Annotated in this window: 57 protein-coding genes and 2 tRNA genes (1 of these 59 running past the window's edge); 27 read left to right on the top strand and 32 right to left on the bottom strand. The window is 65.7% G+C overall.

The window, feature by feature from the left end; translation table 11 throughout:
- Positions 1-728, bottom strand: the 5' portion of a protein-coding gene (locus tag FHS48_RS01050; protein WP_184260260.1) for a penicillin-binding protein activator. The gene continues 706 nt to the left of window position 1, outside the view; 728 of the gene's 1,434 nt are visible here — the first part of the coding sequence; its start codon is at positions 726-728; its stop codon lies off the left edge, out of view.
- 59 nt (positions 729-787) lie between these two features.
- On the opposite strand from FHS48_RS01050, the gene rsmI reads away from it, so the two are divergent.
- From rsmI to FHS48_RS01025, 5 genes are all read left to right on the top strand, one after another.
- Positions 788-1,831 (top strand): 16S rRNA (cytidine(1402)-2'-O)-methyltransferase, encoded by a 1,044-nt coding sequence (rsmI, locus tag FHS48_RS01045; RefSeq protein ID WP_184260257.1) that lies wholly within the window; start codon positions 788-790, stop codon positions 1,829-1,831.
- Positions 1,828-2,481: a glutathione S-transferase family protein gene (locus FHS48_RS01040; protein ID WP_184260254.1), complete on the top strand. Its 654-nt coding sequence runs from the start codon at positions 1,828-1,830 to the stop codon at positions 2,479-2,481. The genes rsmI and FHS48_RS01040 overlap by 4 nt, the downstream gene beginning before the upstream one ends.
- Positions 2,481-2,852, top strand: coding sequence for a YraN family protein (locus FHS48_RS01035; RefSeq protein ID WP_184260251.1), 372 nt, complete (start codon positions 2,481-2,483; stop codon positions 2,850-2,852). The genes FHS48_RS01040 and FHS48_RS01035 overlap by 1 nt, the downstream gene beginning before the upstream one ends.
- Before the next feature lie 94 nt (positions 2,853-2,946).
- Positions 2,947-3,576: a BON domain-containing protein gene (locus FHS48_RS01030; protein ID WP_184260248.1), complete on the top strand. Its 630-nt coding sequence runs from the start codon at positions 2,947-2,949 to the stop codon at positions 3,574-3,576.
- Positions 3,573-4,415, top strand: coding sequence for a SirB1 family protein (locus FHS48_RS01025; protein ID WP_184260245.1), 843 nt, complete (start codon positions 3,573-3,575; stop codon positions 4,413-4,415). Before FHS48_RS01030 ends, FHS48_RS01025 begins: the two co-directional genes overlap by 4 nt.
- A gap of 332 nt (positions 4,416-4,747) precedes the next feature.
- Here FHS48_RS01025 and FHS48_RS01020 read toward each other — a convergent pair whose 3' ends face one another.
- Positions 4,748-5,095, bottom strand: a complete 348-nt coding sequence (locus FHS48_RS01020) for a phasin family protein (RefSeq protein ID WP_184260242.1) — start codon at positions 5,093-5,095, stop codon at positions 4,748-4,750.
- 250 nt (positions 5,096-5,345) lie between these two features.
- Between FHS48_RS01020 and FHS48_RS01015 the strand changes: the two genes are divergently transcribed.
- Both FHS48_RS01015 and FHS48_RS01010 read left to right on the top strand, forming a co-directional pair.
- Complete coding sequence (locus FHS48_RS01015) at positions 5,346-5,810, top strand: Lrp/AsnC family transcriptional regulator (RefSeq protein ID WP_184260240.1); 465 nt, start codon at positions 5,346-5,348, stop codon at positions 5,808-5,810.
- Entirely contained in the window at positions 5,807-6,460 is a 654-nt protein-coding gene (locus tag FHS48_RS01010) for a LysE family transporter (RefSeq protein WP_184260237.1), read from the top strand. The genes FHS48_RS01015 and FHS48_RS01010 overlap by 4 nt, the downstream gene beginning before the upstream one ends.
- Before the next feature lie 19 nt (positions 6,461-6,479).
- Here the strand turns inward: FHS48_RS01010 and FHS48_RS01005 are convergent, their stop codons facing one another.
- Positions 6,480-8,168: a methyl-accepting chemotaxis protein gene (locus FHS48_RS01005; RefSeq protein ID WP_184260234.1), complete on the bottom strand. Its 1,689-nt coding sequence runs from the start codon at positions 8,166-8,168 to the stop codon at positions 6,480-6,482.
- Between the two features lie 487 nt (positions 8,169-8,655).
- Between FHS48_RS01005 and FHS48_RS01000 the strand changes: the two genes are divergently transcribed.
- From FHS48_RS01000 to FHS48_RS00980, 5 genes are read left to right on the top strand one after another with little or no spacing between them, the layout of a single operon-like run.
- Entirely contained in the window at positions 8,656-10,248 is a 1,593-nt protein-coding gene (locus FHS48_RS01000; RefSeq protein WP_184260232.1) for an ABC transporter substrate-binding protein, read from the top strand.
- Positions 10,249-10,258: 10 nt separating this feature from the next.
- Positions 10,259-11,362, top strand: coding sequence for an ABC transporter permease (locus FHS48_RS00995; protein WP_416046492.1), 1,104 nt, complete (start codon positions 10,259-10,261; stop codon positions 11,360-11,362).
- Between the two features lie 10 nt (positions 11,363-11,372).
- A complete protein-coding gene (gene nikC, locus FHS48_RS00990; protein WP_184260229.1) occupies positions 11,373-12,311 on the top strand; it encodes a nickel transporter permease in 939 nt (312 codons plus the stop codon).
- A complete protein-coding gene (locus tag FHS48_RS00985; RefSeq protein ID WP_184260226.1) occupies positions 12,311-13,186 on the top strand; it encodes an ABC transporter ATP-binding protein in 876 nt (291 codons plus the stop codon). The genes nikC and FHS48_RS00985 overlap by 1 nt, the downstream gene beginning before the upstream one ends.
- Positions 13,183-13,983 (top strand): ABC transporter ATP-binding protein, encoded by an 801-nt coding sequence (locus tag FHS48_RS00980; RefSeq protein ID WP_184260223.1) that lies wholly within the window; start codon positions 13,183-13,185, stop codon positions 13,981-13,983. The genes FHS48_RS00985 and FHS48_RS00980 overlap by 4 nt, the downstream gene beginning before the upstream one ends.
- Positions 13,984-14,046: 63 nt before the next feature.
- Here the strand turns inward: FHS48_RS00980 and cydX are convergent, their stop codons facing one another.
- From cydX to FHS48_RS00950, 6 genes are all read right to left on the bottom strand, one after another.
- Positions 14,047-14,157 carry a cytochrome bd-I oxidase subunit CydX gene (gene cydX, locus FHS48_RS00975; protein ID WP_019645900.1) on the bottom strand — a complete coding sequence of 37 codons (111 nt, stop codon included), beginning with the start codon at positions 14,155-14,157 and terminating at the stop codon, positions 14,047-14,049.
- Positions 14,158-14,171: 14 nt separating this feature from the next.
- Entirely contained in the window at positions 14,172-15,314 is a 1,143-nt protein-coding gene (gene cydB / locus FHS48_RS00970; RefSeq protein WP_184260220.1) for a cytochrome d ubiquinol oxidase subunit II, read from the bottom strand.
- Positions 15,315-15,325: 11 nt separating this feature from the next.
- Positions 15,326-16,891, bottom strand: a complete 1,566-nt coding sequence (locus FHS48_RS00965; protein WP_184260217.1) for a cytochrome ubiquinol oxidase subunit I — start codon at positions 16,889-16,891, stop codon at positions 15,326-15,328.
- A gap of 4 nt (positions 16,892-16,895) precedes the next feature.
- The gene (locus FHS48_RS00960; RefSeq protein WP_184260214.1) at positions 16,896-17,114 is read right to left on the bottom strand and encodes a hypothetical protein; all 219 of its coding nucleotides are present in this window, start codon (positions 17,112-17,114) and stop codon (positions 16,896-16,898) included.
- A gap of 183 nt (positions 17,115-17,297) precedes the next feature.
- Entirely contained in the window at positions 17,298-17,753 is a 456-nt protein-coding gene (locus FHS48_RS00955; RefSeq protein ID WP_184260212.1) for a DUF2946 family protein, read from the bottom strand.
- A gap of 83 nt (positions 17,754-17,836) precedes the next feature.
- Entirely contained in the window at positions 17,837-18,289 is a 453-nt protein-coding gene (locus FHS48_RS00950) for a MarR family winged helix-turn-helix transcriptional regulator (RefSeq protein WP_184260209.1), read from the bottom strand.
- An 83-nt stretch (positions 18,290-18,372) separates the two neighbouring features.
- Here FHS48_RS00950 and FHS48_RS00945 point away from each other — a divergent pair, with 83 nt between their 5' ends.
- Positions 18,373-18,648: a DUF3861 domain-containing protein gene (locus tag FHS48_RS00945; protein WP_184260206.1), complete on the top strand. Its 276-nt coding sequence runs from the start codon at positions 18,373-18,375 to the stop codon at positions 18,646-18,648.
- Positions 18,649-18,651: 3 nt separating this feature from the next.
- Here FHS48_RS00945 and FHS48_RS00940 read toward each other — a convergent pair whose 3' ends face one another.
- From FHS48_RS00940 to FHS48_RS00930, 3 genes are all read right to left on the bottom strand, one after another.
- Complete coding sequence (locus FHS48_RS00940) at positions 18,652-19,455, bottom strand: AraC family transcriptional regulator (RefSeq protein ID WP_184260203.1); 804 nt, start codon at positions 19,453-19,455, stop codon at positions 18,652-18,654.
- An 80-nt stretch (positions 19,456-19,535) separates the two neighbouring features.
- On the bottom strand, positions 19,536-20,168 hold the full coding sequence (locus tag FHS48_RS00935; RefSeq protein WP_184260200.1) for a LysE family translocator: 633 nt from the start codon (positions 20,166-20,168) through the stop codon (positions 19,536-19,538).
- Between the two features lie 97 nt (positions 20,169-20,265).
- Entirely contained in the window at positions 20,266-21,237 is a 972-nt protein-coding gene (locus FHS48_RS00930; protein WP_184260197.1) for a transcriptional regulator GcvA, read from the bottom strand.
- Positions 21,238-21,459: 222 nt separating this feature from the next.
- Between FHS48_RS00930 and FHS48_RS19895 the strand changes: the two genes are divergently transcribed.
- Complete coding sequence (locus tag FHS48_RS19895) at positions 21,460-21,702, top strand: YjiS-like domain-containing protein (RefSeq protein WP_221443306.1); 243 nt, start codon at positions 21,460-21,462, stop codon at positions 21,700-21,702.
- A gap of 17 nt (positions 21,703-21,719) precedes the next feature.
- Here the strand turns inward: FHS48_RS19895 and FHS48_RS00920 are convergent, their stop codons facing one another.
- The gene (locus FHS48_RS00920) at positions 21,720-22,004 is read right to left on the bottom strand and encodes a hypothetical protein (protein ID WP_184260191.1); all 285 of its coding nucleotides are present in this window, start codon (positions 22,002-22,004) and stop codon (positions 21,720-21,722) included.
- Between the two features lie 289 nt (positions 22,005-22,293).
- Here FHS48_RS00920 and FHS48_RS00915 point away from each other — a divergent pair, with 289 nt between their 5' ends.
- Together FHS48_RS00915 and gshB are read left to right on the top strand one after the other, a co-directional pair.
- Positions 22,294-23,097 (top strand): gp53-like domain-containing protein, encoded by an 804-nt coding sequence (locus FHS48_RS00915; protein ID WP_184260188.1) that lies wholly within the window; start codon positions 22,294-22,296, stop codon positions 23,095-23,097.
- Between the two features lie 153 nt (positions 23,098-23,250).
- Positions 23,251-24,204 (top strand): glutathione synthase, encoded by a 954-nt coding sequence (gene gshB / locus FHS48_RS00910; protein ID WP_184260185.1) that lies wholly within the window; start codon positions 23,251-23,253, stop codon positions 24,202-24,204.
- A 131-nt stretch (positions 24,205-24,335) separates the two neighbouring features.
- Here gshB and FHS48_RS00905 read toward each other — a convergent pair whose 3' ends face one another.
- Positions 24,336-25,739, bottom strand: a complete 1,404-nt coding sequence (locus FHS48_RS00905; RefSeq protein ID WP_184260182.1) for an aspartate ammonia-lyase — start codon at positions 25,737-25,739, stop codon at positions 24,336-24,338.
- A gap of 278 nt (positions 25,740-26,017) precedes the next feature.
- Here FHS48_RS00905 and FHS48_RS00900 point away from each other — a divergent pair, with 278 nt between their 5' ends.
- The 3 genes from FHS48_RS00900 (at position 26,018) to FHS48_RS00890 (ending at position 27,914) form a co-directional block, all read left to right on the top strand.
- The gene (locus FHS48_RS00900; RefSeq protein WP_184260179.1) at positions 26,018-26,827 is read left to right on the top strand and encodes a helix-turn-helix domain-containing protein; all 810 of its coding nucleotides are present in this window, start codon (positions 26,018-26,020) and stop codon (positions 26,825-26,827) included.
- 78 nt (positions 26,828-26,905) lie between these two features.
- Positions 26,906-27,541: a LysE family translocator gene (locus tag FHS48_RS00895; RefSeq protein WP_184260176.1), complete on the top strand. Its 636-nt coding sequence runs from the start codon at positions 26,906-26,908 to the stop codon at positions 27,539-27,541.
- 112 nt (positions 27,542-27,653) lie between these two features.
- Positions 27,654-27,914 (top strand): usg protein, encoded by a 261-nt coding sequence (locus FHS48_RS00890; protein ID WP_184260173.1) that lies wholly within the window; start codon positions 27,654-27,656, stop codon positions 27,912-27,914.
- Between the two features lie 20 nt (positions 27,915-27,934).
- Here the strand turns inward: FHS48_RS00890 and FHS48_RS00885 are convergent, their stop codons facing one another.
- Positions 27,935-28,372, bottom strand: a complete 438-nt coding sequence (locus FHS48_RS00885) for an Lrp/AsnC family transcriptional regulator (RefSeq protein ID WP_184260170.1) — start codon at positions 28,370-28,372, stop codon at positions 27,935-27,937.
- A 158-nt stretch (positions 28,373-28,530) separates the two neighbouring features.
- Between FHS48_RS00885 and FHS48_RS00880 the strand changes: the two genes are divergently transcribed.
- Genes FHS48_RS00880 through fabF form a run of 3 tightly spaced genes read left to right on the top strand, consistent with a single transcriptional unit; the run spans position 28,531 to position 31,254 of the window.
- On the top strand, positions 28,531-29,445 hold the full coding sequence (locus FHS48_RS00880; protein WP_184260167.1) for a DMT family transporter: 915 nt from the start codon (positions 28,531-28,533) through the stop codon (positions 29,443-29,445).
- Between the two features lie 37 nt (positions 29,446-29,482).
- A complete protein-coding gene (locus FHS48_RS00875; protein WP_184260163.1) occupies positions 29,483-29,977 on the top strand; it encodes a winged helix-turn-helix transcriptional regulator in 495 nt (164 codons plus the stop codon).
- Entirely contained in the window at positions 29,977-31,254 is a 1,278-nt protein-coding gene (fabF, locus tag FHS48_RS00870; protein WP_184260159.1) for a beta-ketoacyl-ACP synthase II, read from the top strand. Before FHS48_RS00875 ends, fabF begins: the two co-directional genes overlap by 1 nt.
- 74 nt (positions 31,255-31,328) lie before the next feature.
- On the opposite strand, the gene FHS48_RS00865 is transcribed toward fabF, so the two are convergent.
- Together FHS48_RS00865 and FHS48_RS00860 are read right to left on the bottom strand one after the other, a co-directional pair.
- A complete protein-coding gene (locus FHS48_RS00865) occupies positions 31,329-32,108 on the bottom strand; it encodes an SDR family oxidoreductase (protein WP_184260157.1) in 780 nt (259 codons plus the stop codon).
- A gap of 126 nt (positions 32,109-32,234) precedes the next feature.
- Positions 32,235-33,425 carry a vWA domain-containing protein gene (locus FHS48_RS00860; protein ID WP_184260155.1) on the bottom strand — a complete coding sequence of 397 codons (1,191 nt, stop codon included), beginning with the start codon at positions 33,423-33,425 and terminating at the stop codon, positions 32,235-32,237.
- Positions 33,426-33,490: 65 nt separating this feature from the next.
- Here FHS48_RS00860 and FHS48_RS00855 point away from each other — a divergent pair, with 65 nt between their 5' ends.
- The gene (locus FHS48_RS00855; RefSeq protein ID WP_184260153.1) at positions 33,491-33,883 is read left to right on the top strand and encodes a hypothetical protein; all 393 of its coding nucleotides are present in this window, start codon (positions 33,491-33,493) and stop codon (positions 33,881-33,883) included.
- A gap of 74 nt (positions 33,884-33,957) precedes the next feature.
- Here FHS48_RS00855 and FHS48_RS00850 read toward each other — a convergent pair whose 3' ends face one another.
- On the bottom strand, positions 33,958-34,800 hold the full coding sequence (locus FHS48_RS00850; protein WP_184260151.1) for an AAA family ATPase: 843 nt from the start codon (positions 34,798-34,800) through the stop codon (positions 33,958-33,960).
- A gap of 311 nt (positions 34,801-35,111) precedes the next feature.
- Here FHS48_RS00850 and FHS48_RS00845 point away from each other — a divergent pair, with 311 nt between their 5' ends.
- Complete coding sequence (locus tag FHS48_RS00845; protein WP_311769052.1) at positions 35,112-36,416, top strand: diguanylate cyclase domain-containing protein; 1,305 nt, start codon at positions 35,112-35,114, stop codon at positions 36,414-36,416.
- Positions 36,417-36,532: 116 nt separating this feature from the next.
- Here FHS48_RS00845 and FHS48_RS00840 read toward each other — a convergent pair whose 3' ends face one another.
- From FHS48_RS00840 to FHS48_RS00825, 4 genes are all read right to left on the bottom strand, one after another.
- A complete protein-coding gene (locus tag FHS48_RS00840) occupies positions 36,533-37,051 on the bottom strand; it encodes a chemotaxis protein CheW (RefSeq protein ID WP_184260136.1) in 519 nt (172 codons plus the stop codon).
- A 103-nt stretch (positions 37,052-37,154) separates the two neighbouring features.
- A complete protein-coding gene (locus tag FHS48_RS00835; protein ID WP_184260133.1) occupies positions 37,155-38,603 on the bottom strand; it encodes a hypothetical protein in 1,449 nt (482 codons plus the stop codon).
- A gap of 91 nt (positions 38,604-38,694) precedes the next feature.
- Positions 38,695-39,768, bottom strand: a complete 1,074-nt coding sequence (locus FHS48_RS00830; protein ID WP_260402278.1) for a transglycosylase SLT domain-containing protein — start codon at positions 39,766-39,768, stop codon at positions 38,695-38,697.
- A 420-nt stretch (positions 39,769-40,188) separates the two neighbouring features.
- Positions 40,189-41,496 (bottom strand): hypothetical protein, encoded by a 1,308-nt coding sequence (locus FHS48_RS00825; protein ID WP_184260131.1) that lies wholly within the window; start codon positions 41,494-41,496, stop codon positions 40,189-40,191.
- Positions 41,497-41,623: 127 nt separating this feature from the next.
- On the opposite strand from FHS48_RS00825, the gene FHS48_RS00820 reads away from it, so the two are divergent.
- Positions 41,624-42,475 (top strand): DUF4344 domain-containing metallopeptidase, encoded by an 852-nt coding sequence (locus FHS48_RS00820; protein ID WP_260402304.1) that lies wholly within the window; start codon positions 41,624-41,626, stop codon positions 42,473-42,475.
- Between the two features lie 2 nt (positions 42,476-42,477).
- On the opposite strand, the gene FHS48_RS00815 is transcribed toward FHS48_RS00820, so the two are convergent.
- Positions 42,478-43,404 (bottom strand): DMT family transporter, encoded by a 927-nt coding sequence (locus FHS48_RS00815; protein ID WP_184260124.1) that lies wholly within the window; start codon positions 43,402-43,404, stop codon positions 42,478-42,480.
- A 113-nt stretch (positions 43,405-43,517) separates the two neighbouring features.
- Here FHS48_RS00815 and FHS48_RS00810 point away from each other — a divergent pair, with 113 nt between their 5' ends.
- The gene (locus FHS48_RS00810) at positions 43,518-44,312 is read left to right on the top strand and encodes an AraC family transcriptional regulator (RefSeq protein ID WP_184260121.1); all 795 of its coding nucleotides are present in this window, start codon (positions 43,518-43,520) and stop codon (positions 44,310-44,312) included.
- 34 nt (positions 44,313-44,346) lie between these two features.
- Here FHS48_RS00810 and FHS48_RS00805 read toward each other — a convergent pair whose 3' ends face one another.
- Positions 44,347-45,843, bottom strand: coding sequence for a sensor domain-containing diguanylate cyclase (locus tag FHS48_RS00805; RefSeq protein ID WP_184260119.1), 1,497 nt, complete (start codon positions 45,841-45,843; stop codon positions 44,347-44,349).
- Positions 45,844-46,044: 201 nt separating this feature from the next.
- Here FHS48_RS00805 and FHS48_RS00800 point away from each other — a divergent pair, with 201 nt between their 5' ends.
- Positions 46,045-46,212: a hypothetical protein gene (locus FHS48_RS00800; RefSeq protein WP_184260116.1), complete on the top strand. Its 168-nt coding sequence runs from the start codon at positions 46,045-46,047 to the stop codon at positions 46,210-46,212.
- A gap of 11 nt (positions 46,213-46,223) precedes the next feature.
- Here the strand turns inward: FHS48_RS00800 and FHS48_RS00795 are convergent, their stop codons facing one another.
- The 8 genes from FHS48_RS00795 to FHS48_RS00760 all read right to left on the bottom strand — a co-directional run bounded on the left by FHS48_RS00795 (position 46,224) and on the right by FHS48_RS00760 (position 53,760).
- On the bottom strand, positions 46,224-46,670 hold the full coding sequence (locus FHS48_RS00795) for an arsenate reductase ArsC (protein WP_184260113.1): 447 nt from the start codon (positions 46,668-46,670) through the stop codon (positions 46,224-46,226).
- A 5-nt stretch (positions 46,671-46,675) separates the two neighbouring features.
- Entirely contained in the window at positions 46,676-47,158 is a 483-nt protein-coding gene (locus FHS48_RS00790) for a UPF0262 family protein (protein WP_184260111.1), read from the bottom strand.
- Positions 47,159-47,359: 201 nt separating this feature from the next.
- Positions 47,360-48,673 (bottom strand): histidinol dehydrogenase, encoded by a 1,314-nt coding sequence (hisD, locus tag FHS48_RS00785; RefSeq protein ID WP_184260109.1) that lies wholly within the window; start codon positions 48,671-48,673, stop codon positions 47,360-47,362.
- On the bottom strand, positions 48,673-49,359 hold the full coding sequence (gene hisG, locus FHS48_RS00780; protein WP_184260107.1) for an ATP phosphoribosyltransferase: 687 nt from the start codon (positions 49,357-49,359) through the stop codon (positions 48,673-48,675). Before hisG ends, hisD begins: the two co-directional genes overlap by 1 nt.
- 180 nt (positions 49,360-49,539) lie before the next feature.
- A complete protein-coding gene (locus FHS48_RS00775; protein WP_184260105.1) occupies positions 49,540-49,818 on the bottom strand; it encodes a hypothetical protein in 279 nt (92 codons plus the stop codon).
- A 347-nt stretch (positions 49,819-50,165) separates the two neighbouring features.
- On the bottom strand, positions 50,166-53,333 hold the full coding sequence (locus FHS48_RS00770; protein ID WP_184260103.1) for a PAS domain S-box protein: 3,168 nt from the start codon (positions 53,331-53,333) through the stop codon (positions 50,166-50,168).
- Between the two features lie 115 nt (positions 53,334-53,448).
- Positions 53,449-53,525 (bottom strand) — tRNA-Asp (locus tag FHS48_RS00765).
- A gap of 158 nt (positions 53,526-53,683) precedes the next feature.
- Positions 53,684-53,760: transfer RNA gene (locus FHS48_RS00760), tRNA-Asp, on the bottom strand.
- Positions 53,761-53,977 lie beyond the last annotated feature (217 nt).

The raw sequence follows: 53,977 nt of genomic DNA, 5'->3' as shown, positions 1-53,977 counted from the left end.
TCATAGGCGGCGACCATCGAGCGCCCGAAGGCCCCTTCCGGCGACAGGGCGGCAAAGCGGGTGATACCCTGCGCCCGGGCATGGGCCACCACCCGCCGGGCCTGCTCGCTGGCGAGGATACCGCTGACGTAGACGCCGGGGCTGGCCACCTGCGGGTCGGTGGAGAAGGCCAGCGCCCGCACATGGGCGGCCTTCAGGGTCGGGGTCACCGCCGTCACCGAGGAGGCGAACAGCGGCCCCAGCACCAGCACCGCCCCGTCGTTCAGGGCGGCAGTGGCGGCGGTGGCGGCCCCGTCAGGGGTGCCTTTGGTGTCATAGGGCTTCAGGGTGACGGCGCTGTTCCCGGCATCAAACAGGGCAAGCTGGGCGGCGTTCAGCAGCGACTGGCCGGTGGCGGCGCTGGGGCCGGACAGCGGGGCCAGCAGGGCAATCCGGACGGCGGTCGGGTCGGCGGCGGGATCGGTGGACAGGGTGGTCGGCAGCAGCTCGCCGGTGGCGGTCATCGCCGGTTGCGGGGCGACCGGGGCCGGGGCCGGTTGCGGCACCCCCTGCGGCGGTGTGGTGGCCGGGGCGGGCAGCGTTGCGGTCTTGGCCGGGGCCGGCTGGGCCGGTGGGGCGCTTTCGCTCTTCCCACCGTTCATCCAGGATGGTAGCGAAGTGGTGGTCTGGCAGCCGCCGACCAGCAGGCAGGCCGACAGCGCCGCTGCCAGCGCGGCCCTGCCGGGCATCCGCTGCCAGCGGTTTTCCTCTGCCGTTCCGTTCCGCCCCGTGAGAAGGACCCCCGCCCGTGACCGACCCGAACCAGCCTGATCCGGTGCCGCCGCATACAGTTTCCGGTCCGATGACCCGGGACGACGGGACGGGACAGCACGATCAGCAGCAGATGTCACGGGACCTCTCCGATACAGAATCCGACTTCGGGGATGAGACCCCCGGCGGCGATGATGCTACCGTCGGCGGCGACGCAAGTAAACCACAGCCCTCATCGCTGCCTGCCGGACTGTATGTGGTGGCGACCCCGATCGGCAATATGGGCGATATCACCCGCCGGGCCTGTCAGGTGCTGGGCGCAGCTTCGGTGGTGGCCTGCGAGGATACCCGGGTGACCGGGGCGATGCTGCGCCGTCTGGGCATCAGCACCCCGATGCTGCCGTATCATGAGCATAATGCCGAACGGATGCGGCCACAGGTGCTGTCCCGCATTGCGGCGGGCGAGGCGGTGGCGCTGGTGTCCGATGCCGGAACGCCGCTGGTGTCCGATCCCGGTTTCAAGCTGGTGTGTGAGGCCCGCGATCAGGGCCTGACCGTGGTGCCGGTGCCGGGGGCCTCGGCGCTGCTGACCGCCCTGATGGTGGCGGGCCTGCCGACCGACCGCTTCCTGTTCGCCGGGTTTCCGCCGTCGAAGGAAAAGGCCCGGCAGGAGTTTCTGTCCAGCCTGCGCACCGTTCCGGCAACGCTGGTGCTGTATGAATCGGTGCACCGCCTGCCGGAAAGTCTGGCCTCGATGGCGGCGGTGTTCGGCCCGCGCGAGGCGGCGGTGTGCCGCGAGCTGACCAAGCTGCATGAAGAGGTCCGCCGCGCCCCGCTGACCGAGCTGGCCGCCCATTATGCCGCTGCCGGAGCCCCCAAGGGCGAGGCGGTGGTGGTGATCGCCCCGCCGGAGGTGGTGGTGGAAACGGCGGAAACGCTGGATCTGGACGGCCTGCTGCGGGCGGCGCTGGCCCGGCTGTCGGTGCGGGATGCCACGGCGGAGGTGGTGTCGGTCACCGGCCTGAAAAAGCGCGATGTCTATAACCGGGCGCTGGAACTGGCAGCGGAGCGTGACGCATGACGGACGGTCTCTGGACCCTGTATGGACAACCCGGCTGGGGCTCGGCCATCGTTGATCTGCAACTGGGCTGGTACGGCCTGCCGACCGCGTTCATCCCGGTCGGGCATCTGTTCGAGGATCCGGCTGCCGCGGCGCGGCTGCGGCAGATCAACCCGCTGGGGCAGATCCCGGCCCTGATCCTGCCGGACGGGACCCTGATGACCGAAAGCGGGGCGATTACCCTGCTGCTGGCCGACATGGCCGCGCCGGAGCGCAGTCTGGTGCCGCCGCCGCAGGCCCCGGAGCGGGCGGCGTTCCTGCGCTGGCTGCTGTTCATCAACAGCGCCATTTACCCCTGTTATACGGTGATGGACCGGGCGGACACGCTGGTGCCGGATCCGGCAGCGCGGGAGGGCTTTTCGGTGCAGATGCGCGACCGTCTGCTGGCGGCCTACCGGCTGTGGGATGCGGCGGTGACCGGGCCGTGGTGTCTGGGCGGGCGGATGTCGGCACTGGATTTCTATGCGGCGGTGATGGTCCGCTGGACACCGGGGCCGGAGTGGTTTGCCGCCGAGGCCCCGGCCCTGTGGGCGGTGGCACAGCGGGTATGGGCCCTGCCGGAGCTGGCGGAGGTCTGGCGCCGCAACGGTCTTCCGGCGGGAGAAGAGTGATGGCCCGGGGATCTGCCGATGCCGCCGGTCGGCGGGCTGAGACAGTCGCCGCCCTGACCCTGCGCTTTCTCGGCTGGGCGGTTCTGGCCCGCCGCTTTACCTCCGGCCGGGGCACCGGGGCCGGGGAGGTGGACCTGATTGTCGCCCGGGGGCCGTATCTGGTGTTTGCCGAGGTCAAGGCCCGCCCGACGGTGGAGGCGGCGCTGGAGTCGATCACGGCGGAGCAGCGCCGCCGGATCGAGCGCGGGGCGCAGGCGTGGCTGGCCCTCAATCCGCAGTATGCGGAGCGGCAGGTGCGGTTTGATGTGATTGCGGTGCCCTCCTTCGGGCGTCCGCACCATCTGGCCGATGCGTGGCGGCCGGGGGATTGATCGGCTGGCCTGATTGATCGAGGTGGAGCGGGCTGGAATGATCCGGCCGGAATAAAGGCTGGCGATACGCCAAAAACCCTTTATTCTGCTGCCTATGAAGGTATCAAAAACCGGTCCGCTGCTGTGTGCTTTGGCTGTGCTGCCGCTGCTGTCGGTCAGCGCCTGCACCCCGATTGGCATGGCGGCATCGGCGGTGGCGACGGTCGGATCCGCCGCCATCGAGGAGCGCGGTGTTGACGGCACCGCCAATGATACCGCCATCAAGGCCGGGATTACCGGCCGGTTCTTCCAGAGTGATGCCGGGCTGATGACGGATATTGACGTCACGGTCTTCGAGCGGCGGGTGCTGCTGACCGGGGTCCTGAAGGATGCCGACCGCAAGGCCCTTGCCGTGCGGCTGGCGAAGGAAGAGCCCGATGTGATTCAGGTTCTTGACTACATCCGGATCCGGGCCGATGAGTCGACCGATCTCGCCCGCGATGTTGCCATCGCCGGAGAGCTGCGGTCGTCGCTGATGTTCGACAGCCGCATCGTTGCGGTGAATTACAAGGTCGGCGTCGTGGACCGGACCGTCTACGTGATCGGTCTGGCACAGGATGCCGAGGAACGGACCCGGGTGCTCGACTGGTGCCGGTCCACGGAATATGTCCGGCAGGTCGTTGACCTGATCTGGCTGAAAAATGATCCGCGACGGCGGAAGCCGTCCGACAGGAGGCCCTTATGACACAGCACCGGGAAACGGGATGGGTTCTGGACCAGCTGGCGGATGGTGAGGATGCGGAGATTGATCTGGCGCTGACGGCGCTGGCGCTGGCCGATGCCGCCCGCCCCGGGCGGGACCTGAAGGCGGCGCAGGCGCATCTGGATCTGCTGTATGCCACCCTGAAAGAACGGGTTGCCACCGCCGGAGCGCCGGAGCCCGCGCAGGAACGTGGGGCGCTGCTGCGGGCGGTTCTGGTCGAGACCTTCGGCTATCATGGCGACGCGGAGACCTACGAGGATCCGGACAATGCCGACCTGATCCGGGTGATGGAGCGGCGGCGCGGCCTGCCGGTCAGTCTCGGGATCCTGTATCTGGCGCTGGCCCGCTCGGTCGGCTGGACGGCAGAGGGCCTGAATTTTCCCGGACACTTCATCATCCGGGTGGATGGCGAGGATGGCGAGCGGGTGATCCTTGATCCGTTCCACGACGGGGCGGAACTGTCGGTGGCGGACCTGCGCGGTCTGGTCAAGGCGATTGAGGGACCGGAGGCGGAGCTGACCCCGGCCATTTATGCGGCCGTCAGCAACCGCGAGGTGCTAATCCGCCTTCAGGCCAATATCAAGCTGCGGGCGCTTCAGGCCGGGGATTACCAGACCGCGCTGGCGACGGTGGAGCGGATGCTGCTGGTGACCCCGGAAGACCACTGGCTGTGGCGGGAAAGCGGATTGATGCATATGCGTCTGGGTGATCTCGACGGGGCATTGGCGGCGCTGGATGTCTACCTGACGCTGGCCCCGGACGGGACCGACCGCGACCGCATTGCCAAAGTGGTGCAGGAACTGGGGCAGGGGCGGCCCTGAGCCCCGGCTGCCGCTGATCGCTTCTGTCTGCATCGCAGACAGAACAAACCCCTCTTCCGGCCCGGCCTGTCTGCGTTGCAGACAAAACAAAACCCCTTTCCGGACCGGCCCGTCTGCGTTGCAGACAAAACAAACCCCCCTTCCGGCCCGGCCCGTCTGCGTTGCAGACAAAACAAAACCCCTTTCCGGACCGGCCCGTCTGCGTTGCAGACAAAACAAACCCCCCTTCCGGCCCGGCCCGTCTGCGTTGCAGACAAAACAAAACCCCCTTCCGGCCCGGAAGGGGGTTTGTGTTTCAGCCGTCAAAGTGCCCCGGGAGATCCCGGCGCAGCTTACTTGCCGGAGAAGGAGTCGAAGGCAGCCTTGTAACGGGCCTGCACCGGCTCGAACGCCGACTTGGTCACGACGGTGGCCATTTCGGCCAGCTTGGTGCCTTCGGCGACGACGGCGTCCCAGTTGTCCTTGGCCAGCTTCTGGTTCAGCTGGGCGACTTCGACCGGGGTCTTGCAGGAGGTGAAAGCCTTGGAGGTTTCAACGGCGCCTTCGAAGGCCTTGCCGGTGTAACCGAACACTTCCTTGGCGATTTCTTCGGCGCCGGTGGCAAACTTGGTGCCAGCCTGAACGAAAGCATCAACGTTGGCTTTGTTGAAGGCGACGACGTCATCGAAAGTCTTGAGCATGGCGCAACTCCTCATCAGTGCGGTGGGGAGCAGCCTCACTGTCCGGCGGATTTCCGCCTGTCAGCCACTCCGGGGTGGGCACCGGCATTTTTGCGGTGCAACATGAGGGTAAGATAGCGCAGCTGGCGGCAGAGTCAACGGATTTTTGTGCGGCGCACAAAAATGTCATCCCTCTAAAGTAAGGATGGACTACGGCGGCGAATCATGAAAAATTTTCCCAGAATTAAAACTTAATGCAGGAAATTTTACGATGGATGCCATGGATCGCCGTCTTTTGTCTCTGCTGCAAGATCAGGGACGGTCTTCTTACGCCGATCTGGGGGCGGCGGTCGGGCTGTCGGTGTCCGGGGTTGCCGACCGGATCCGGCGGCTGGAGGCCTCCGGCGTGTTGCAGGGGTGGACGGTGCGGGTCGATCCGGTGAAAGCCGGTCTGGACATCCTTGCCTTCATCTTTGTCGCCATTGAACGCCCGGAGTGGGAGCCGGGCTTTCTGACCCGGATGCGGCAGCGGCCGGAGGTGCTGGAATGCCATCACGTCACCGGTGACTGGTCCTATCTGCTGAAGGTGCGGGTCGGGTCGGTTGCCGATCTTGAAGGCTTTCTGGCCACCGGCCTGAAGGATCTGCCGGGACTGGGCCGGACCCATACCCAGCTGGCGCTGTCCTCCCCGAAAGAAACCAATGCCCTGCCGCTGGCAGGAGGAGGCAAGGAATGACCCTGACACCTGACCTGTCCCCGGATCTGGCCGTGATGCTGGCGAAGGGAATGATACTGGGGCTGTCGATCGCCGCCCCGGTTGGGCCGATCGGTATTCTGTGCATGCGCCGCACGCTGGAAGGCGGGGTGCTGGCCGGGGTGGCCGGAGGATTGGGGACGGCGCTGGCCGATGCCCTGTATGCGGCGGTGGCGGCCTTCGGGGTGGCCGGGGTGGCGGCGGTGTTGCAGGACTATGCGCTGCTGCTGAACGGCGGCGGGGCACTGGTGCTGCTGTGGCTGGCGGTGAAGACCCTGCGGGCGGCCCCGGCGGCGGGCGAAGGAGCCGCCGCAGGCGGACGGCGGGGTGTGCTGGGCCTGTGTGTCGCCACCTTTGGCCTGACGATTGCCAACCCGCCGACGATTGCCCTGTTCGCGGCGCTGTTCGCCGGGCTGGGGCTGGGGGCGGGCAGTGATACCGCAACGGCAGTGGCGCTGGTGGCCGGGGTGTTCGTGGGGTCAATGCTGTGGTGGGTGATTCTCAGCACCGGGGTATCGCTGATGCGGCACCGGCTGTCGCCGCCGGTGCTGCTGTGGATCAACCGTGGTGCCGGGGTGGTGCTGCTGGGGTTTGCCGCCGCCATGCTGTGGGCGCTGGCGGCGGCGCTGTAAGACCGTCCTCTCCGTGGCCTCAGGCGCTGCGGACATCGGCGAGGAAGCGGTCCACCAGCGTCTTCAGGTCATCGGCATTGGCGGTCAGGGTGCCCGCTGCCGTCAGAACATCGGTGGAGACATCGCCGGTCTTCTGCGCGGCGGCGGTGACGCCGTGGATATTGCCGGTGACTTCCTGCGTCCCGGCGGAGGCCTGTTCGACGCTGTGGGCGATTTCCCGCGTGGCATGGTCCTGTTCCCCCACCGCCTCGGCAATGGCCGCCGACACGCTGCTGACCTGCCCGATTGCTTTGCCGGTGCTGGCGATGGCCTCCACCGCCAGCCGGGTCTGGGTTTGGACGTTGTCGATCTGGATGCGGATGTCCTCGGTGGCGCGGCTGGTCTGGTTGGCCAGCGTCTTCACCTCGTTGGCGACGACGGCGAAGCCTTTGCCGAGGTCCCCGGCCCGGGCGGCCTCGATGGTGGCATTCAGGGCCAGCAGGTTGGTCTGGTCGGCGATGGCGGTGATCAGCGACACCACCTCGCCGATGCTGCGGGTGGCCTGCGCCAGCCGGTCGATCTGGGCGGTGCTGAGGGCCACCTGATCGGCGGCGTGACGGGCGAGGCCGGAGGCTTCATCCACCCGGTCGGTGATCGAGCGGATCGAGGCGGACAGCTCTTCGGCGGCGGAGGCAACGGTGTTGACGTTGGCGGACGCCTGTTCCGCTGCCGCCGCCACCGAGGTGGCCTGTGTTGAGGTCTGCTGCGAGATCGCCGCCATCTCTTCAGCCGTCTGTTCCAGCCGTCCGGCGGAGGTGATCACCCCGGACACCAGTCGGGCGATATCGGCGTCAAAGCTGGCGGTCAGGGTTTCAATCCGGGTTGCCCGTTCGGTGCGGTGGCGGTCGTCCGCCTCCTGCCGGTCCCGCAGGGCGCGGTTGTGAATCAGATTATCGCGGAACACCACAACAGCGCGGGACATGTCGCCGATTTCGTCGCCACGGTCGCCGCCGTGGATGGCGATGTCGGTATTGCCGGAGGACAGGCTGTTCATCTCGGCGGTCAGGGTGCGGACGGCGCGGCTGGTGTCGCGGGCGATCCACAGGGCGAACACCCCCATTGTCAGGATGATCAGCAGGGACAGAGCCCCCAGTTCCAGAGCCTTGCGGTTGAACTGAGAGTCAATGTCATCAATATAGACGCCGGTCCCGACGCTCCATTTCCAGTCGGGAATGCCGACAACGTAAGACAGCTTGGGGACAATGGTGTCATTGCCGGGGCGTTTCCAGTTATAATGAATAAACCCGGCTCCGGTGCGGCCTGCCTCTGCCACCGTCACAAAAGGTTTTTCGCCGGTGGGGCTGGTAAAATTCCGCATGTCCTTGCCGTCAATCTTCGGATCGGCACCGTGCATGACGATTTTTGCGTCGAAATCCAGAATGAAGAAGTAATTGTTCCTGCCCTCAAACTTCATCATGCGCAGGGCTTCCGCCGCTTTGCGCTGGGCCTCCTGTTCCGGGATCTGGCCGGATTTTGCCTGATCCAGATAGGTCTGGATGATGTTGACCGAGGTCTCGACCATATGCTGGAGCATGTCGCGGCGGTCATTCACCAGCGTGGAACGGATGTTGATCAGGGCCAGCGCCCCGATAGCGATGTACCCGATCAGGGCAATCATGACGATACTGCCGAGCTTACGGCTGATCCGGAGTGACTTGATAGACAGCATATGAACGCACCCTCCGTCTGTCATTCTTGATTGCGGTGGGACGGGCCGGTTTCCGGCACCTGTCCTGACGCTTTTGTGACACTTTCAGGCTAATATCATAGTCGGATGCTTGGTCAATGTCCGAGTATGGATTTATACAGAATATCTATACCTTTGGGTGTTTGTGGTGCGGTTTCAGGCTGACCGTCCGGTCAGGAAACAGCGGTTTCCTGACATTATAAGATGTGTATAAAATATCCCCGGGCGGTGCCTGACCGGGGCGCTGTTCCCAGATTTTCGGACGGTTTTTCCGAAAGCATTAGAAATGTTACGTTTTCTTGATATGCTCTTCGGGTGTATGGGGCTAAACGGCGAAACCGGTGAAAAAGCGCATCTGCGGATGCCGCCTGAAACACCGGAATGACGACAGCCGGACCCCGGCGGGAGGGCGTTGCAGTCCGTCTGCGGTCAGACGGTCTTTACTGAACGGAACAGGGAGCACACTTTCATGCGCAAGTATCTGGCCGGTGCGGCACTGGGAACGGTTCTGGCGATGACCCCGTATGGTCTGGCGCTGGCCGACACCCCCAAGGACACGCTGGTGATGGCTTTTGCCATCGATGACATCATCTCCCTCGATCCCGGTGAGGCCTTCGAGATTTCGACCGGCGAATACACCGGCAACACCTATGACCGTCTGGTCGCCTTCGACATTAAGGATGTGTCGAAGCTGCGCGGCACGCTGGCCGAAAGCTGGACCGTCTCTGACGATGCGCTGACCTATACCTTTAAGATGCGCAAGGGTGTCAAGTTTGCCTCCGGCAACCCGGTGACGGCGGAAGACGCCGCCTTCTCGCTCCAGCGCGCGGTGATCCTGAACAAGTCCCCGGCCTTCATCCTGACCCAGTTCGGCCTGACCCCGGACAACGTGAAGGACAAGGTCAAGGCCGTTGACGCCGACACGCTGGTGTTTCAGGTCGACAAGCCCTATGCCCCGTCCTTCGTGCTGAACTGCCTGACCGCCACCGTTGCCTCGGTGGTTGATAAGGTCGAGGTGATGAAGCATGAAAAGAACGGCGACTTCGGCAACGAATGGCTGAAGACCAACTATGCCGGAACCGGGGCCTATGCCCTGCGCCAGTGGAAGCCGGGTGAATCCCTGTCGCTGGTCGCCAACGAGAATTACTGGGGCGAAAAGCCGAAGCTGAAGCGGGTGCTGATCCGTCAGGTGAAGGAATCCGCCTCGCAGCAGCTGCTGCTGGAAAAGGGTGATGTGGATATCGCCCGCAATCTGGAAGCCGACCAGCTGAAGACCGCCAAGACCAATGCCAACCTGCATCTGGTCTCGGCCCCGAAGGGCACGGTGTGGTACGTCGGCCTTAACCAGAAGAACCAGTACCTCCAGAAGCCGGAAGTGCGGAAGGCCCTGAAGTATCTGGTTGATTATGATGGCATCGCCAATGTCATCATGGCCGGGCGCGCCACCAAGCATCAGACCTTCCTGCCGAACGGCTTCCTCGGGGCTTCCAACGACACCCCCTATGCGCTGGATGTCGCCAAGGCGAAGGACCTGCTGAAGCAGGCCGGTCTGGAAAACGGCTTCAAGGCCACCATCGACACCCGCAACGTCACCATGACCACCCAGATCGCCCAGTCCCTGCAATCGACCTTCGCGCAGGCCGGGGTGCAGCTGGAGATCATTCCGGGGGATGGCAAGCAGGTGCTGACCAAGTACCGCGCCCGTAACCACGACATCACCATGTTCCAGTGGGGCGCGGACTATCAGGACCCGCACACCAACGCCGAAACCTTTGCCTCCAACCCGGATAACTCCGACGAAGGCAAGGTCAAGACGCTGGCATGGCGGAATGCGTGGGATATCCCGGATCTGACCAAGATCACCGCCGCCAACCTGATGGAGCGGGATTCCGCCAAGCGCGCCGCCGTTTATCAGGATCTTCAGAAGACGATCCTCGAGAACTCGCCGTTCATCATCATGTTCCAGGAAACCGAAGTGGCGGTGGCCCGGAAAAATGTGAAGAATCTGGTGCTCGGGCCGTCGTTCGACACCAACCTCTACGCTGGCGTCAGCAAGGACTGAGACCCGTCGGATGACCGGACGGGCGGAACAGGGCGGGCCGGAAACGGTCCGCCCGTCCCGCTCCGGGGCGCGTCAGGCGTCGCCGGGGCGGATCAGGCTGAAGCGGGCGGGGATGATGGCACTGCGGACCCTCGGGTCGCTGGCGGTCACCTTTCTCGGGCTTCTGATCATCACTTTCCTGATCGGCCGGGTGCTGCCGATTGATCCGGTTCTCGCCGCCGTTGGCGACCGGGCCCCGGCGGATGTCTATGACCGCGTCTATCACGAGATGGGTCTGCATCTGCCGCTGTATCAACAGTTTTTTGACTATGTGATGCGGGTGTTTCAGGGCGATTTCGGCACGTCGGTGCTGACGTCCCGCCCGGTGCTGGACGATATCGTCCGGGTGTTTCCGGCAACGCTGGAGCTGGCGACGATTGCCACCATCCTCGGCGTGCTGCTGGGGGTGCCGATGGGGGTGCTGGCGGCGGTCCACCGCGGGCGCTGGCCGGACCACTGCGTCCGGGTGCTGGGCCTGTTCGGCTATTCCCTGCCGGTGTTCTGGCTGGGGCTGGTCGGGCTGCTGCTGTTTTATATGAAACTCGACTGGGTCGGCGGACCGGGGCGGCTGGATGCGGCGATGGAGGATTTCTTCGAGCCGGTGACCGGCCTGATCCTCGTCGATGCCCTGTTGCAGGGGGATATGGAGGTGTTCCGTAACGCCGTCAGCCATATCACGCTGCCGGCGGCGCTGCTGGCCTATTTCTCGCTGGCCTATATCGCCCGGATGACCCGCTCCTTCATGCTGGAGCAGCTGGCGCAGGAGTATGTGCTGACCGCCCGGGTGAAGGGGGTGTCAGAGGCGCGGGTGATCTGGCGCCATGCGCTGGGCAACGTGATGGTGCCGCTGATCACCGTCATCGCCCTGTCCTACGCCCACCTGCTGGAAGGCTCGGTGCTGACCGAAACCGTCTTCGCCTGGCCGGGGCTGGGGTCGTACATCACCAGTTCCCTGCTGAATGCCGATATGAACGCGGTGCTGGGCGGCACCATCATCGTCGGCGGGGTCTTCATCGGGATCAATCTGCTGTCGGATCTGCTGTACCGGCTGTTTGATCCCCGGGCGCGGCGATAAGGAGGCGGCGATGAGCAAGACTGATGTCATCGGGTCCGCCGCGCCGCAGGGGCTGCGCGGCTGGCTGAGTACCGATACCCCGCACTCGCGGTTTCAGGCCCGGATGGGGCGGCTGTGGTTCGGCTGGCTGACCTTCCGCCGCAACCGTCTGGCGATGCTGGGCCTGTCCATTGTGCTGCTGCTGTGTGCTGTGGCGCTGTTCGCGCCGCTGCTGGCCCCCTATAACCCGGTACAGGGCGTGCTGAACGACCGGCTTCAGGCCGGATCGGCGGCCCACTGGTTCGGGACCGATAATATGGGCCGGGATATCCTGTCCCGTCTGGTCTACGGGGCGCGCTACACCCTGCTGGTGGTGGTGCTGGTGGCGGTCACCGCCGCGCCGATCGGCCTGCTGGTCGGCACCGTGGCCGGGTATTTCGGCGGCTGGGTCGATACCGTGCTGATGCGCGTCACCGATATTTTTCTGGCCTTCCCCAAGCTGATTCTGGCGCTGGCCTTTGTCGCCGCGCTGGGGCCGGGGCTGGAGAATGCCGTTCTGGCGATTGCCCTGACCTCGTGGCCGCCCTACGCCCGGCTGGCGCGGGCGGAAACCCTGACCGTGCGCACGGCCGATTATATTGCCGCCGCCCGTCTTCAGGGCCTGTCCCATCCCCGCCTGATCGTCGGCCATATCATGCCGATGTGCACCAGCTCGCTGATCGTGCGGGTGACGCTGGATATGGCGGGCATCATCCTGACCGCCGCGGGGTTGGGCTTTCTGGGCCTTGGCGCCCAGCCGCCGCTGCCGGAGTGGGGGGCGATGATCTCGGAAGGGCGTCAGTTCCTGCTGAACCAGTGGTGGGTGGCGACGGTGCCGGGGCTGGCGATTTTCATCGTCAGTCTGGGCTTCAACCTGCTGGGTGACGGGCTGCGCGATGTTCTTGATCCCCGGGCCGGAGGGAATGGCTGATGACTGATCTCACGTCTGCCGCCCCCCTGCTGGAGGTGGAGGATCTGCGGGTGCACTTCCATACGCCGCGTGGCGCGGTGGAAGCGGTGCGCGGCCTGTCGTTCACGCTGGGGCGGGAACGGCTGGGCATTGTCGGGGAGTCCGGCTCCGGCAAGTCGCAGACCGGCCGGGCGATTCTGGGCCTGACCGCCGGAAATGGCCGGATCACCGCCAAAACCCTGCGCTTTCAGGGGCAGGATCTGCTGTCCCTGAGCCCGAAGCAGTGGCGGGCGGTGCGCGGGGCCCGCATGTCGATGATCATGCAGGATCCCAAGTATTCGCTGAACCCGGTGATGACCGTCGGCGACCAGATTGTCGAGGCCTACCGCCAGCATCACCGCGTTTCGGCGGCGGAAGCCCGGCTGCGGGCGCTGGCGATGCTGGCGCGGGTGAAGATCCGCGATCCGGAACGGGTGTTTGCCACCTATCCGCACGAGGTCTCCGGCGGCATGGGGCAGCGCATCATGATCGCCATGATGCTGATCCCCGAACCCGACCTGATCATCGCTGACGAGCCGACCAGCGCGCTGGATGTCACGGTGCGGCTTCAGGTTCTGGCGATTCTGGATGATCTGGTGCGGGAACGCGGGATGGCGCTGATCTTCATCAGCCACGATCTGCCGCTGGTATCGTCGTTCTGTGACCGGATTCTGGTGATGTACAAGGGCCGGGTGGTGGAAGACCTGAAAGCGTCGGAGCTGCACGCCGCCCGCCATCCCTACACGCAGGGCCTGCTCGGCTGTCTGCCGAAGCTGGACCAGCGGCAGGAAACCCTGCCGGTGCTGCGCCGGGATCCGCGCTGGGAGCATGGAACCCTTGAGGAGGTGACGCGATGAGCGGCGCGGTCTTGCAGGCGGTGCCGGGCACCGGCATTGACGTTTCCGGCCTGAATGTGTGGTTTGGCGACCATCAGGTGCTGCACGGGGTCAGCTTCAGTGTGCCGGAAGGCGGGGCGCTGGGGCTGGTCGGGGAGTCCGGGTCCGGGAAGTCCACCGTGCTGCGCGCCCTGTGCGGGCTGGTGGATCAGTGGTCCGGGGCGCTGCGCATTGATGGGGCAGAACTGGGGAAGACCCGCAGCCGGGGCTTCTACCGGGTGGTCCAGATGGTGTTTCAGGATCCTTTCGCCAGCCTGCACCCGCGCCACACCATTGACCGCACCCTGTCGGAACCGGCGCAGGTCCATGGCCTTGACCGGGTGGAGGAGCGGGTGGTGACGGCGCTGGAACAGGTGGGGCTGGACCGCTCCTTCCGTTTCCGCTTTCCGCATCAGCTTTCCGGCGGGCAGCGGCAGCGGGTGGCGATTGCCCGCGCCCTGATGCTGGAACCGCGCGTGCTGCTGCTGGACGAACCGACCAGTGCGCTGGACGTGTCGATTCAGGCGGAAGTGCTGAACCTGCTGAAGGGGCTGCAACGCGATCTGGGCCTGACCACCCTGATGGTCAGCCACGATCTGGCGGTGGTGTCGCACATGTGCGACGCGGTGGCGATCATGAACCGGGGCCGGATTCTGGAGACCATCGCGGCGGAGGACCTTGCCGCCGGGCGGGTTGATCACCCCTACAGCCGCCAGCTTCTGCGGGCGTCATCGGGCTTCGACCGGGCGGTGATCGACAGCTTCGTCGACTGGGAATAATCCTTCCTGACAGAAAAAAGCCGCCCGGTGGAGGGATCCACCGGGCGGTTATCGTTTCAGGCTTTACTCATCGGCCCCGCCGGGATCCGGCAGGTGCATTTCATGCCACAGGGCGTTGAGGATCCCGGCCCCGCAGGCCAGACCGATCCCCAGAATCCATGCGAAGTACCACATTGTGTCTGTCCCCCTCAGTAATGGGCGGTCGGGTTGCGTTCGATCTGCTCCGCCGTCACCCGGCCGCGCAGGGTGCGGAAGACGAAGCTGGTATAGGCCAGAATGATCGGCAGGAAGATCAGGGTGCAGATCAGCATGATGAACAGGGTGCGCTGACTGGAGGAGGCATCCCACACCGTCAGGCTCGACACCGGGTCAAGGCTGGACGGCAGCAGGAACGGGAACATGCTCACCCCGGCGGTGGCGATGATCCCGAACAGCCCGATACCGCTGGCGATGAAGGCGGTGCCGGGGCGCCCGGCCCGCACCAGCGCCAGCGCCAGAAGCTGCCCGGTCAGGCCGAGGACCGGGGCGATCAGCATCCACGGATAGGTGGCGTAGTTTTTCAGCCAGGCCCCGGATTCAATCGCCACCTGCTTCAGCAGCGGATTGGACGGGCCATCGGTGACCAGCGGCGAGGTGATGGTGTAGCCGGGCAGGCCATAGGCCACCCACACCCCGGCCAGCCCGAACAGCAGGGCGGTCAGGGGGGCGGTGATACCCAGAATCCGCTCTGCCCGCTGGCGGACCGGGCCGTCGGCCTTCACCGACAGATAGACCGCCCCATGCGACAGCAGCATGCACAGCGACACCAGACCGGCCAGCAGGCCGAACGGGTTGAGCAGTTCAAACAGGCCGGTTCCTTCGTAGAAGATCCGCATGTCGGCATCAATGCGGAACGGGGCCCCCTGCAACAGGTTGCCGAAGGCGACGCCGAACACCAGTGATGGCACGATGCCGCCGATGGTCAGCGCCCAGTCCCAGAACGACCGCCAGCGCGGATCGGTGATCTTGTTGCGGAACTCGAAGCCCACGGGGCGGATGATCAGGGCCGCCAGCACCAGAAACAGGGCGATGTAAAACCCGGAGAAGGCGGTGGCGTAAATGGCCGGCCATGCGGCGAAGATCGCCCCGCCGCCAAGGATCAGCCACACCTGATTGCCGTCCCACACCGGGCCGATGGTGTTAATCGCCACCCGCCGTTCGACGTCGGTGCGGGCGACGGCGGGCAGCAGGGCGGCCACGCCAAGGTCAAAGCCATCCATGATGGCCAGCCCGATCAGCAGGACCCCCAGAAACAGCCACCAGATAACGCGCAAAAGTTCGTAATCAAGCATCGTGGTCCCCCTTATTCCGCAGGCTGGGCCACGGGGGTGCCCGGGGCCGGTTTCAGGTTGAGGGCGGCAACCGGGCCGAGGCGGATGGTCTTGCGCATCAGCATGATATCGACCACCAGCAGCGACGAGTAAAAGACGACAAAGCCGCACAGGGTGAACAGCACCTTGGACAGCGACAGCGAGGAGGAGCCGAGGAAGGTCGGCAGCATGCCATCCACCGCCCACGGCTGACGTCCGAATTCAGCGACGAACCAGCCCAGTTCCGCCGCCAGCCACGGCAGCGGCAGCGACCACAGGCACACTTTCAGGAACAGCGGGTTGGCAAAATCCCGGCGGCAGGCTTTCCAGAACGCCACCGCGAAGAAGGCGATGAAGAACAGGCCGAGCCCGACCATGATCCGGAAGCCCCAGAACAGCGGCCCGACGCCGGGCACGGTATCGGCGGCAGCGCGGGCGATGGTGGCATCATCGGCGGTCCGTGGGTCCGCCACGTACTTTTTCAGCAGCAGGGCGTGGCCGAGATCGCGGTCATGGGCCTTCAGGGTGGCCCGGGCCTCGGCATTGCTGCGGTCGGCCCGCAGCCGTTCCAGCGCGTCGTAGGCGATCAGGCCGTTGCGCACCCGCTGTTCGGCGGTTTTGACCAGATCGTTGATGCCGGGCAACTGGGTATCGGCGGAACGGGTGGCGATCAGCCCCAGCGCCCACGGGATTTTGACCTCAAAATGGTTTTCGCGGCTGGCGGCATCGGGGATGGCGAACACGGTGAACCCGGCAGGGGCCGGTTCGGTCTCCCACATCGCTTCAATGGCGGCCAGTTTCATCTTCTGGCTTTCGCTGACGGTGTAGCCGCTTTCATCGCCCAGAACCACCACCGACAGGCTGGACAGCAGGCCGAAGGCCGAGGCGACGGTCATCGAACGCCGGGCAAACTGCACATGCCGCCCGCGCAGCAGGTACCACGCGCTGATGGCCATCACAAAGATCGCCCCGGTGACGTATCCGGCGCTGATGGTGTGGACGAACTTCGACTGGGCCGCCGGGTTGAACAGCAGCTCCCAGAATGAGGTCATCTCCATCCGCATGGTATCGGGGTTGAAGTGGGCACCGACCGGATTCTGCATCCAGCCGTTGGCGATCAGGATCCACAGGGCCGACATGTTCGACCCGATCGCCACCAGCCAGGTGGCGGTCAGGTGGCCCAGTCTGCTCATGCGGTCCCAGCCGAAGAAGAACAGGCCGACGAAGGTGGACTCGAGGAAGAAGGCCATCAGTCCTTCAATCGCCAGCGGTGCCCCGAAGATGTCGCCGACGTAGTGGGAGTAATAGGCCCAGTTGGTGCCGAACTGGAATTCCATGGTGATGCCGGTGGCAACCCCCATGGCAAAGTTGATGCCGAACAGCTTGCCCCAGAACTTGGTCATGTCGCGCCAGATGGTGCGCCCGGTCATGACATAGGTGGTTTCCATAATGGCCAGCAGAAACGACAGGCCAAGGGTCAGGGGCACAAACAGAAAATGATAGAGTGCGGTGGCGGCGAACTGAAGCCGCCCGACCGCAGTCGGATCAAGGTCAAACATGGGATCAGTTTCCCTTCTCAACGGCGCCGGTTTCGATCAGCCGGCCGGTCATGGCCGAGTCGTCGACGGGAACCCGCGCATCAGCGCCGAACAGAAACAGCCGCATCGACACCACCACCACCAGCTTGATGCACAGGGCGACGGTGATACCGCGCGCCAGAGGGGTGCGGGGGCGGATCGCCGCTGACAGGAAGGCATGCAGAGAGGTCAGGACCGCGTGCATGGCACACTCCTTGACACTGGGCCAGTGCGCTGGGCACGGCCGGATTTGGGGTATGGCCGACCGGTCACAGCCCTGTGGTTTCAGGGATGCGGTGGTCTCAGCCAACGATGCGGAACGGACAGGTCAGCGCTGCCGGGGGCGGCCGCAGGGCAGGCCCCGGCGGGCAGGCTGACAGAGGGGGGATTACGCCGGTGGCGGGCCGCGCGGGGCGGTGGTCAGGTTCAGCCCGGCGGCGCGCAGCGGCGGGGCGATGACCTGTGGCTGCGGCAGCGGTGCGGGCGGCACGGCCCGCAGCAGCAGGACCGGGGGCATCGCCGTCATCGCCGTGCCATGCAGCATCGGCAGACAGAAGACGCAGAGGTCAGAGCCGCCCGGCTGGTCGCCGGTGCTGATGACGGTGCCGTCCCGGTCCATCACCACAAGGCCGGTGGCGGTACAGATTACGATCCGTCCGTCTGTCAGGCTTTGGGCAAAGGGAGTGGCGGCGGCGCTGGCGGGCCGGGTCGGCAGCAGGCCACCCCCGGCAATGTTGAACACCAGCACCAGCAGGCCGATCCACGCAGCGGTCAGCCGCCGGACCCGGGCACAGGCCGGATCCGCCGTTGTGTCATAGCGCTGTGTGCGAGAGACCCTAGTCATCGTGGGGAAACTATCGGTCCGGACCAGCCGGAAGTCAACAGCCTTGCGTTACCCCAATGCCGCAGGGCAGGCCCGCGTCCTGTTCAGTCCTGCCGGTCAGGCCCGGCCAGATTGGCCGCCATCCGTGCCAGCAGGGCGGAAACCTGTTGCTGTTCCGCCGGGCTGAGGCCGTCCATCATCTGTCCGGCAATCTGCATGCGGCTGTGCTGGAGATGCCGGAACACCTCCTCGCCTGCCGGGGTCAGGGTCAGGCAGTGGGTGCGGCGGTCGGTGGGGTGGGGGCTGCGGGCGATCAGGCCCCGCTCTTCCAGATCCTTCAGCACCCGGGCGATCTGGGCTTTGTCGCGGCCGCTGCGGTCCGCCAGTTGATTCGGCAGCAGCCCGGGAAACCGCCCGATGGCCGACAGGGCTTTAGCCTGAAACGGGGCGAGGTCGGGGGCGCCTTCCATCAGGCTGGCCCGCAGCCGGGCCTTGAAGCGGTGGCTGAGGTCCCACAGGCGTTCGGCGATGTCAGGAAGCGGATGGTCGGCAGGCATGGGGAGGGATCCGGAAAATAAGTTGATAAAGTCAACGAATGCGATTATGTTGACATTATCAACGAAATCGAAAGGGCAACACAATGGCCAATCACTATCGCATCACCGTTCAGCCGCTGAAAGACGGTCTGCCGACAGAGGCGGCTCCGCTGGTGTTTGAGGCGGACAGTCATGATGACATTCTGGCCATCGTTGGCCGGATTCAGGGCAAAGGGCTTCTGCCGCCGGATCAGGTTCCGGCCTTCATTACCGGCCTGAAACTGTTCGGCGGGATTATGCTGAAAAACCGCAGCCTGCCGCTGTTTGCCGACTTTATGGGGGCGTTCGCAGGGTTCATGAAGGCCCTGAAGGCCTCCTGAGCGTCAGGCCCGGAAGAAGGCCCGGTACTGGCCGGGGGTCAGGGCCAGCCGCTGGCGGAAATGGCGCTGGAAATGCGCCTGATCGGCAAAGCCCAGAGTCTGGGCAATGTCAGACAGGCTGCGGTCCCCCCGCCGCAGCATCGGTTTCGCCCGTTTGATCCGTTCATCCAGCTGGCAGGCATGCGGGGCCTGCCCCCAGGTCAGCCGGAACCGGTGCAGAAGCTGCGACCGGGTCAGGCCGACGGCCTCGCTCAGCTCGGCCAGCGGCAGCGGATCCCCCAGATGGTCGAGGATCATGTCCCGCGCCCGGATCATCGCCGGGTCGGCCCGCCGCCGTTTCGGGGGGGTGTCCGGCTGGGTTTCCAGCAGTGGGGACAGCAGATCAATCACCGCCGTCTCGGTTTCCAGCGGTCCGGCGTCGGTGGTCAGCAGGGTCCACGCCCGGTCAAACCGGCGGACCACTCCGGCCCCGGTGGCCCCCCGCCCGGCAAACACCGGCACCGGGCGGCCGGGTTCCGCGTTCAGGGCGTCGGCGGCCCACTGGGGATCGGCAAACAGCATCCGGTAGGACCAGTCAACCTGTTCCGCATTGCAGGCATGGGTATCCCCGGCGTTGATGGTCACCACACTGCCGGGGCCGACCCGTTCCTGCTGCCGCCGGTTGAGGTAGGTGGACAGGCCACTGTCGATGATGCCCGCTGACAGTTCATCATGGGAATGCGGACGGAAGCACACCGGGGCTCCCCGGACCTTCCGGAGTTCAAAGGCGGGGAGGCTGGCGCTGCGCTGAAGATGGGTCTCGGGCATGGCGGGGGTCCGGAAGGGGGGAGGGGCCTCTACATGGGGTCAGTCTGTCACGGGCCGATGGCGGGCCGCAAGTCGGCGGCTCATAAGTCCCCGGAGATGGCGGTCAGGACCTCCGGCAGCAAGGGGAGGACACTGGCGGCCAGCAGGGCCCCCATGGCCCGGTTAAACCACCGCTGACGCTCCGGTGCAGCCAGCGCCTGCCGGATCAGGTGCCCGAGAACGGCCCAGCTGCCAACACCGACAAAGCACATGGCAAACGACAGCAGGCAGAACAGCGCCAGCATCGCCCCTGCCGCGCGGTCGGGGCCGGAGACAAACAGCCCGACCCCGGACATCGCCCACAGCCAGGCTTTGGGATTCAGGATCTGCACCAGCGCCCCGTCGGTCAGGCGCGGCGGTGTCGCCTGCGTGTCGGCGGCATCGGCTGCTGTGACCGGGGCGGTGGCAATGCGGAAGGCCATCCACAGCAGGAACAGCGCCCCGCCCAGAGCCATGATCCGGCTGACCTGCGGCAGCAGGCGGGTGGCCTCGGCCAGCGTCAGTCCGGTCACCGCCACCACCAGCACGTAGCCGACCGTGGCCCCGGTCACATGCGGCAGGGTCCGCCGCAGGCCGAACCGCGCCCCGGAGGCGGTGGCGATGATGTTGACCGGGCCGGGGGTGATCGACCCGACCAGCGCGAATGTCAGCATGGAGGCAATGACCGGCAGCATGGCAATCCCTGAACGGTAATGAAGGGTCAGGGACTGTAGGCAGCGGCGGCGTCGCCTGTATTGAACGAAAGCGCGGGATCGGTGACGCCGTCAGCGTTCAGGCATCCGGGGCCAGCGAAAACTCCGGGGCCGGGGTTTCGCCGGGGTCGTCCGGTGTATAGGGCATGGTCAGGGCCCCCATCTCCACCACCCAGTCGCAGAAGGCGCGGACCTTCGGCTGGTCGGCGATCGATTCCGGGGCCACCACGTAATAGGCGTAGTCAGCCGGGCGGCTGATGTTGAACAGCGCCACCAGACGCCCGTCGCGCAGATGGTCGCCGATCAGCCCGGTGCGGCCCAGCGCCACCCCCAGCCCGTCAACGCAGGCCTTGACCAGCATGCCGCCTTCGTCGAAATGCAGGCCGCGTTCGGTATCGACATCGCCCAGCCCGAACAGGCCGAGCCAGTTTTTCCAGCGGGTCCAGGTTTCGGTGTCGCGCATGCCCCGGCCATGCAGCAGGGTGTGGTGCCGCAGGTCCGCCCATTCGTTCAGGCGGGGGCCATTGCTCAGCAGCGACGGGGCGGCCACCGGCAGCACATGTTCCGTCATCACCCGGTGGGTGCGCAGGCCGGGGTAAACGCCCTGCCCATAGCGGATGCCGACGTCGATTTCGTCGGCGATGAAATCGACCCGCCGCACGGTGGCGGTGACGCGGATGTCAATTTCCGGATAGCGGCGGCGGAAATGCCCCAGCCGGGGCACCAGCCACTGCCGCCCGAAGCTGGGGATGGTGGTGATGTGCAGCGGGCCGCGCAGTTCGCTGCCGCACAGGCGGTCGCTGGCGCGGGCCAGCTGGTCGAACCCCTTGGTCAGTTCCGGCAGATAGGACCGGCCCTGCGCGGTCAGGCGCAGGCCGCGCGGCAGGCGGTCGAACAGGATCACCCCCAGAAATTCCTCCAGCCCCTTCACCTGATGGCTGATGGCGGTGGAGGTGACGTGCAGTTCTTCCCCGGCGCGGGCAAAGCTGCCAAGGCGGGCGGCGGCCTCAAAGGCGCGCAGGGCATTCAGGGGGGGCAGGCGGCGGATCATCGGGGGCTTCCTCTCGGCCCCGGGGTGGTCCGGTCTGGCGGGGGTGTCCGGGGTTGGCCCCACTTTACGGTCCCTGTCTTCACAGGAAAAGAGGGCTTTCCGGAAGGATCGGGTAGGGACCGTAAGTTTTTCTCAGGGTCCCCCTCAGAAAGCCTCGTTTGTCATGACCCTGATGGGAGGAGATGATCGGGGGGAAGAGACAATCATTCTGGAGTTGAGGAAATGTCGGATGCGGCCTGTCGGAGTAGGATAGACTTATGTGGTGATGTGAAGAGGGAAGAAAATAGTGTTCCTTCTCTCATCATCAGGATTTTTGGATCGGTTATTTCTTATATTCAGCATCGGCGGTCCGTGAAGAGAAATCTCGAATATCTGCATTCAATGGATGATCATCTGTTGCAGGATATCGGTCTGCGGCGTGAGACCCTGCGCCAGACGGTGCTGCGGCAGGACCGCACACCATGACGGTGCCGCTGCCGGACTCAGGGGCGGAGTGTCGATGACAGGGCCATACCGGCGGAAACCGGGTGGCCCTTCATCGTTTTGGTAAGGTGTTCCTGTCCGGCGGGGTCTGCGGGGGCAAACCCCGGGCGCCGGGTGTAGCGGGTCACCCTGTAGCCGGTCAGGATCAGTTCCTGCGTGACAAAGGCATGGGAGCAGACCTGACAGCGCCGGTAACGGTATCCGGTGGCGCCATCCCGACGATAGACCGTGGATCCTCCACCACAGGCCGGGCAGGACATTGCATCTTTGATCGGATCGGTCATGGTCCCTCCTTGCTGCCGGGGGATTCTGACGCGTCCCCATGGTGGAAAAGGGTAGCGGAACCGCTGAGGTGGGTCGATGGCGCTGATTTATCGTAAAGCGGGTTTTTGAGTGTAAGGGATTAGGCCTCTATTCCTTTGATAGTATTTTATTTTTACTGACTTTCCAGATCTGGAATTCCGTTTCCAGATCTGGATTTGGATCTGTTCAGGTGTGGCGGCAGGACCGCTAGAAAACCGGGACCGGCCCCGTCACCCCGGGCCGGGGCTTCTTTCAAGGACACCTGTGGACATGACCTTTCTGTCTTCTGCCGCTCCGGCGGCGGCTGTTGCCGATCACCGCAGAGACCCCCACGCCCACCCGGAGCTGCTGCACCTGCGGCAGGCCGTGACCTCCGCCGGAATTGCCTTCGATCCGGCCGATCCGACCCAGCTTTATACCGCGATGGAACAGACCGCCGAGGTTGCCGTGGATGCGGCGGCGGTTGCCCATATGCAGGATCCGGCGGCCCACCCGGAACTGCGGCAGGTGCGGCGGGTGGTGACCTCCACCGGTGTGGCCTTTGATCCCGGCAGCGGCGGCCAGTTGCAGGCCGCCATTGACCGCAGGATTGACACCGCGCTGACCGCCGGGCTGGCGCTGCATGGGGAGGATCCCTTTGCCCACCCGGAGCAGCAGCAGGTGCGTGCCGTGATCACCGGGGCCGGACTGGTCTACGATCCGGCTGATCCGTCACAGCTGGCGGAGGCGATCGCGCGGACCGTCCGCGCCGCTCCGCCGGGCGGGCCGGTTGCGGACGGGGCACCGTCGCTGACGGCGACCGGCTTCCGGGGTCTGCCCGGCGGCCTGATGCTCCAGTGGGGCGAGTTTTACGACACCGCGCAGGCCCTGCCGCCGGGCGGGCGGGTGGACCGGGCCGTCGCCTTCCCGGTGGCGTTTCCGGTGGCCTGCTTTCAGGTGCTGGTCTGCCCGGCGGCAGACCATCTGACGGTCTGCGCCCGCAGCCATGGCCGGACCGGCTTCCTGCCGGTGTTTTCGGCGGATGCCTGTGGGGCCATGGCCCTCGGTCTGCGCTATCTGGCGATTGGAATCTGACCGGGCGGGGGACGATTTCTCGGGTTTTGCCAGCGGGGCGGGCATTTGTGCCCTTCCGCCCGGGCCGCAGGTTGCCTAGATTATCCGGGACAACAGACTGACCGCGCGGGTGGATCCGGCACTGGCCGCCGCCCCCAACCAGAGGGACCGTGAATGAGCCTTGCCATCGCCATCCAGATGGATCCGATCGAAACGGTGAATATCAATGGGGACTCCACCTTCGCGATGGCAGAGGAGGCTCAGGCCCGCGGCCACCGTCTGTGGCACTACCTGCCCAAGCACCTGACCTTCAACGATGGCGTCCTGACCGCCCGCGCCCGCGCCCTGACGGTGCGGCGGGAGCAGGGCAACCACTATACTCTCGGGGAGTGGGAAACCCTGCCACTGGCCGATGTTGATGTGGTGCTGCTGCGGCAGGATCCGCCGTTTGACATGGCCTATATCACCAACACCCACCTGCTGGAGACGGTGCACCCGCAGACGCTGGTGGTCAACGATCCGGCGGAAGTGCGCAACGCCCCGGAAAAGCTGTTCGTCACCCGCTTCAAGGGGCTGATGCCGCCGACCCTGATTTCTTCGGACATGGACGCCATCAAGGCTTTCCGTGAGCAGCATCAGGACATCATCGTCAAGCCGCTGTACGGCAACGGCGGTCTGGGGGTGTTCCACCTGAAGCCGGGCGACGAGAACCTTGGCGCGCTGCTGGAGCTGTTCGAGCAGCGCTCGCGCGAGCCGGTGATGGTGCAGCGCTACCTGCCGGAGGTGCGGCAGGGCGACAAGCGCATCATTCTGGTGGATGGCGAGCCGGTCGGGGCGATCAACCGCATTCCGGCGGAAGGCGAGGCCCGCTCGAACATGCATGTCGGCGGCAAGCCGGTGCAGTCCAGCCTGACCGACCGCGAAAAGGAAATCTGCGCCATCATCGGACCGGAACTGAAGAAGCGCGGTCTGCTGTTCGTCGGTATCGACGTCATCGGCGGCTGGCTGACTGAAATCAACGTCACCAGCCCGACCGGGATTCAGGAAATCGGCCGTTTTGACGGGGTCAATCTGGCGGCGAAAATCTGGGATGCCATCGAAGCGAAGGTGGCGGCCAAGGCAGCGTAACCGTCTGCCTTGAGGACACGCGAAAACGGGCTCCGCATGCCGGAGCCCGTTTTGCTTTTGGGGACGGAGAGACGCGGGGGTGGCCGGTCCGCGTCCTTCCGTCCCCCCGGGGACACTGTATAAACCGGGGATCAGACAGCGCGGGGCGCGGTCAGGACCTCCGGGCTCAGCACCTTGGCAAGGGCGCTTTCGGTCATCAGGTTCCGCGACAGCACCAGTTCGGAGACGGTCTTGCCGGTGCGCAGCGCTTCCCGCGCCACCCACGTTGCATTCTCGTAGCCGATATACGGGTTCAGGGCGGTTGCCAGCCCGGCGGAGGTGCGGACCCGTTCTGCCAGCAGGGCACGGTTGGCTTCAATGCCCCGCACACAGTTGGCCGACAGGGTGCGGCAGCCCGCCGCAAGGTGTTCGATGCTCTTGAACAGGGAATGGGCAATGATCGGTTCGAAGGCATTCAGCTGCAACTGACCGGCTTCCGATGCCATGGTGACGGTCATGTCGTTGCCGATGACCTCGAAGGCGATCTGATTGACCACTTCCGGGATAATCGGGTTGACCTTGCCGGGCATGATCGACGATCCGGCTGCCCGTTCCGGCAGGAAGATCTCGCCAAACCCGGCCTGCGGGCCGGAGGACAGCAGCCGCAGGTCGTTACACACTTTCGACAGTTTACAGGCCACCCGCTTCAGCACGCCGGACAGCTGCACAAAGGCACCGGTGTCCTGCGTCGCCTCAATCAGGTTGTCAGCGGGCACCAGCGGCACCCCGGACAGATCGGCCAGAATATCCGTCACCAGCCGCGAATAACGGATGTTGGTATTGATGCCGGTGCCGATGGCGGTGGCCCCCAGATTGATCTCGCGGATCAGAGCGGTGGCTTCGCGCAGGCGTTCCACGTCCTCGCCGATCATCACGGCATAGGTGCGGAACTCCTGCCCCAGCGTCATCGGGACAGCGTCCTGAAGCTGGGTGCGGCCCATTTTCAGGATGTCGGAGAACTCATCGGCCTTGGCGGCAAAGTCCTGCTGGAGGGTGCGCATGGCGTCCAGCAGTTCTTCAATCGCAAAGGTCAGCGCCAGCTTCAGCGTCGTCGGATAGACGTCGTTGGTGCTCTGCGCCATATTGACGTGGTTCAGCGGGTGCAGTTCGGCATAGGCGCCCAGCGGCTGGCCCAGCCGTTCCAGCGCCCGGTTGGCGATCACCTCGTTGGCGTTCATGTTGGTCGAGGTGCCGGCCCCGCCCTGAATCACGTCAACGACAAACTGGTCATGCAGGGCCCCGCCTTCGATGTCGCGGCAGGCCTGCGCAATGGCATCGGCGCGGCGGTCGTCAAGATCGCCAAGCTGACGGTTGGCTTCCGCCGCCGCCCGCTTCACCAGAGCCAGAGCCACAATAAGATGGGAATACGAGCCGATGGATCGCCCGGTGATCGGGTAGTTCTCGCGGGCGCGCAGGGTATGGATACCCCAGTACGCATCAGCGGGAACATCCCGGTCACCGAGCAAGTCGTGCTCTCTACGGAATGCAGAGGTCATGGTTTGGGAGTCCGTTGTTTTTGTTAAATTTTCCGTATTTTTATTAGGGTGTGTACGGAGAGTCTCTGAGCATCGGACCCCCTTATAATGGGTCAAAATCCCGGTTTTTGACAATTTGGCGAAGCGGCGCATTCTGATGCTTTTATGCGCTTTTAAAGAGCCGGTTCGCGCCATTTTTCGCGCAAGATTCTGCGATGCCCTCTGGACGGCGGACAGCGGGCAGGCTATGAGGCATCGACAGGGGAAGTGGGGCTGGATCGGGAGCCGGACAGCGGGCCATGCAGGATGCGTTTTCAGAGAATCTGCGGCTGCTGTGCAGCTATATGACGTCGATCACCGATGTGGCGCGGCGGCTGGGGATCAACCGCAGCCAGCTGAACAAATATCTGGCCGGAACCTCGTTTCCCCGCCCGGCGATGCTGCGCAAGATTGCTGATTTTTTCGGGGTGGAAGTCCACGAGGTGCTGCTGCCGCCGGAGGAGTTCGCCCCACTGCTGCGCAGCCGCCGCGCCAGCGGCGGGGAGAGTCTGGGGATTCTCGGCAGCACCATCGCCGCCATGGTCCGGGGCAGTGATCCCCGGCTGCGGGCGGTGGATGGCACCTTTTTCGAGTATTACTATTCGCTGTCCAGTCCGGGAAAGGTCATCCGGACCCTGATGATTTTTGAAACCCGCGACGGCGTCACCTACTACCGGCGGCTGGAACGGCTGGGCAAGGTGCGGGGCCGCTCGGCCCGGCATTTCCGTTTTGACGGGGTGGCCCTGATGTTCGGGGACCGGGTGTTTCTGGCCGATTACGAGCGGACGGCGGGGATTGAGCTGACCCACACCGTGCTGTACCCGGACTATAACGACGTGATCTCGGAAATGGTCGGGATCAAGCTGGGGGTGTCGGGCAACCGCCAGCGGACCCCCTGTGCATTCCGGGTCTGTCTGCAACGGGTGCGGCGGGGGCGGTCCGTTCTGCACAATTTGCGCCGCTGTGGCCTGTTTGCCGAGGACTCGCCGGAAATTCCGGCAGCGGTGCGCGAGGTGATTGATAACCGCATCTCCGGCCCCCATCATTTCACCGCACTGCTGGACCGCTGACAGGGCGGCCCGTCCTGCGCTACAGTGCCGACCGCAGGCTGCCATGGCGGCGGGACTGACCGGAAGAGAGGATCAGGTTTGTCGATTGTCGACTGGGTGTTTGTCAAAGGTCTGATCGTCGGATTCCTGATCGCCGCCCCGGTGGGGCCGGTCGGCCTGCTGTGCATCCGCCGGGCGCTGGCGGACGGGCGGACGGCGGCCTTCGTCGCCGGGCTCGGGGCGGCGGTGGCGGATACCTTTTACGGCATGGTCGCCGGGCTTGGGCTGTCGCTGATCTCCGACGCGCTGATGACGTGGAAGACCGAACTGTCGGTGATCGGCGGCCTGTTCCTGCTGGTGCTGGGTATCAAGGCATGGCGCAGCCCGCCGCCCAGACTGGGCGCGGTGCCGACCACCCGGGCCGGCCTGCTGAAAGACTTCACCGCCACCCTGCTGATCACCCTGACCAATCCGGCCACCATCATCGCCTTTATGGCGGTGTTCGCCTCGCTGGGGGCGGTGCATGTGCAGGATGCGCCGCTGGATGCCGGTCTGCTGATTCTGGGGGTGTTTCTGGGGTCGGCGCTGTGGTGGCTGACCCTGTCGGCGCTGACCGGCGCGGTGCGCCACCGCTTCAGCCCGGTGTGGCTGGGCCACCTGAATCAGGGCTCCGGCGGGCTGCTGATTCTCAGCGGCCTTGCCGTGCTGGGCAGCCTGCTGTGGTCAGGGTTTTAGGGTAGGGATCAGCAGCCGCAGGCATTGAGTGCTGCTAAATCAACCTGTTGATTTTAAAAAGAAAAATGACAGAATTGACTCATGGGCACCCCTTCTGACGGAGGATCTGACCATGGATCTCGGACGACAGCTTGACGGATACCGGCTGGTGACGGCCAGCATTCTCTACCACCTGCCGGATCACCCCCGCCTGTTGCAGGAATTTATCTGGCAACACTACGACAAGGCCCCGAAATACCCCGAACTTCAGCGCTTTCTGGCTTTCTGGGAGGCGCAGATTGAGGGCCGCCTGCATTCGGTACGGGTCGGTGCCGCCGATCTGCTGACGCCGGGCCGCTGGCAGGCGGTACAGGGGCAGTGGACGCTGCACTGAAGGGATGTCCCGCAGGGGAATCACCCCAGCGGCGGCAGCCGCCGCAGCACCGGCTGGGCCTTGACGATGGAGGTACTGGTTTCCGCCTTATCGGCGATGCCATCCAGAATCCGGTCCAGATGGCTGATATCCCGGAGCATCAGGCGGGCGATGAAGCAGTCATCGCCCGTCACCTTGTCGCACTCGGTGATTTCCGGGATCTCCTCGATCAGCTTCTGCACCAGATGCAGCCGCCCCGGCAGCGGACGGATCCGCACGATCGCCTGTAGGGTATAGCCCAGCCGGGCCGGATCAATGTCGGCGGTAAAGGCCCGGATCACCCCGCGCTCTTCCAGCCGCCGTAACCGCTCCGATACGCTGGGGGAGGACAGGCCGACCCGCCCGGCCAGCTCCTTCAGCGGCATCCGGGCGTTGGCGGTCAGCAGGGTCAGCAGGGCGCGGTCAGTCTCATCCAGCATCAGCACGGATTCCTGAAAGGTGAAATCGTCTTTTATCCTAACAAGGAAAGGGAATGATGGCGATTGGCCTTTGATGCTGCCGGTACGGGCGGTGCCCGTTCCTCTAGACTCTTCAGGACCGGAGCTGATCCGGGACGGTTTGAGCAGGAGGACGGCCCATGAGCCGGTCAGAACAGTCAACGGCGGGCGGTGTGGCCCGGATGACGGCGGCGATGGTGCTGTCGGGCACCATCGGGGTGTTTGTGGTGTGGTCGGGCCTGCCGGTGGCGGAGGTGGTGTTCTGGCGCTGTGTTTTCGGGGCGGTGGCCCTGCTGCTGATCTGTGCGGCGCTGGGGGTGTTGCGGCCCGGCCCCGGCGGCTGGCGGGCCTTTGCCGCCACCGGCGGGCTGGCGGCGCTGGGCGGGGTGGCGCTGGTGCTGAACTGGGTGCTGCTGTTTGCCGCCTATCCCCGGGCGTCCATCTCGGTGGCGACGGCGGTCTACAACACCCAGCCCTTCATGCTGGTCGGGCTGGGGATGCTGCTGTTCGGCGAACGGCCGGGGCTGGCGCGGCTGCTGTGGCTGGCGGTGGCCTTTGCCGGGGTCCTGCTGATCATTTCTGCCAAGGCGGGAGCGGCGGGGGCTGATTATCTGACCGGCATCGGGCTGGCGCTGGGGGCGGCGTTTTTCTATGCCGTGGCGGCGGTGGTGGCCAAGCGGCTGAAGGGGGAGCCCCCGCACCGGATCGCCCTGATTCAGGTGCTGGTCGGGGTGCTGATGCTGGCCCCGTTTGCCGCCGGAAAGGCTCTGCCATCCGGTCCGGCGGCCTGGGGCAGTCTGCTGACGCTGGGGATCGTCCATACCGGCCTGATGTACATGCTGCTGTACGCGGCGATCCAGCGGTTGCCGACCGCATTGGTCGGGGCGTTGTCCTATATTTATCCGGTGGTGGCGGTGGTGGCTGATGTGGTGGTATTCTCCACCCGCCCGCAGACGGTGCAGCTGGTCGGCGGGGCCGCCATTCTGCTGGCGGCGGCCGGGTCCACCTTCGGGTGGGTGCCGTGGAAGGGGGTGCGCCCTGTCACGGAAAAGTAACTTGCATAATGATAGTGACCGGTGTAGGGTCCGCACTATGCAGCACACCCGCTTTGATACCCAGCCATGCCCCGCCGCCCGTGCCCTCGACTGTGTCGGGGACTGGTGGAGCATCCTGATCGTGCGCGACGCTTTCCGGGGGATAACCCGCTTCGACGCCTTTCAGAAAAGTCTGGGCATTGCCCCCAACATCCTCAGCCGTCGTCTGGCCCACCTGTGTGAACAGGGTGTGCTGGAAAAGCGCCCGTATCAGACCCGTCCACTCCGGTACAGTTATCATCTGACCGAAAAGGGACAGGGTTTTTTCCCGGTGCTGATGGCTTTGGCTGACTGGGGCAACCGGTACCTGCCGATTGATCAGCCGGTGTGGCAGATCACGGACCGGGCCAGCGCACAGCCGCTGACGGTGCAGGTGGTCCGGGCGGATACGCTGGCGGTCCTGACGCCGCAGACGGTGGCGCTTGCCACCCGTCTGCCGGATGGCCGGATCGTTCCCCACCCGTCCCCCGGGCAGCCTGAGGAATCCTGTTGATGAATGCTCCGCGTCTTGTTGTCACCGGCATGGGGATTGTGTCCCCGCTGGGGTGCGGTATCGGTCCGGTGTGGCAGCGCCTGCTGGCGGGCCGGTCGGGGATCCGGTCCCTGCCGGACGACATGGTGGCCGATCTGGCTGCCACGGTCGGCGGCATGGTGCCGACTCTGGCGGAGGATGCCGAGGCCGGGTTTGATCCCGACCGCTCCATCAGCCCCAAGGACCAGAAGAAGATGGACCGTTTCATCCATTTCGCCATGGCGGCGGCGGATGAAGCGCTGGCGCAGGCCGGATGGACCCCGGAAACCGATGAGCAGCGCGAACGCACCGCAACGGTGATCGCCTCCGGCATCGGTGGGTTCCCGGCGATGATCGAGGCGGTGCGCACCTGCGACGACAAGGGGCCGCGCCGGGTCTCTCCGTTCACCGTGCCGTCATTTCTGGTCAATCTGGCCGCCGGTCAGGTCTCGATCAAACATGGGTTCCGGGGCCCGCTGGGCGCACCGGTGACCGCCTGCGCCGCCGGGGTTCAGGCGATTGGCGACGCCGCCCGCATGATCCGCGCCGGGGAAGCCGACATCGCCCTGTGCGGCGGGGCGGAAGCCTGCCTCAGCCGGGTGACGCTGGCCGGGTTTGCCGCCGCCCGCGCCCTGTCCACCGGGTTCAGCGCCACGCCGGAACAGGCATCCCGCCCGTTTGATGAAGGCCGCGACGGCTTCGTCATGGGCGAAGGGGCCGGTCTGCTGGTGATCGAAAGCCTTGAGCATGCGCTGAAGCGCGGGGCCACCCCGATCGCCGAACTGGTCGGCTATGGCACCAGTGCCGACGCCTATCACATGACCGCCGGGCCGGAAGACGGCAGCGGGGCCCGCCGGGCGATGGAAACGGCCCTGAAGCAGGCCGGGATCACCCCGGATCAGGTGCAGCACCTGAATGCCCATGCCACCTCGACCCCGGTCGGGGACAAGGGGGAACTGGCGGCGATCAGCGGCCTGTTCGGGCGCACCGGCGGTGTCGCCGTCGCCTCCACCAAGTCGGCCACCGGCCACCTGCTGGGGGCGGCTGGCGGGATCGAGGCGATCTTCACCGTGCTGGCGCTGCGCGACCAGATTGCGCCGATGACCCTGAACCTGACGACGCCGGACCCGGCGGCGGAGGGGCTGGATCTGGTGCAGGGGGCAGCCCGCCCGATGGCGATTGACTATGCCCTGTCCAACGGCTTCGGCTTCGGTGGCGTCAATGCCAGCGTGCTGTTCCGCCGCTGGACCGGTGCATGAGATCGGTCAGCGCCTAAAAACCGGCGGGGCGGTGATCGTCTGATCATCGCCCCGTTTCTTTTCCGGTCCTCTTATCAGCTCCGGCAGATCGAGACCCCGCCATCGGCCATCAGGGCGGTGCCGGTGACGAAGCTGGCGTCATCGGACAGCAGGAACAGCGCGGCGCGGGCGATTTCCTCCGGCGCGGCGATCCGCTTCAGGGCGTGCAGGCCTTCCACATGCTGCCGGATTTCCGGGGTGTGGGCGACCGCCTGCCCCATCGGGGTGTCGGTGCCGCCCGGCATCAGCACATTGGCGCGGATCCGCCGGGGTCCGCCTTCTGCGGCGATCACCTGCGTCAGGCCCAGCAGGCCCGCCTTGCTGGCGGCATAGGCGGCCATGCCGGGGAAGCCGACGGTGTGGCCGACAAAGGTGGAGGTAAACACCAGCGCCCCGCCGCCCCGGGCAGTCAGGGCCGGAATCTGGGCCTGTGCGGCGTGGAAGGCACCGGTCAGGTTGGTGGCGATCACCCGGTCCCACTGTTCCGGCGGCAGGTCTTCCACCGCGGCCATGTCTCCGGTGATTCCGGCGTTGTTGAAGGCCCCGTCAAGGCCGCCGAAGGTGCTGACCGCCGCGTCCACCGCCCGGCGGGCGGTGTCGGCACCGGCGACATCGCCGCTGACGGTTACCGCCTCGCCGCCGCTGGCGCGCAGGTCCTCCAGCAGGGCGGCCAGACGGGCGGAATCCCGGCCAACGGCAACGATTTTGGCCCCGGCGGCGCTGAACAGGCGGGCCGCAGCGGCCCCGATGCCGGAGCTGGCACCGCTGACGATCAGCGCTTTGCCGTCAAGGCGGCGGGAGGAAGAGGGGGACATGGCAGAACTCCTTGAGAGAGAGGGGACTGCCGGATCCTCGCCCTCTGCCGGGGGGCTCTCCACCCGTTTCTTGCCACTGGGGTCTTGCCACCCGGGTTTTGCCACTGGGGAGGGGCTGAAAACGGTCTAGCGGCGGTTCAGGCACTGCATCGCCTGATCCAGCCCCTCCAGCGTCAGCGGGAACATCCGGTCTTCCATCAGCTCCTGCATCATGGTGATGGAGTGGGTGTACCCCCAAGAGCGGCGGTCCACCGGGTTCAGCCATGCGGCATGCGGCCATTGCGCCAGCAGGCGCTGCATCCACACCCGGCCCGGCTCCGGGTTCCAGTGTTCGACGCTGCCGCCGGGGACGGCGATTTCATAGGGGCTCATCGAGGCATCGCCGACAAAAATCAGCTTGTAGTCGGCGGGGTAGGTGCGCAGCACCTCCTCCGTCGGGATGCGGTCGGTCTGGCGGCGGCTGTTGTCCTTCCACACCGACTCATAGGGGCAGTTGTGGAAATAGTAGTATTCCAGATGCTTGAATTCGCTGCGGGCGGCGGAAAACAGTTCCTCACACAGCTTGATGTGGTCGTCCATCGATCCGCCGATGTCGAGGAACAGCAGTACCTTGATGGTGTTGTGCCGCTCCGGCACCATCTGGATGTCCAGCATCCCGGCGTGGTGGGCGGTGGAGCGGATGGTGCCGTCCAGATCCAGCTCCGTCGCCGCCCCCTGCCGGGCGAAGCGGCGCAGGCGGCGCAGGGCGACCTTAATGGTGCGGGTGCCCAGCTCCACGTCATCGGCCAGATTGCGGAAATCCCGCTGGTCCCACACCTTGACGGCGCGGCGGTGGCGGGATCTGTCCTGCCCGATGCGGACCCCCTCCGGATTGTAGCCATAGGCCCCGAACGGCGAGGTTCCGGCGGTGCCGATCCATTTGTTGCCGCCCTGATGCCGCCCTTTCTGTTCCTCCAGCCGCTTTTTCAGGGTTTCCATCAGTGTGTCCCAGCCGCCGAGGGACTGAATCTGTTGTTTTTCCTCCTCGGTCAGCATCCGCTCCGCCAGTTTCCGCAGCCACTCCTCCGGGATATCGGCGGTGGTGGACAGGTCTTCGGCGGAGATGCTTTCCACCCCCTTGAAGACGGTGCCGAACACCTGATCGAAGCGGTCGAGGAAGCGTTCGTCCTTCACCAGTGTGGCGCGGGCCAGATAGTAGAAATCAGTGACGGAATAATTGGCGCACCCCGCCTGCACCGCCCCCAGCAGGGTCAGGTATTCATTCAGGCTGACCGGGACGCGCGCGGAGCGCAGCTCGAAAAACAACTTATTGAACATGGAAATCCGCCCTGCCGGAATGATAGTCTGACCCCTGCACCGTGCCGGAGCAGGAGAGCCGCATCATGACCCCCACCGCCGAAGTCACCGAGGCACTGACCCTGCTGAAGGGTGCCGGAACCTGGCATGAGTTCCGCCGCAGTCTGGAAGAACGCGGACTGGATAAGGCCCTGCATCCCGATGATATGCTGGACCTGATGGCGGCGTGGAACACCCGCCGGGCCACGGCGCTGACCGAGGCGGCGCTGACGCAGGAGCTGGAATTCTGGGCCGGCGGCGGCACCTTCGACCAGCATCTGGAAGGCTGGCAGGCGGTTTCCCCCGCCGCGCTGGTGGCGGAAGCGGAACGCCGTGGCTGGTTCACCCGGCGCATGGCCAGCGGCGCGGTGGTCAACCCGCCGGTGGGCAAGCCCCTGATGATCCGCAGCCTTGATGTCATGGTTGCGCCCCCCACCTGACGGATCCTTATTCCCTGTCAACCGGGGCCGGGTTAGCGCCCGGCCCGGCGGTTCATACCAACCGAGGCCGGGTTTTACCGCCCGGCCCGGCGGTTCATGAACGCCAGCCGTTCCAGCAGATGAACGTCCTGCTCGTTCTTCAGCAGGGCCCCGTGCAGCGGCGGCAGGATGCTGCGGGTATCCCCGGCGCGCAGGGCTTCGGCGGTCAGGTCATCGGCCATCAGCAGGCGGATCCAGTCCAGCAGCTCGCTGGTGGACGGCTTCTTCTTCAGGCCCTGCACCTCGCGCAGTTCATAGAACGAGGTCAGGGCATCCCGCACCAGTGCATTGCGGATGCCGGGGTAGTGGACCTCGATGATCTTCTGCATGGTGTCGGCATCGGGGAAGCGGATGTAGTGGAAGAAGCAGCGGCGCAGGAAGGCGTCCGGCAGTTCCTTCTCGTTGTTGGAGGTGATGATCACCACCGGGCGGATGTCGGCCCGCACGGTCTGGCCGGTTTCATGGACGTAGAATTCCATGCGGTCCAGTTCCTGCAACAGGTCGTTGGGGAATTCGATATCCGCCTTGTCGATCTCGTCAATCAGCAGCACCGCCCGCCCGGTGGTGAAGGCCTCCCACAGCTTGCCGGGGCGGATGTAGTTGGCGATATCCTTGACCCGGGGGTCGCCAAGCTGGGAATCGCGCAGGCGGCTGACCGCATCATATTCATACAGGCCGTGCTGGGCCTTGGTGGTGGATTTGACGTGCCACTGGATCAGCGGCACCCCCAGCGACCCGGCGACTTCCTGCGCCAGAACGGTCTTGCCGGTACCGGGTTCCCCCTTAATCAGCAGCGGCCGCTGGAGGGTGATGGCGGCGTTGACGGCGACCATCAGGTCTTCGGTGGCGACATAGGAGTCGGTGCCGGTGAAGCTCATTGCGGGGGGACCTCGGCGCAAGGGAAAGAGGGGCACGGCATTAAAGAAAACTATAACTGTCCCAGACTGTACGGATCCACCGCCGGGGGTCAAGAGAGACCACGGGCGGGAACCGGATCCCCACACGCTGTGGGGGAAATATGGTGAAATCTTCCCCTTCATCCCGGGGGCGTAATCCCCTATGGTCGATGCGGGGATAAGTTATGGTTGTGCATATAAAGGGGATGCGCTTGAGCGTGACGCGCAGAATGCCTGTCCGGATGGGGGTCCGGGTAGGACTGTTTCTTCTGGGGCTGATGATGGCAGGCCCCGTGCACGCCACAGCCGGTGACGCGGTGCCCTACTGCGTGGATCCGGACTGGGCCCCCTATGAATGGATCAGCACACAGGGACGCCATGAGGGGATTGCCGCCGATCTGCTGCGGCTGGTGGCGGAACGGTCCGGCCTGACCCTGCGGCTGATGCCGACCGGGGACTGGAACGAAAGCCTTCAGGCTGCCCGCGAAGGCCAGTGCCAGATGCTCAGTTTCCTCAACACCTCCGCCCAGCGTCGACAGTGGCTGACCTTCACCGATCCCCTGTATGTCGATCCCAATGTCGTCATCACCCATCAGGACCACCCGATGGTCGGGGACCTGACCGACTTTGCCGGGGAAACGGTGGCCCTGCCGAAAGGCACCTCGATTGAGGAACGTCTGCGCCGGGATTACCCGCAGCTGCGGATTGTGACCACGGAGAGTGAGGCGGAAGCCTTCGGTCTGGTATCGACCCGCAAGGCCGATATGGCGATCCGGTCCATGACGGTGGCGGTGGACAGCATCCGCAAGAAGGGCTGGTTCAACCTGAAGGTTGCCGGGCAGGTGCCGGGGTACGAGAACCTGCTGCGGATCGGGGTCCGCAATGAGGTGGCCGAGGATCTGGTGCCGCGCCTGAACAGTGGCATTGCCTCCCTGACCCCGGAAGAGCGGGTGGCGGTGGCCAACCGCCATGTGGCGATTGAGGTGAACACCGGCATTGATCCGGATCTGGTCTGGAACGGGGCGGCGGTGTTGGGCGGAATTCTAGCGGCCAGTCTGTTCTGGGTGCTGAAGCTGAAGACCCTGAACCGCCGTCTGCACCACATGTCACGCACCGATGGACTGACCGGTCTGGGCAACCGCGCCTGCCTGAATGCGCAGCTGGATCAGGTCCGCGCCCGGCTGGGGCGGCAGGGCGGTGTGGCCTCGCTGATCCTGATTGATATCGACCATTTCAAGCGGATCAATGACACCTGCGGCCATCAGGTCGGGGACCGGGTTCTGGCGGAACTGGCCAGCCGCCTGCGGCAGGTGGTCGGTGCCGGGCCGGGGCTGGTCGGCCGGTGGGGGGGCGAAGAGTTTCTGGTGATCTGCCCGGATATGCCGCAGGCCGGGGCGGAGCGGCTGGCCGAAAGAATCCGTCAGGCTGTGGCGGAAACCCCGTTTGCCGATGGGGGCCATCACACCCTGAGTGCCGGAGTCAGCGAACTGACGGCGCTGCCGCAGGTTCCCCCGGATGTCGATGCGGCGCTGGCCCGGGCCGATCAGGCCCTGTACCGGGCCAAGAATGCCGGACGCAACCGGGTGATCGCCGCCTGACCGCCGCAGAAGGACGGAGGGCACGCCCCGGTTCCGGGCATAAAAAAGGTTCTGGGGATAAACAAAAACGGCAGCCGGAGCTGCCGTTTTTCAGTCTGCATCGGATGGGGCCGGATTTAGCCCCGCGCCGCCTGCTGGCCCGAGCTGAAATCGAGGAACGCGTCAACGTCCAGCACGATCAGCAGTTCGCCTTCCAGACGGACCACCCCGGCGGAGATGCCGCGCCAGCGCGGATCCAGCGTCGAGGGGTTCTGCTCAATGGTGCGCATCGGCAGGGTCAGCACGTTGCCGACGCTGTCCACCCGCAGGGAATACAGTTCCTGCCCCTGTTCGACGGTCACGCACATCACGTTGCCTTCGGAGTCTGCCTGTTTCGGCAGCCCGAGGCGGGTGCGGACGTCAATCACGGTGACGATACGGCCGCGCAGGTTGATGGACCCGGCGACTTCCGGCGGGGCCAGCGGGATGCGGGCAATCTTTTCGGGGATCAGGATATCCTGAACCCGTTCCACCGGAATGCCGAACAGCTGCCGCTCGACATAGACAGTGACGAAAACCTGTTCATCCTGAGCACCCACCGTGCGCGCGTTGACCGCGACCACATGCCCCTGGTTGGCGGGAGTCAAATCACCCATCTGTCACATACTCCGGATCTAGCCCCTTGTGCGGCCATAATGACCGGAAAAGCCCCGCTGTTCCAGTCCTTTCCGGTAGGCAAAAGGGATGATGTATACGGCCTTATCCCGCCAGCCTGTCCACCAGCAGCACCCAGCCGGACAGAAAGATCAGGGCGGCCAGCGTATAGGGGCCGTTCCAGCGCCGCCCGACCGTTCCGGCGGTGGTACCGGCCATGGTGGCGGTGACCATCGGCGCGGCCGAGAACGGCGAGGAGGCCGCGGTCAGCGACCATGCCCCGGTCAGGGCCACCGCCAGCGCCACCGGATGAACCCCCATCACCTCCGGCGGCGGCAGGGTGCCGGTCAGCAGGGTGACGGACAGCACCGGATTCATGCCGATCTGCCCGCAGGCCACCACCAGCCACGCCGCCAGCACCACCAGCCCGGAGGGCGGCACCGGCAGGGCGCGCAGGGTGGCGGCGACCACATCGGCGGGCACAAGGGCGGAGATGCAGGCCCCGATGAAGGCGGCGGACGACAGCAGGGTGATTTCGTTACAGTAGCCGGGGAAAAACCGCAGGCCATGCCCGCGCATCCGCTGCGCGGTCCGCGACAGGGCCACCCGGGCCGACGGGGCGGCGGCCAGCATCTGCACCAGAATCCAGCCGCAGCCGATCAGCGGCGTCGCCGTCATCACCGCCACCACCAGCCGGGCCCCGGACAGGGCCGACCACAGGCCGCCGACGGCGAAAATCAGGATCACCAGCCCGACCACCGGCAGCAGCACCGTCCACGGTTCCCCCGATGTCGGCCAATGCTGCTGGCGCTGATCCGGCGGCGGGCGCAGGGTACGGTCGGCCAGCCAGCCGATAACCATAAACCCGGCGGCAGTGCCAAGGGCCCACGGCGCGAGATGTTCCCACCGCAGCTGCGGCAGGGCGGTCAGGACCACGGCGAGGGAGACGGTCAGCGGTGACCACGGCAGGATCAGGCTGAAGCCACGGTGGACCGCGCTCATCATCCGCCGCAGCCGCAACCGCCCGCGTGGGCTGTCGTCATCGCCGACGCCGGAGCGGACAATCGCCCCCAGCAGCGGGATGACCCCGAAGTTCAGGATAATCCCGAACAGATGCGCCCCGGAGGCCAGCGCGACATAGCGCCGCCCCGGCGGCTGGGCCGCCAGCCACAGGCCGCAGCGGCGGACCAGCGGGCTGGTTTCCGCCGCATCGCGCAGAAACCCGAGGGAGGCATACAGCCCGGCAACGAAGGCTGCCCCGGCGGTGGCGCGGCGCAGCACCGCCGGGGCAGCCTGCGGGGCCAGCAGGGCGGTGGCGGCGGCCAGAACGGCGCTGAGGAGGACGAAACTGCGGGCCTTCACGCTCATATCCGGCAGGCAGGCCGCTGCATAGAGGAACAGGCCACCCCCGGCGAGGAGCGCCAGAACGGGGGCGGATCCGGCAGGCAGGGCATCGCCTGCCAGCACGCCGATCAGCATCACGCTGAGGGACAGGGCGGCAAACCGGTGGCGGGCACCGGACGGAGATGCAGGGCGTGAGGGGAAGGGGGGCATGGTCAGGCCGGTTCAGTCTGGGGGCCTGACCGGGATACTCCCGCCGGGGGCAGGCTGTCCAGCCCCGGCGGACCGGGAGAGGGGCCGGGGGTCAGTCGGCGGCGGTCTGAACCGTGCTGCCGCGCCGGGCCTGAAGATATTCCTGCATCTTCTGGGCCCGCCAGTTCTCAGCGTAGGTTTTGGCGACCTGACGCTGCTGGTCCTGCTGGGCGCGCAGGGATTCCATTTTCTGGCGCTGCTGTTCAAGGGCGGCCAGCTGGGCCGGGGTGAACAGCGGCTTCACCGACAGGATCGGCTGGCGCTGGGCTGGCAGAGGCAGGGCGGCAGGCATGGCCACCGGGCGGTTGCCGGTCGCCAGTTCCGCCGTGGTCAACGCGGTGCCGGTATCGCGGTTCAGGCGGGTCCATTCCTTGGCCAGAACGCCGCTGTAGCGGATGGCGTGAACTTCGGTGGCGGAATGATACCGGGTGGCGGCCCGGGTCCAGGCGCCGGTTTCCTCGTACAGATTGGTCAGGAATTCCACCGCATAGCCGACGTTGGCGGCGGGGTCGAAGGCCTGTTCCAGCGAGTCGAAGGCATCGCCGTGGTACATCAGGTTGATCTGCATGCAGCCGACGTCAATGTTCTTGACGCCCCGGGCCTGAAGGCCCCGCACTTCGGAAATGGCTTCCGCCTTGGTGCGGAAATATCTGCCGCGTCCTTCGGCCATGACTGTCCACGGCCAGGCAACTTTTGCCTCCCGGGCATCATCCCAGCGGCCGGATTCGACATGCGACAGGGCGGTCAGCAGGTTGCGCGGGAATCCGGCCTGCCGTTCCTGCCGCTCCGTTTCGCGGCGGCACAGCACACCGTCGGGGCCAAGGCCGCCATCGGGGGTCGCCGGGGCATTGGCGGCAGCGGACAGAGCCGGGGCTGCGCGCGGCAGGGGCGGCGACTGGACCGGAGTCGGGACGCCGGGGCGGGCGGGCAGATCAAAAAAGCGCGGCTGTGTGCTGGCGGCGGCAACAGCCTGACGGCTGGCGGCGGCCTGCGGGGTGTTGGTCAGGGGGGCGGCGGTGGCCGGAGACAGCATGGCGGCGACCGTCAGCAGCGCCACGGCAACGCCGGTCGCCTGACGGATCAGGCGGGGGCGGAGCGGGCGGTGCGGTGCGGTGCGGGTCAGCATGGCGGTCCGGCAGCAGGGGAGGAGGATGGCGAGAGGATAAGCAAAGCCTGTGCCATGCGGAGAAAAACTGGAAATGAACAAAAATGAAGCATGCTTAAAAAATGTGCTTGCGCTCAGGGGCGGGCTGTCGTACTTTTGCATTGCAGCAACAAGAGAGCCCTCGGGTTCGTTGCCTGCCTTTTTGGACGTTTCCTCCCTAAACTTGGGCCCCCGGCTAATCCCCGGGGGCTTTTTTCTGGTCTGGAGGACAACAGGCAAGAAGAGGCAGGGAAAACCGGGATATGCCGGTCTGCTCTGACATGCCGCTTTCCGGGATGGTGCGTGTTCGGGACGGTCCTGCCGCCGCCAAAGGGGGGTGACAGTCGATGCTGCAATGCGGCATATGGCCGGTCCGGTTGCCCCTCCGCCGGGCGGGCCGCGTCAGCGCCATTGGGACAGGTCGGCAATTCCCTTTTTCTGGAAGCAGGCTTTCATCGCGGCATAGGACGGGTCGGTCATCCAGTCGGCGCGGCACTGGACCTTGCGATGGGCGATCACTTCGGCGCGGCAGTCTGCGGCGGCCTTCGGGACTTTTGACTGTCCGGTGAAGGAGCCGTTTTCATTGGTGCAGGGCAGGGTCATCATCTCCAGCGCCGGAACACGGCTGCCGCTGCCTGCCGCTGGCGGCGGGGCGGCGGTTGTTCCGGTCGGCGGCATCAGGGCGCGGGCCTGTGCCAGCGTGGCGGCGGTGACGGCCCCGTGAGTCGAGGCCACAGTGCCGCCGGAGGACAGACCGGCGGCCAGCGCCGCAAAGTCCTGCGGTGATGTCGCCCCGACCGCCGCCCCCAGACCCTGCGCCATATACTGTTGCGTCATGGCCGCCATGGCCTGATCGGGGGAGGTGGCCCCGGTCATCACCCCGACCACCTGTGACAGGTTCAGCGCATTGACCCCGCCGGGTCCGCCGCCGCCAAGCGCCCCGGCCATCTGCCCCATCGAGGAGGCCAGCAATCCCCCGGCCGCTGCCTGAAACAGGGTGCCGAGCAGGTCCGGCCCGTCATTGGCTGCGGCCTGCTGCCGGGCTTCCTGCTGCGACTGGGCGGCGGTGGCGGCCAGATAGTTCTGCCGGATCTGGGCGATCCGGACCGGATCCGCCGGAGACAGGATGATCCGCGTCTTCGGCTTCACCGGCTCCGACGCGAAAATACCATACTCCTGCTGGCCTGTGCTTTTGGTGGTGCGGGTGCCGGAAAACATGAAGATCCCGCTTTGCAGGCCAATCCCGTTGGGGTCGGTCTGGGCGCGGAGGCCATCCGTCGGGGGCAGGCTGACATATTCGAAGTCACCGTCATAGGTGACGTCAGGCCCATCCAGAAGTTGCCCCTTGCTGTACGCCCAGAAGGTGTAATGGGTGAACGGATTTTGGAACTTGCGTCCGGTCCCGGCGAAAAACTGGGTGTCGGTCCGCCACAGCTCCACATAGTTCCAGTCGCGGCTGGCGTCGGTGGTGAAGGGGTAAACCGTGCCGGGGTGGGTGGGGTCAGTGACCTCGTAGGATGCATTGGGGGCAAAGCGGCCATCAGAAAACGGCCCGCGATAGGTCAGCCCGGTGGTGTTATCGCGGAAGACCCCGATGCCGTCATCGCAGTTGCCTTCCAGGCAGACGCCGCCGGTGGGCATGGCGTGGGCGGGCAGGGCGGCGATAAGCGGCAGGCCGATCACCAACAGGCGGAGAGGGGAAGCAGTCATCGCGGCTCCGGGCTGATGTTGCCAGTAGACGGACAATACCTCTGATTTTATATAATCGAAAGGAGCGATCAGAGTTCGGCCGCTTGTCTGGGCTGCCGCGACCGCGACAGGAGAACGGGGTGTGACGATGATTCTGCGGGGGCTGATTGTTCTGCTGGCACTGCTGATGCTGCCAGTCACGGCCGGTGCGGCCAGTAAGGTGGCAAAAGACAGTGCTCCGCCCGGCAAAACCCGGAAACCGGACGGAATGCCGCAGGAAGTGCGGACCTTCATCCTCGGCAATGTCCTGTTCACCCTGTATCACGAGCTGGGGCACGCGCTGATTCATGAGCTGCAACTGCCGGTGCTGGGCCGCGAGGAAGACGCGGTGGATAATCTGGCATCGCTGCTGATGGTGCCGGAGGCCGGGGACCGGGAAATGGCCGACCGGGTGCTGGCGGCGGCACAGGGCTGGCTGATGTCCGCCACCAACACCGACGAGGACGAGGAACTGGCGTTCTGGGACGAGCACGGGCTGGATATGCAGCGGTTCTATTCGGTGGTCTGCGTACTGTATGGGGCCGACCCTGACCGTTTCGGCGATTTTGCCGACGAGGCCGATCTGCCGGATTATCGCCGCGAAGCCTGCGGGCAGGAATACGAACAGATCAGCACCAGCTGGGCCAAGCTGCTGGAACCCCACATGATTGCCGACGGCGACAAACGCCGCAGCCGGGTGCGGGTGGTGCATGAAACCCCGGCCCCGGAATACCGCAAACTCTCCGCCCTGCTCCGCGAGTCCCGCTTGATGGAAACGGTGGCCGAGGATGTGCGGACCGGCTTTGTGCTGCCCCATGAGCTGACGATCCGGGCGGCAGCCTGCGACGAGGCCAATGCCTATTTTGATCCGGAAGACCTCTCGGTCACTCTCTGTTACGAGCTGCTGGAGGAATTCGAGGCCCAGATCACCGCCGATCTGGAAGAGGCTGACGACGAGTAGGATCAGGCGGCGGCGCGGCGGCGGCGATCGGCCAGTGTCTTCAGTCCTTGGTGGCCGCTGACCAGCGTGATTCCGGCAATCACCATGCCTGCCCCGGTCAGGAAACCGGGATCGACCGGTTCGTCCAGCAGCCAGGCGCCCAGCCCGACCCCGAACAGCGGGGTCATGAATGACAGCACGCCAAGCCGGGAGGACAGATATTTCCGCAGCAGCCAGAACCAGATCATGAAGGCGGTGAAGGACACCATCAGCGCCTGAAAGGTCAGGCTGGCCAGTGCCAGCGGGGTCGGATTGAAGCCCGTCTGGTCCAGCGCCGCCGCGCTGCCCAGCAGCACCACAAAGGCCACCGCCAGCTGATAGAACAGGGTCTGCCGGGCCGGGGCCTGTGCCAGCCGGGTGATGCGGATCACCACCGTGGTGCCACCCCAGGCCATTCCGGCCAGAACCGCCAGAAGATCGCCCAGCAGCGACGCGCCGCCGGGGGCAGCCGGATGCCCGAGGAAGGCGGCGGCAATCCCACCGAAGGCCAGCAGGATTCCGGCCCATTGCACCGGGGCCAGCCGTTCCGCCGGGACCAGAAAATGCAGGGCCAGCGCGGTGAACACCGGCGCGGTGTACAGGAACACCACCGCGTGGGAGGACGATGTCAGGCGCAGGGCCTCCCCCAGAATCAGGAACTCCACGGCAAACAGCCCCCCGGCGATCAGCCCCGGGGCCAGTGTGCCGTCCCCCCGGCGCGGCAGCTCGCGCTTCCACAGCATCAGGGCGCCGACCAGTGCGGCGGCAATCCCGGAACGCAGGGCGATCTGCAACACCGGGGAAATATCGTGCAGGGTGGCTTTCAGGGCCACCTGTTGCAGGCCAAGGGCAGCACAGACGATCAGCATCAGGCCGAAGGCCTGTCCGTCAACAGGTTTACGGGAATCCATGGGGGAGTCTTCCGGTCAGGGGTGTTCTGTCCGGTCAGGATGCGGATTGTCCGGAAGAAGATATATAGCTAAAATCAGACAAAGCGGTTCTGAAACCGGCCACAGGGATCCCGATGAGCTTTCTGCCCCGCCATTTTCCGCAGCCACCGTTCGCCACGGCCCTGCCGCAGCCGCTGTACTTCCGCACCGCCTGCATGCCCGCTGATGCCGCCTATCCCAGCCACCGCCATCCGTGGGGGGAGTTCGTCTATTCCTACAGCGGGGTGATGGAGGTGCGGGTCGGCGACCGGCAGTATCTGGTGCCGTCGCAGTATGGCCTGTGGCTGCCGCCGGATGTGGAGCATCAGGGGCTGAACCGGTATGAGGCCTGTCATTCCTCGCTGTATGTCAGCGGCCCGCTGTGTGCCCGCCTGCCTGCCGCCACCTGCGCGCTGGAGATCAGCCCGCTGGTCCGGGCCCTGCTGGAACATCTGCGGGCGGTGCCGCCGCAGGTGCCGGACCGCCCGGAAGATGTCCGGCTGCTGGAGGTGCTGGTTGACCAGCTGACGCTGGCCCGCCCGGTCGGCAGTTACCTGCCGACCTCGACCGATCCGCTGCTGGCCCCGGTTCTGGCGGCGCTGGAAGCCGACCCCGGCGATAACCGCCCGGTGGCGGAGCTGGCGCGGCAGGCGGGAACCACCGAACGCACCCTGACCCGGCGCTGTCTGCGCGATCTGGGGATGCCGCTGTCAGAATGGCGGCAGCGGTTGCGGGTGGTGGCGGCCATGACCCGGCTGGAAGGGGGGCGGAAGGTGGAAACCATCGCCCGGGATCTGGGGTATGGCAGTCCGTCGGCGTTTATCGCCATGTTCCGCCGCCTGACCGGCACCAGCCCGGATGAATACCGCCGCCGCAACGGCGGGAACTGACCGAGGGGCTAATCTGGGGGGAGCTAACCGGGGATCAGAGGGCAAAAACCCGGTCGCGGCCGCCTTCCTTGGCGGCATACAGGGCGGCGTCGGCCCGGCTGGTCAGGCTGTCGAAACTGTCCCCCGGGCGCAGGGTGGCAACCCCGATGCTGATGGTGAATGGTACCGGCTGACCATTCTCTGACATCACCGGCGGGCGCTGCCGGACCCGCAGGCACAGGCGTTCGGCCATGGCCCGTGCGTCTGCGGCGGCGGTGCCGGGCAGCAGCAGGGCGAATTCCTCCCCGCCCATCCGGGCAACGGTGTCCGTGGTCCGCGATTCTCCGTTCATATCATCGGCCAGAGTCTGAATCACCCGGTCTCCGGTGGGGTGGCCCCAGCGGTCGTTGACCAGTTTGAAGCGGTCGATATCAATCAGCAGCAGCGACAGCGGAGAGTCCTGTGCGATGCTCCCGGCGGCCAGAGCGGCACCGGTGGCCACCAGATGGCGCCGGTTATAGACGCCGGTCAGCGGGTCGGTGATGGACAGGCGGCGCATCGCCTCGCGCTGGCGCAGCGCAACCCGGTGGGCGCGGAAGGCAATGCCCGCCAGACCCAGCAGAACGGTAAACCCGGAACCAAGCTGCCAGCAGCGTTTCCGCCAGTCACCGAGGGCATCGCTCAGGTCAAAACCGACAAAAATCAGCAGCGGAACGTTCTCGATCTTGCTGACCCCGAAGATCCGTTCCCGCCCGTCGATCTGGGATTTGGCAACCATGGTCTGGCTGGCCCGCTCACTGCCGAACTGCCGCAGGGTATCGGTGCGCGGTGGCAGGCGTCTCCCGATGGCGTCGGCGATGTAGGGGGCGCGGGCCAGAATCGTCATGCTGTCATCGGTCAGGGTCAGCACATCATTGGGGCCGACCGGCACCGTATTCAGCCAGTCCTGCGCATAGGACAGCGGGATGGAGGCGAGGCTGCCCCCGGTCATATGGCGATCCGGGCCGGAGTGATGGCGGGCCACCAGCAGCACCGGCTGCTGGGAGACGGACTGTTCTGCCGGGATATATTGCAGGTGAACCCGGTCTTCCACTGGCACCTGCCGGTCGGTGCAGAAGCTTTGGCTGCTGTGGTAGCCGAGAAAGGCCGGGTTGGAGGTTGCCCGGTAGACGCAGTCCGGCCCGTACAGGAACAATGACCGTACACCGGGCAGGCTGTCGGCCTTGACCGTCAACAGGCTGTTAAGGCGTTCGGTCTCCGCCGGGGTGGCGGTGCGCCGGATCAGCTCCTCCGGCGGGATCATGTCGTTCAGCCCCTTCAGGACGTAATCCACCGAGACGATGGTGGTTCCCAGCCATTGGGCGAGAAACTGGCTGCGCTGATCAGCCAGCGCGACCCGTTCGGCAATCAGCGCTTCCCGGCTGCGGATCAGGTCCAGCACCAGTCCGGCCCCGATGGCAGCCAGCATCACGAACAGCAGGCCAAACACGCCGGTCATCGCGCACAGGCGCGACAGCGGGGAGGATGGCAGCGGTTTGGACTGGAGGGGCAACGCCAGCCTCTCTGATGTGGATACGGATAGGAACAGCTATCTATATACCAGAGCGGGACTCTCGTCTTACGTTACTTTTGCAACTCCGGCGCGTCCCTGCGTGTCACCGCGCATTGATACTTGTCACAGAACGCGGTCTGTCATTCCGGGGACAGGGTAGAGTGGTGGCTCTCTTTTGATCTCCGTTCAGGATGCACGCCGATGTCTTTATCTGATGCCAAAACCCACCCCGAGTCGGACCGTCCCGTATCTCCGGTCCTGCCGGGGGATGAGCTGTCTGACCGGGATCTGGAGGCGGTCGCCGCCGGAACCTCCACCGAGTGCCAGCGGGACCAGACCGGGTCCTCGATCACCGTCAAGCGGCGCTGAGGCGGTTTTTCTTACAGGCGGGGGGCGCTGACGGCGGGGAAGCGGGCTTTCAGCCGCTTCATCAGTTCGTCGCGCACCTGCCGGTAGCCGTCCAGCCGCATCTCCCGTGATCCTTCCAGAATCGACGGATCAAAGGTGCGCCAGAACTCCACATCGCAGGCCGAGGTGCGGGTCATTTCCACGGCCTTGTGCTGGGCTTCCGGCGACAGCGAGATCACAAGATCAAAGTTGTCATCGTCCAGTTCCTCGAAGGTTTTCGGGCGGTGGCGGGAAATATCGATGCCGATTTCGTCCATGACCTCGATGGCAAAGCCATCGGGTTCCCCCTTGCGGGCACCGACGGAGTCAACATAGATGCGGGTCCCGTGCAGCCATTTCAGGATTCCGGCCGCCATGACGGAGCGGATGGAATTCATGGTGCAGGCGAACAGGACGGCGGACGGCAGGCCGTTGCTCACCCCGGTCACCCGCGCAGATGCAGGACGCAGACTAACGTAAACAGGCGGCGGGCGGTGTCTTCATCGACGTCGATCCCGTGGTCGTTCAGGCGTTCGGCCAGCATCGCCGCGCCTTCGTTGTGCAGACCGCGCCGCCCCATGTCGATGGATTCAATCTTTGACGGCGTGGCGGAGCGGATGGCGGTGTAATAGCTTTCGCAGACCATGAAGTATTCCCGCACGATCGAGCGGAAGCCCTTCAGCGACAGGAAAGTGGTGGTCAGCGGCTGGTCATCGCGGTTGTTGACCTGCACGATCAGCTTGTCGCCATCCAGCGACAGATGCAGGGAGTAAGGGCCGCTGACGCCATCCTGCCGGACCCGGAAGTAGTTTTCCTCCAGCAGGTCATAGATGGCGACGCTGCGTTCATGCTCGACTTCGGGACGCCGACGCACCAGTGTCCGTTCATCCAGATGAACCGCGCAAATGCTGTGTTCCACTGCGTGCATTGTCCCCCCGCAGGCTGGACTGATCCGGTGCGGCCGTTCAGGTGGCGGCCCCGGATCAGGCGGTTTGCTTCCCCCCGGTTTCCCGGTCTGCCCGCGCTGTTTGGCCGTGCGCGGGGCATTTGGTGTCCGGCCTGCGCCGCCGGAAGGGCGTAACGGGTGAAACCCCGGTGGCAGGCAGGCCCACCGTCGGGGGGTAACGGGTTATTTCAGGCGCAGCGCCACCGACAGGCCATGGGCCTGCAGGCCTTCCGCCCCGGCCAGCGTCACGGCGGCGGGGCCGATCAGGGCCAGCGCCTCCGGCGTGCAGCCGAGCAGCGAGGTGCGCTTCATGAAGTCCAGCACGCCAAGGCCGGAGGAGAACCGGGCCGAGCGGGCGGTGGGCAGCACATGGTTGGGGCCGCCGACATAGTCGCCGACCGCCTCCGGGGTGTGACGGCCGAGGAAGATCGCCCCGGCATGGCGGATGCGGGCAGCCAGTGCCTCCGGCTCCTCCACCGCCAGCTCAAGGTGTTCGGCGGCAATGCGGTCGGCCAGCGCCGGGGCATCGCGCCGCAGGTCTTCCACCACGATCAGGGCGCCGTGGGTCTGCCAGCTTTCCCGGGCAATCCCGGCGCGCGGCAGGGTCTTCAGGTGCTCCTCCACCGCGTCGGCGACGGCGGCGGCAAAGGCGGCGTCATCGGTGATCAGGATCGACTGGGCGGCGGTGTCATGCTCGGCCTGACTCAGCAGATCCATGGCGATCCACGCCGGATCGTTGGCGGCATCGGCGATCACCAGAATTTCCGACGGCCCGGCGATCATATCGATGCCGACAATCCCGAACACCTGCCGCTTGGCGGCGGCGACAAAGGCATTGCCGGGGCCGACGATCTTGTCCACCGGGCGGATGGTTTCGGTGCCATAGGCCAGTGCCCCGACCGCCTGCGCCCCGCCGATGCGGTAGATTTCATCCACCCCGGCTTCGCGGGCGGCGGCCATCACCAGCGGGTTGAGGACGCCGTCGGGGGTCGGCACCACCATCACCAGACGGTCAACCCCCGCCACCTTGGCCGGAATCGCGTTCATCAGCACCGACGACGGATAGGCGGCGGTTCCGCCGGGAACATACAGACCGGCAGCCTCGACCGCTGACCAGCGGGAGCCGAGGCGGACCCCGGCGTCATCGGTGTACTGGAAGTCTTCCGGCATCTGGCGGCGGTGATAGGCGCGGATGCGCTCCGCCGCCTGCCGCAGGGCCACCAGCAGGGCCGGATCGACGCTGTCCGCCGCCGAGTTGATCTCGTCGGCGGTCAGGCGGATCTGATCCGGGGTCAGGGACTGACGGTCAAAGCGGTTGGTGTATTCGGTGACAGCGGCATCCCCCCGGGCGCGCACGTCGGCCAGAATGGCGGCGACGGTGGCATTCACATCGGGGTCGTTTTCCCGCTTCTGGTTCAGAAGGTCGGTGAAAGCGGCCTCAAAACCAGCGTCGGAGGCGTGCAGGGTGACCGGACCGCGCGGGGTGTCGGCGTTCATCAGGCGGCTCCCTTCTCAACAACGGTGCGGAAGGTGTCGATCCAGCCGTTCAGTTCCGCCGGGCGCACCTTCAGGGCGGCGCGGTTGACGATCAGGCGGGAGGACACCTCGGCGATGGTTTCCACTTCCACCAGCCCATTGGCCTTCAGGGTCGATCCGGTGGAGACCAGATCGACGATGCGGCTGCACAGGCCCAGCGTCGGGGCCAGTTCCATGGCACCGTTCAGCTTGACGCATTCCGCCTGCACGCCACGGGCGGCGAAGTGCTGGCGGGTCACTTCCGGGTATTTGGTGGCGATGCGCACATGGCTCCACTGGCTGGGGTCGCCGTGGGTGAGGGAGCCGCGGTCGGCCCCCTGCGCCAGTTCCGCCACCGACAGGCGGCAGCGGCCGATGCCGAGATCCAGCGGGGCATAGAGTTCGGGGTATTCGAACTCCATCAGCACGTCGTTGCCGCAGACGCCGAGCTGGGCCGCCCCGAAGGCGACAAAGGTGGCGACGTCAAACGACCGGACCCGGATGATGCGGATATGCGGATGGTTGGTTGCGAAGGTCAGCTGCCGGGAGTCCGGATCATCAAAGGCCGCTTCCGGCTCGATGCCGGCGGCGCGGATCAGGGGCATACATTCCTTCAGGATGCGGCCTTTCGGCAGCGCAATCACCAACGGGTCCGGGGAGGTGGTCATCGTACGGGCAACGCCATCCAGATTATTAACGGACTCCGATGTTTACATGCTTCGCCGCCCTCAAGCCAGAGGGAAAACCCGGTTTCGCGGCGCGGCGGGGGTGCCCTGCAACCGGCGCAGGGCAGGGGCGCGGGCGGGGCGGCCAACAAAAAACCCGGCCAGTGCCGGGTTTTGTCATGCTTATTTTGCCATCAGGTAGGAGACGCCGAAGAACCCGGCCCCCAGGGCGATCAACCCGACCAGAGTGGCCAGCAGAACCCCCTGAATGATCCCGACAACCGGGCTTTTTCCGGCCTTGCGCTCGATACCGGCAATGGCGGCGTTCAGCTTGTCGATCCGGGCCTGCATATGCGGGCGCATGGCCTTCTGCTTATCCGGCGGGAGACGGTTGTACATATCATGCAGCCGCCGGATTTCCCGGACATTTTCTTCCTTGGTACGCCCCTTCGGGTTGCTCATTGACTGTCTGCCCTTCTGCTCCGGCGGCCAGTCGGGCCAGCCGGGCGATCCTTCCCCCAAACGCAGGGGCCTGTGGCCCTGCTGTGTTGTGCCACGCCTGTCCGTGGCCCGGCCTGCACCCTGTCCGGAAACACCGGTGCCGGTCCCGGGGTGTCTGGCCGCACTGCCCCTTCAACAGTGGCGTCCGCATCATCTACGGCTCCGGGTGTACGCCCGGTGCCATCCATGTCCCCGGCAGGACCGTAACACAGGGTAACCGGTGCGCAAAGAGACAACACAGGCGTACTACCATACAGACAAAAGCCGCAGGGTGGGCGCGAAGGGGCCGGTATGATGGCGTAAAATCATCAGTCTGCCGGTGAGTGCTGCGGGGCGGTGCTGTTTTCCTCCCCGCTGTCGTCCCCGTCGTCGTCAATGGTGGTTTCCATCAGGCTGTGGAGGCGGACGTCCAGCTCCCGCAGGGAAATCGGTTTGCGCATCACCAGATCGACATCGGCCCCCAGTCCTTCCAGATCGGCGGATCCGCGCTGCGGCTGACCGGTCATGACAATGACGAACACCTGCGGATAGTCCTCGGCAATCCGTTCCGCCAGTTCCACCCCGGATCCTTCCGGCATGTGAATGTCGGTGACGACGATGTCAATCGGCGGCAGCGCCGGGCGGTTGCCGTCGCCATGGGCCTGTTCCAGCAGGGCAATGGCGGGATGGCCGCCGTGGGCGGTGCTGACCAGCCAGCCGGAATGGCGCAGGCCGTCGGCGATCTCGGTACGGGCCAGCGGTTCATCATCGACCACCAGCACATGGCCATGGGGTTGGCCGGGGAGGGACGCCCCGGGGCCATCGGTGATGTGGTGCAGGTCATCCGATGTGGCGTCATGGCAGGGGGCGGGCGGGATTTCCAGCACCATGCAGGCCCCGCCGAGATCCGGGCTGCTGAGGGCGTGCAGGTCGCCGTCCATCGCCCGCAGGATATCGCGGCTGATCGCCAGCCCCAGTCCGGTGCCTTTTCCGGCGGCCTTGGTGGTGTAGAAGGGCTCAAACACCTGCTCCCGCACGGCGGGGGGGATGCCGGGGCCGCTGTCGGCAACGCTGATGGTCAGGCTGCGCGGCGTGTGGCGGGGGAAGGGCGGCAGCGGGGCATTCACCGCCACCTGCACCCGGCGCGGGGTGTCGGCGGGGCGGTCGGCCACCGCGTGCAGGGCATTGGTCAGCAGGTTGACCAGCGCCTGTTCCACCTGCCGGGGGCGGCCGTGCCCCAGGGCGGGCAGCTCGTGGCGGTCCACCTCCAGCCGGATTCCGCTGCGGCGGTATTCCTCGCTGACGGTGGCGATGGCGGCATCAACGCTGTGCCACAGGTCAAAGGTGACGGTCGGCACCGGCAGATCGGCGGTGCGTTCCCGCCGGGCGAAAACCTGCATGAAGTCGATGGTGTCAAACAGCCCGGCGGCGGTGGAGGAAATGATCTTCAGGCGTTCGGTCAGTTCCGTCGGGTCCAGCCGCCCCTGATCCAGCCGCAGCAGGCAGCCTTCCGCCGACAGCCGGATGACGTTCAGCGGCTGGTTGATTTCGTGGGCCAGACTGGCCGACATCTTGCCGAGCAGCGCCAGATTGGCGGAATGCTGGACCTCGGCCTCCAGCGCCTTGCGTTCGGTCAGATCATGAACCAGATGGACGATGTAGCGGTCGCCGGTGTGGGCTTCGTCGATGGTGGCGCTGGTGACAAGGGCGGGAAACTCCACCCCGTCGGGGCGGTGGGCGGTGACTTCCCGCTGTTCCGGCTGGCCGGGGCGGTCGGGCGGGGTCAGGCGCGGCAGAATCCCCAGTTCCTCCAGCCGCCGCCCGATGGCGACGCCGTCGCCGATCAGGAACACCCGGCGGGCCATGGCGTTCAGGTAGACAATCCGCCCGACAATATCGGTGGCGACAATGGCCGAGCTGGCCTGATCCAGCACCCCGGCCTGAAAGCGGATGCGGTCTTCCGAGCGTTTGCGGGCGGAAATATCGCGGATCACCTGCACATAGCCGGGCAACTGCTGCGGGTCGGCATCGTCGGGGTTCTGCGGGGTGACCGGCGACAGCACCCATTCCCCCCAGAAGCGGCTGCCGTCGGCGCGCATCAGCCAGCCCTGACCGGAGCTGCGTTCCGGCACCAGATGCAGCCCGGAGCTGAGGGCAGGCGGCACCAGATCCCCGCCCAGAAGATCAAGCCCGCGCACCACTTCCGCCACCGGGCGGCCAAGGACGGCGGCGCGCGAATAGCCGAGCAGGCGGTGGGCCCCGTCGTTCCAGTTGGTGATGATGCCCGCCGCGTCCATGGCGAAGATGGCGTGGTCGGGCACGCTGTCCAGCACCTGCCGGTAGCGGTCTTCCGCCTGCGTCAGGGCTGATTGCCGTTGCAGCAGGGCGCGGCGCATCAGCCACGCCCCGGTTCCGGCGGAAAACAGCAGAATGCTGAGGATGGCGATGCCCAGCGTCAGGCCATGGCGCAGGCGCTTGGCGCGGTCCTGCTCCAGCCGGACCGAGTCAAAGGCAAAATCGTCGAGGTCCAGCGGGGTGTGCACCAGATTCAGGCGGCGCATGGTTTCCTGCACCGCCTGCCAGCGGGCGGGGTTGATGTCGCCGACCTTCACCAGCGGCCAGCCGGTCAGGGCCTTGACCTTCTCAATCTGGCTGCGGTTGATGGTGACGGCGCTGGCCCGGCCGAAAGCATTGGGGAATTCCTCGGCCAGCCGCCCGGCGATTTCGTCGGAATGGCTGAGGGCGTAGGTCCAGCCCTTGACGCTGGCCCGCATGATGCGTTCGACCAGCGCCGGGTCCCGGTCGACCAGACTGCGGCTGGTGAACAGGGTGTCGCCGGGGAATTCCACACCATAATCGCGGGGCCGCACCTCGCGGTAGGGGATCCCCTGATCGGACAGCACCCACGGCGTTGACAGCACCGACCCCAGCAGGGCGTCGGAGGTCTGGAAGCCGGTGAAGGCGCTGCGGTCGGTGATGGTCAGCTCATGCGGCAGAATCAGCATCGACAGCCCGAGTGCCAGAGCCTCGTGCCACTGGGCGGATAGATCGGGGTCGTGGAACCGCATTTCCCGCAGGCTGCGCAGCGAGGTTTCCGGCAGCGCCGGATTCAGGTACAGGGCAAAGGGGCTCCATTGCAGGAAGCTGTTCAGGATCACCAGATCCGAGCCCTGATCCCGCGCCACCAGAATATCCGATGACCCGATGCCGAACTGGGCGCGGCCACTGGCAACGGCAGCGGTGGTGGAGACCGACCGGCCATCCGGCGTGAAGCCGGGGCGGAGTTCCACCTGTAGCCCTTCGTCGGCGTAATAGCCCTGCCACAGGGCGGCGTAATATCCGGCAAACTGGAACTGCGGCACCCCGCGCAGCTGGATCACCACCTTTGGCAGCGTGGAGCTGTCTTCCGTCGCGGCATATCCCGGTGGCAGCCCGGCGGTGACAACCAGCAGCAGGCACAGCAGGGCGGAACGGATCGGGCGCGGGATCGGCAGCATCGGCGCAGTGTACCGGGTTTGATGCAGATGGGAATGGAGATATGGCGGGGCGTAGGACAGCCGGGATCCGGATGCACAAAAGCCCCGGCTGTGGAAGCCGGGGCTTTTGAGAAAATGGCGCGAGTGACGGGGCTCGAACCCGCGACCTTCGGCGTGACAGGCCGACGCTCTAACCAACTGAGCTACACCCGCGTGGTGTGGGCGGGTTTTTAACGGCCTTATCCATCTGATGCAAGGGGAAAAATGCACGGACGTCAAAAAATCGTCACGGCACAAGGCAGAGTGGAAACCGGAGGCCGGAAAAGCAAAACGCCGGTCACGGGGACCGGCGTTTTTGTTGTCTCGGATGATGGCGCGAGTGACGGGGCTCGAACCCGCGACCTTCGGCGTGACAGGCCGACGCTCTAACCAACTGAGCTACACCCGCATCCGAGGAGGCGGTTTATACGGGTCCCGGTGCCCCTTGGCAAGCATAAAATGCAGGAGGCGGAAAAGAAAATAGTGCGGGGAAAATGTAAGGGGATCAGAGGGTTGTCGTAACCCCCAAAAGCAAAACGCCGGTCACGGGGACCGGCGTTTTTGTTGTCTCGGATGATGGCGCGAGTGACGGGGCTCGAACCCGCGACCTTCGGCGTGACAGGCCG

This window comes from Novispirillum itersonii (assembly GCF_014205675.1).
GTDB lineage: Bacteria > Pseudomonadota > Alphaproteobacteria > Rhodospirillales > Rhodospirillaceae > Novispirillum > Novispirillum itersonii_A.
Note: the sequence above shows the minus strand (reverse complement) of the source record. Positions and strands in the feature narration are given on the sequence as shown.

Coding starts and splice junctions, on each gene's coding strand:
- FHS48_RS01040 (WP_184260254.1), top strand. CDS start 1,828: ATGACGGACGGTCTCTGGACCCTGTATGGACAACCCGGCTGGGGCTCG.
- FHS48_RS01035 (WP_184260251.1), top strand. CDS start 2,481: ATGGCCCGGGGATCTGCCGATGCCGCCGGTCGGCGGGCTGAGACAGTC.
- FHS48_RS01030 (WP_184260248.1), top strand. CDS start 2,947: ATGAAGGTATCAAAAACCGGTCCGCTGCTGTGTGCTTTGGCTGTGCTG.
- FHS48_RS01025 (WP_184260245.1), top strand. CDS start 3,573: ATGACACAGCACCGGGAAACGGGATGGGTTCTGGACCAGCTGGCGGAT.
- FHS48_RS01020 (WP_184260242.1), bottom strand. CDS start 5,095: ATGCTCAAGACTTTCGATGACGTCGTCGCCTTCAACAAAGCCAACGTT.
- FHS48_RS01015 (WP_184260240.1), top strand. CDS start 5,346: ATGGATGCCATGGATCGCCGTCTTTTGTCTCTGCTGCAAGATCAGGGA.
- FHS48_RS01010 (WP_184260237.1), top strand. CDS start 5,807: ATGACCCTGACACCTGACCTGTCCCCGGATCTGGCCGTGATGCTGGCG.
- FHS48_RS01005 (WP_184260234.1), bottom strand. CDS start 8,168: ATGCTGTCTATCAAGTCACTCCGGATCAGCCGTAAGCTCGGCAGTATC.
- FHS48_RS01000 (WP_184260232.1), top strand. CDS start 8,656: ATGCGCAAGTATCTGGCCGGTGCGGCACTGGGAACGGTTCTGGCGATG.
- FHS48_RS00995 (WP_416046492.1), top strand. CDS start 10,259: ATGACCGGACGGGCGGAACAGGGCGGGCCGGAAACGGTCCGCCCGTCC.
- nikC (WP_184260229.1), top strand. CDS start 11,373: ATGAGCAAGACTGATGTCATCGGGTCCGCCGCGCCGCAGGGGCTGCGC.
- FHS48_RS00985 (WP_184260226.1), top strand. CDS start 12,311: ATGACTGATCTCACGTCTGCCGCCCCCCTGCTGGAGGTGGAGGATCTG.
- FHS48_RS00980 (WP_184260223.1), top strand. CDS start 13,183: ATGAGCGGCGCGGTCTTGCAGGCGGTGCCGGGCACCGGCATTGACGTT.
- cydX (WP_019645900.1), bottom strand. CDS start 14,157: ATGTGGTACTTCGCATGGATTCTGGGGATCGGTCTGGCCTGCGGGGCC.
- cydB (WP_184260220.1), bottom strand. CDS start 15,314: ATGCTTGATTACGAACTTTTGCGCGTTATCTGGTGGCTGTTTCTGGGG.
- FHS48_RS00965 (WP_184260217.1), bottom strand. CDS start 16,891: ATGTTTGACCTTGATCCGACTGCGGTCGGGCGGCTTCAGTTCGCCGCC.
- FHS48_RS00960 (WP_184260214.1), bottom strand. CDS start 17,114: ATGCACGCGGTCCTGACCTCTCTGCATGCCTTCCTGTCAGCGGCGATC.
- FHS48_RS00955 (WP_184260212.1), bottom strand. CDS start 17,753: ATGACTAGGGTCTCTCGCACACAGCGCTATGACACAACGGCGGATCCG.
- FHS48_RS00950 (WP_184260209.1), bottom strand. CDS start 18,289: ATGCCTGCCGACCATCCGCTTCCTGACATCGCCGAACGCCTGTGGGAC.
- FHS48_RS00945 (WP_184260206.1), top strand. CDS start 18,373: ATGGCCAATCACTATCGCATCACCGTTCAGCCGCTGAAAGACGGTCTG.
- FHS48_RS00940 (WP_184260203.1), bottom strand. CDS start 19,455: ATGCCCGAGACCCATCTTCAGCGCAGCGCCAGCCTCCCCGCCTTTGAA.
- FHS48_RS00935 (WP_184260200.1), bottom strand. CDS start 20,168: ATGCTGCCGGTCATTGCCTCCATGCTGACATTCGCGCTGGTCGGGTCG.
- FHS48_RS00930 (WP_184260197.1), bottom strand. CDS start 21,237: ATGATCCGCCGCCTGCCCCCCCTGAATGCCCTGCGCGCCTTTGAGGCC.
- FHS48_RS19895 (WP_221443306.1), top strand. CDS start 21,460: ATGTCGGATGCGGCCTGTCGGAGTAGGATAGACTTATGTGGTGATGTG.
- FHS48_RS00920 (WP_184260191.1), bottom strand. CDS start 22,004: ATGACCGATCCGATCAAAGATGCAATGTCCTGCCCGGCCTGTGGTGGA.
- FHS48_RS00915 (WP_184260188.1), top strand. CDS start 22,294: ATGACCTTTCTGTCTTCTGCCGCTCCGGCGGCGGCTGTTGCCGATCAC.
- gshB (WP_184260185.1), top strand. CDS start 23,251: ATGAGCCTTGCCATCGCCATCCAGATGGATCCGATCGAAACGGTGAAT.
- FHS48_RS00905 (WP_184260182.1), bottom strand. CDS start 25,739: ATGACCTCTGCATTCCGTAGAGAGCACGACTTGCTCGGTGACCGGGAT.
- FHS48_RS00900 (WP_184260179.1), top strand. CDS start 26,018: ATGCAGGATGCGTTTTCAGAGAATCTGCGGCTGCTGTGCAGCTATATG.
- FHS48_RS00890 (WP_184260173.1), top strand. CDS start 27,654: ATGGATCTCGGACGACAGCTTGACGGATACCGGCTGGTGACGGCCAGC.
- FHS48_RS00885 (WP_184260170.1), bottom strand. CDS start 28,372: ATGCTGGATGAGACTGACCGCGCCCTGCTGACCCTGCTGACCGCCAAC.
- FHS48_RS00880 (WP_184260167.1), top strand. CDS start 28,531: ATGAGCCGGTCAGAACAGTCAACGGCGGGCGGTGTGGCCCGGATGACG.
- FHS48_RS00875 (WP_184260163.1), top strand. CDS start 29,483: ATGCAGCACACCCGCTTTGATACCCAGCCATGCCCCGCCGCCCGTGCC.
- fabF (WP_184260159.1), top strand. CDS start 29,977: ATGAATGCTCCGCGTCTTGTTGTCACCGGCATGGGGATTGTGTCCCCG.
- FHS48_RS00865 (WP_184260157.1), bottom strand. CDS start 32,108: ATGTCCCCCTCTTCCTCCCGCCGCCTTGACGGCAAAGCGCTGATCGTC.
- FHS48_RS00860 (WP_184260155.1), bottom strand. CDS start 33,425: ATGTTCAATAAGTTGTTTTTCGAGCTGCGCTCCGCGCGCGTCCCGGTC.
- FHS48_RS00855 (WP_184260153.1), top strand. CDS start 33,491: ATGACCCCCACCGCCGAAGTCACCGAGGCACTGACCCTGCTGAAGGGT.
- FHS48_RS00850 (WP_184260151.1), bottom strand. CDS start 34,800: ATGAGCTTCACCGGCACCGACTCCTATGTCGCCACCGAAGACCTGATG.
- FHS48_RS00840 (WP_184260136.1), bottom strand. CDS start 37,051: ATGGGTGATTTGACTCCCGCCAACCAGGGGCATGTGGTCGCGGTCAAC.
- FHS48_RS00835 (WP_184260133.1), bottom strand. CDS start 38,603: ATGCCCCCCTTCCCCTCACGCCCTGCATCTCCGTCCGGTGCCCGCCAC.
- FHS48_RS00830 (WP_260402278.1), bottom strand. CDS start 39,768: ATGCTGACCCGCACCGCACCGCACCGCCCGCTCCGCCCCCGCCTGATC.
- FHS48_RS00825 (WP_184260131.1), bottom strand. CDS start 41,496: ATGACTGCTTCCCCTCTCCGCCTGTTGGTGATCGGCCTGCCGCTTATC.
- FHS48_RS00820 (WP_260402304.1), top strand. CDS start 41,624: ATGATTCTGCGGGGGCTGATTGTTCTGCTGGCACTGCTGATGCTGCCA.
- FHS48_RS00815 (WP_184260124.1), bottom strand. CDS start 43,404: ATGGATTCCCGTAAACCTGTTGACGGACAGGCCTTCGGCCTGATGCTG.
- FHS48_RS00810 (WP_184260121.1), top strand. CDS start 43,518: ATGAGCTTTCTGCCCCGCCATTTTCCGCAGCCACCGTTCGCCACGGCC.
- FHS48_RS00800 (WP_184260116.1), top strand. CDS start 46,045: ATGTCTTTATCTGATGCCAAAACCCACCCCGAGTCGGACCGTCCCGTA.
- FHS48_RS00790 (WP_184260111.1), bottom strand. CDS start 47,158: ATGCACGCAGTGGAACACAGCATTTGCGCGGTTCATCTGGATGAACGG.
- hisD (WP_184260109.1), bottom strand. CDS start 48,673: ATGAACGCCGACACCCCGCGCGGTCCGGTCACCCTGCACGCCTCCGAC.
- hisG (WP_184260107.1), bottom strand. CDS start 49,359: ATGACCACCTCCCCGGACCCGTTGGTGATTGCGCTGCCGAAAGGCCGC.
- FHS48_RS00775 (WP_184260105.1), bottom strand. CDS start 49,818: ATGAGCAACCCGAAGGGGCGTACCAAGGAAGAAAATGTCCGGGAAATC.
- FHS48_RS00770 (WP_184260103.1), bottom strand. CDS start 53,333: ATGCTGCCGATCCCGCGCCCGATCCGTTCCGCCCTGCTGTGCCTGCTG.